The following is a 57671-nucleotide window of genomic DNA, read 5'->3' as shown; positions in this document are numbered from 1 at the left end:
TCAGTTCTGCCGGGGTGCAGTGGGCAATATCGATGTGCTTGCCTTCATGCTCGACGAACAGCTTGCCGCGGCTCACGGTGTTGAGGCCGTTGATGCAGCGCAGCAGGCTCGACTTGCCCGAGCCGGACAGGCCCATCAGCACGCAGATCTCGCCTTTCTTGATATCCAGATTGGCCTTTTCCACACCGACCACCAGGCCGGTCTGCTTGAGGATCTGCTCGCGGGTCTGGCCCTTGTCCAGCAACGCCAGCGCTTCGCGCGGCTTGTTGGAGAAAATGACGTCGACGTCTTCGAATCGAATGATGCTCATGCCTCACCCCTTACCGGCAGTTCCGGTTGCTTGCAGATACGGTCGAGCATGATCGCCAGCAGCACGATCGCCAGGCCCGCTTCGAAGCCCAGGGAGATATCGGCGGTGTTCAGTGCGTTGACCACAGGTTTGCCCAGGCCATCGGCGCCCACCAGGGCGGCGATCACCACCATCGACAGCGACAGCATGATGCATTGGGTGACGCCGGCGGCGATGCTCGGCATCGCGTGCGGCAGTTCGATACGGGTGAGCAGCTGGCGGCGCGAGCAGCCAAAGGCCTTGCCGGCGTCCATCAGCTCCTGCGGCACGTCGCAGATGCCCAGATAGGTGAGGCGGATCGGTGCGGCGATGGCGAACACCACCGTCGAGATCAGCCCAGGTACCACGCCCAGGCCGAACAGGGTCAGGGTCGGGATCAGGTAGACGAAGGTCGGCACCGTCTGCATCAGGTCGAGCACCGGGCGCATGGCGGTGTAGAACATCGGCTTGTGTGCGGCGACGATGCCCAGCGGCACGCCGATGGCCACGCAGACCACGGTGGCGAAGGTCACCTGGGCCAGGGTTTCCATGGTTTCCTGCCAGTACCCCAGGTTGAGGATCAGCAGGAAGGAGAGGGCGACGAATGCGGTCAGTGCCCACTTGCGCTGGATGAAATGCGCCAGGGCGGCGAACAGGGCGATGAGCACGAACGGGTTGAAAAAGGTCAGGGTACTGGTGACGCCATGGATCATGAACTCCAGGCCTCGGGCAATGGCGTCGAAGTAGTTCGCGCCATTCTGGGTCAGCCATTCGACGAACGACGCGATGTACTGGCCCAGGGGTATTTTCTGATCGATAAGCATGATAGCGAGCTTCCACCTGCAAAGATTGAAATCAGTCCGGGGCGGGCACGGTCCCGCCCCGAGGTAGCGCTACGACGTATTGCGTTATTGAGCGAGCTTGGCCTTGGCCGCCTCAAGGCCGGGTTTGCCATCCACGGTGGTGACGCCCGCCAGCCAGGTGTCCAGCTTGCCGGGGTTGTCCTTGAGCCACTTCTTGGCGGCCGCCTCGGGCTTCATCTTGTCGTCCAGGACATAGCCCATCATGGTGCTTTCATCCTTGAGCTCGAACGACAGGTTCTTCAGGAGCTGGCCGACGTTGCTGCATTCCTGCACATAGTCCTTGCGGGTGTTGGTCAGCACGGTGGCCTTGCCGAAGTCGGGGCCGAAGAATTCGTCCCCGCCGGTCAGGTACTGCATCTTGAAGCGGGTATTCATCGGGTGCGGTTCCCAGCCCAGGAAAACCACCGCTTCGTTACGCTTCTGCGCGCGGTCGACCTGCGACAGCATGCCGGCCTCGCTCGACTGCACGATCTTGAAACCGGCGTCCTTCAGGCCGAAGGCGTTCTTGTCGATCATGCTCTGGATGGTGCGGTTGCCATCGTTGCCGGGCTCGATGCCGTAGATCTTGCCGTCCAGTTCCTTCTTGAACTTGGGAATGTCGCTGAAATCCTTGAGCCCCTTGTCATACAGCGCCTGGGGCACGGCCAGGGTGTACTTGGCGTTTTCCAGGTTGGCGCGCACGGTGTCCACAGTGCCGGCGTCGCGGTACTGCTTGATGTCGTTCTCCATGGTCGGCATCCAGTTGCCGAGAAACACGTCCAGGTCCTTGCCGGTGGCCAGCGACTTGTAGGTCACCGGTACCGAGATCATGGTGGTGTGGGTCTTGTAACCCAGTGCTTCGAGCACAACGCTGGTGGTCGCCGTGGTGACCGTGATGTCGGTCCAGCCGACATCGGAGAAGCGTACCGTCTGGCACTGCTCGGGCTCGGCGGCCTGGGCCAGCAACGGTGCGGACAGCATCGCGACCAGCAACAGCGAGGGTGAACCTTTCATGGATGGACTCCTGTGATTTTGTCTTCGGGTTCGCATGGGTCGCCGGGCTTTCTCAGGGTCCGGTCGACCAGGCCTGCAGAGGGCAGGTTGCGTGGCCGTGCTTTACGAGTCGCTTTCGATAATCCTCCAGCGCCGGGCAATCGCCTACTGGTGGGGTCGTAACCAGTACGGAACGGGTCGCATCCAGTACGGGCGATGTCGTTTATGAGTTTTTCCACCCCTGTAGCCGCATTTTTGCGTCACCAGGCCGCTCGAAAGCGGCGCGCAGGTGGCCGAAAAGGCTGCGGCGCTGCTGGACAAAAGTACGTCGGTTGCAGACGGCGAGGGGGTAGGCAAAAGCCCGATGATGCGTGCATTCGTGGCGGCTCGCAGCTTCAGCCTAGCAGTTGCCCCGCCCTGCGCATGGCGCGCAGAGACAAGCCCAGCAAGAGGTGATTCGACAATGGCCATCAGCGTGTTCGACCTGTTCAAGATCGGTGTCGGGCCCTCCAGCTCCCACACCGTCGGCCCCATGCGTGCTGGCGCCCTGTTCGTCCAGGGCCTGCGCGAGCGCGGCGAGCTGGAACAGGTGCAAAGGATCGAAGTGCGGCTGTACGGTTCGCTGTCGGCCACCGGCATCGGCCATGGCACCGACAACGCCACCATCATGGGCCTGATGGGCGAATGGCCGGACGCCATCGATCCGACCCAGATCGTCCCGCGGATCGCCGACCTGCGCGAAACCAATATCCTTAAGCTGGATAACCGCCTGCCCATCGAGTTCGTCTGGGCCCGCGACATGCTGCTGCTGGACGAGAACCTGCCGTACCACCCCAATGCCATGACCCTGATCGCCGAAGGCGCCCAGGGCGAGCTGCACCGCGACACCTACTACTCGGTCGGTGGCGGCTTCGTGGTCGACGCCGCCCAGGCCGCCAGCGGCGTGCTGGATGCCGACCAGACGGTGCTGCCGTACGATTTCAACAGCGCCGCCGAACTGCTGCGCCTGTGCAAGCAAAACGACCTCAGCGTGTCGCAATTGATGATGGCCAACGAGAAGGTCTGGCGCAGCGAGGCAGAGATCCGCGCTGGCCTGCACAAGCTCTGGGAAGCCATGCAGGAGTGCGTCAACAACGGCTTGAAATACGAAGGCACGCTGCCCGGCGGGCTCAACGTGCGCCGCCGCGCCGCCAAGCTGCACCGCAGCCTGCAGGAAATCGGCAAGCCCAACGTGATCGGCTCGACCATGAGCGCCATGGAGTGGGTCAACCTGTTCGCCCTGGCGGTCAACGAAGAAAACGCCGCCGGCGGGCGCATGGTCACCGCGCCCACCAACGGCGCGGCCGGTATCATCCCGGCGGTGCTGCACTACTACATGCGCTTCAGCGATGCGGTGGACGAGTCCAGCGTGGTCGACTTCTTCCTCGGCGCCGCCGCCGTGGGCATCCTGTGCAAGAAGAACGCGTCGATTTCCGGCGCCGAAGTCGGCTGCCAGGGTGAGGTCGGCTCGGCCTGCGCCATGGCCGCTGCGGGCCTTGCCGAAGTGCTTGGAGCGACCCCGGCGCAGGTGGAGAACGCTGCCGAGATCGCCTTGGAGCACAACCTCGGCCTGACCTGTGACCCGGTCGGCGGCCTGGTGCAGGTGCCGTGCATCGAGCGCAACGCGATTGCTGCAGTGAAGGCGATCAATGCCGTGCAGATGTCCCTGCGCGGCGACGGTGAACACTTCATCTCCCTCGACCAGGTGATCCGCACCATGCGCGACACCGGGGCCGACATGCACGACAAGTACAAGGAAACCTCGCGCGGCGGCCTGGCGGTCAGCGCCATCGAATGCTGATTGCTTGATTCGACTTCAAGGGCCTCTTCGCGGGCAAACCCGCTCCCACAGGTTTGGCGAGCCCCCTGTGGGAGCGGGCTTGCCCGCGAAGAGGCCCTTGAAGTTTGATCGAAGTGCATCGGCGCTTGCCGTGCCCCACTTCAGTGCACTGCTGATGCTACCGATCGTCGGGTGTCGCTATCAGTGTGGGCATTGTCGGTGACACTCAAGAGTGTCGTTTCTGGGCAACTTACACTGCACCTGTCACCAAATTGCTCAGCCGTTACACGCAAGGCGCTAGCACGGCGGTTTGCGAAGACTTGCCAACTCGATCGAAGTGCCTGATTTGCCGAATGAAGGCGTCGTTTTCAGGTTTTTTCGGATGGCTGTTCAATTTCAGGCACGGCCTTTGCGTTGAGATTGGCAACAAGCCCCTGCACACGAACCTGGGGCCATAACAAGAAATCAGTGCCCGCCTGAGGCACACCCTGCATTTGTGTGAGGAGAAATCGCGATGACGTCGTACACCTCCGGGAACCCAACCCAGAACCGCACAGCACCTCAGTCCATCGGGTTTCTTCTATTGGACAATTTCACCCTGATTTCCCTGGCATCGGCGGTCGAGCCGCTGCGCATGGCCAACCAGCTGTCCGGCCGCGAGCTGTACCGCTGGCACACGCTGACCGCCGACGGCGGCCAGGTGTGGGCCAGCGATGGCCTGCAGATCACCCCGGATGCGGCGATGCACAGCGCGCCACCGATCGACACCGTGATCGTCTGCGGCGGCGTGGGCATTCAGCGTAGCGTCACCCGTGAACATGTCACCTGGCTGCAGGCCCAGGCGCGCCAGTCGCGTCGCCTTGGCGCCGTGTGCACCGGCAGTTGGGCGCTGGCCTGCGCCGGCCTGCTCGATGGCTTCGATTGCAGCGTGCACTGGGAATGCCTGGCGGCGATGCAGGAAGCCTTCCCGCGGGTGAACATGAGCACCCGCCTGTTCACCCTCGACCGTAACCGCTTCACCAGCTCTGGCGGCACCGCGCCGCTTGACATGATGCTGCACCTGATCAGCCGCGACCACGGCCGCGAGCTGTCGGCGGCGATCTCCGAAATGTTCGTCTACGAGCGCATCCGCAACGAACAGGACCACCAGCGCGTACCGCTCAAGCACATGCTCGGCACCAACCAGCCGAAGCTGCAGGAAATCGTCGCGCTGATGGAGGCCAACCTCGAAGAGCCGATCGACCTCGACGAACTGGCGGTGTATGTGTCGGTGTCGCGTCGTCAGCTCGAGCGGTTGTTCCAGAAGTACCTGCACTGCTCGCCATCGCGCTATTACCTGAAGCTGCGGCTGATCCGCGCGCGGCAGTTGCTGAAGCAGACGCCGATGTCGATCATCGAAGTGGCCTCGGTGTGCGGTTTCGTCTCCACGCCGCACTTCTCCAAGTGCTACCGCGAGTACTTCGGCATTCCGCCGCGTGACGAGCGTGTTGGCTCCAACACCGCGCAGCAGGTGGCGATGATGCCGATCCCGCAGGCCATGACCCTGTCGCCGCACAGCGGGCCGATGGCGGCCCTGAGCCAGGCGCGCAACGAGTCGACCTTTGCAAGTGTAAGGCTCTGAAACAGAGCTGGCCCCTTCGCGGGCAAGCCCGCTCCCACAGGTTACGGCACCGCTTTTGAATGCGGTGCACTACCTGTGGGAGCGGGCTTGCCCGCGAAGGGGCCAGTAGAGGAAAAATCGGTCAGGCGCGTTTATTAAACTGTGCCAAAGCCGGCAACAGTTGTTTGTCGATGGCTTGGCGCACCGCCGGCAAGATCGTCGCACTGCCGGTATACATCTGCTCCACCATCCCCTTCAGCGCCCGTGCATTAGGCTCGGTCAAACCGCGTACCACCGCTTCGCAGGCCTGCTCGGCACTGGCCCCGGCGGGAATGTCGAACCCGCGCGCGCGCAGGTGGCCTGCCAGGTCGTCCTGGTCTATCAAATCCGCATGCATCATGGCTGTTGTCCCTTTTATCGCGAAGAGAGTGCTGCTGTGATTTACGACCGATTCTGTGACGACGGCGACATGCCCGCAACAACAGAATGCCGGCATGGCTGCTTTGGCTAAGAACAGGTCGTTCCCGGCTAAATCGACCTGGCAGGAACTGCGCACACTCAAGCCATCTACCGCAATGGAGGGTTTGGTCACCCTCGTCATGCACAGTGGATGTTGCTCGCTCTTGGCCCCGGATGCTCACGGCTTTCCGGGGTTATTTTTTTGTCCGATCAACCAGGCAGTTGCAGGACGCGGCCGATGAACTGCGCAGCCGGCAGGTCGCGCTGGCTATCCTGCAGGCTTTGCAGCAACGCCACGCTGCGCTCCCCGAACGGCGCCGACTTCGGCCCGGCCAGGTCCACATGCAACAGCATCTGCTCGCTGGCGGCCAGCACCTCGTCGAACCCGGCCCGGTGCAGGCTGTGATAGACATGCAGGCGCTTGCGATCGAAGCCGATGATCTGCGTCTGCACCCACACCTCGGTACCCAGCTTTACCTCATGCAGATAGTTGATATGGGCCTCCAGGGTGAACAGCGAGTTGCCACTCTGCCCGCGGCTGTCGGCGTCCAGGCCGATGCGCTCCATCAGCGCGTCGGTGGCATAGCTGAAGATCAGCAGGTAGAAGGCATCGCGCAGGTGCCCGTTGTAGTCGACCCAGTCCTCCTGGACTGGGGTGCGGTAGGTGATCAGTGCGGGCATCGTGTGCTCCTCAGTCGCCGAAAGCCATGCCATGGTTGGCCTTGCTGGTTTTCACGGCGTCCAGCACTGCCAGTAGCGTGTCATCACGATAGCGCTCCAGCGCGGCGATGCTGCGCTCGCCCAACTGCTCCGACGTGCCGTCCACCACATCGTCGATCAGCTTGTCGGTCAACTCCGGCGCCGGCAGGTAGGTCCAGGGCAGTTTCAGCGCCGGGCCGAATTGCGACATGAAGTGGCGCATGCCGGCATCGCCACCGGCCAGAGTGTAAGTGAGGAAGGTACCCATGAACGACCAGCGCAGCCCGGCGCCAAAGCGGATGGCATCGTCGATTTCGCCGGTCGTCGCCACGCCGTCGTTGACCAGGTGCAGGGCTTCGCGCCACAGCGCTTCGAGCAGGCGGTCGGCGATGAAACCGGGGACTTCCTTGCGCACATGCAGCGGGCGCATGCCGAGTGCGGTGTAGATGGTTTTGGCGGCTTCGATGGCTTGCGGTGCGGTGCGGTTGCCGCCGACGATCTCGACCAGCGGCAGCAGGTACACCGGGTTGAACGGGTGACCCACCACGCAGCGCTCGGGGTGAGTGGACGACTCGTAGAACTCGCTGGGCAGCAGGCCTGAAGTGCTGGAGCCAATGATCGCTTCAGGTTTGGCGGCAGCGCTGATCTTGGCGTGCAGGTCGAGCTTGAGGTCCAGACGCTCTGGTGCGCTTTCCTGGATGAAATCGGCGTCGCGCACGCATTCCTCGATGGTAGCAACGAATTTCAGCCGGTCCTGCGACGCACCTGGAGCCAGGCCTTGTTTCTCCAGTGCCGGCCAGGCGTTGGCGATGCGCTTGCGCAGGGCCTGCTCGGCGCCGGGTGCAGGGTCCCAGGCAACCACGTCCAGGCCGTGGGCCAGGGCGCGGGCGACCCAGCCGCTGCCGATCACGCCGCTACCCAGGGCGGCGAAGGTCTTGATCTCGGTGATGAAGGGCATATCGATTCCTCAGGGTAAAACACAGTCGTTAGGGTTGGCATCGATCCTGTGGGAGCGGGCGAGCCCGCGAACACCGGCAAAGCCGGTGCCATCCACCGTGTCGCCTGCTTCGCGGGCAAGCCCGCTCCCACAGGATTTGTGGCGCTGCGGCAATCGTTGAAAGGAATCAGCGGCGCTTGAGGTTCATCTTTTCCCGGCCTTCTGCCGGGCTGAGCACACGGCCACCCATGCGGGTGATGATTTCGGCGGCGCGTTCCACCAGCTGGCCGTTGCTGGCCAGCACGCCACGGTCCAGGTACAGGTTGTCTTCCAGGCCGACCCGCACGTTGCCGCCGAGCAGCACGGCCTGGGCCGCCATCGGCATCTGCATGCGGCCGATGCCGAAGCCGGCCCAGGTGACGTTGGCCGGCAAGTTGTCGACCATGGCCTTCATGGTGGTGGTGTCGGCCGGGGCGCCCCACGGGATGCCAAGGCACAGCTGGAACAGCGGATCTTCGAGCAGGCCTTCCTTCATCATCTGCTTGGCGAACCACAAGTGGCCGGTGTCGAAGATCTCCAGCTCCGCCTTCACGCCCAGCTCGGTGATGCGCTTGGCGCCGGCGCGCAGTTGCGCGGGTGTGGAGACGTAGATGGCGTTGCCATCGCCGAAGTTGAGGGTGCCGCAGTCGAGGGTGCAGATTTCCGGCAGCAAGGCTTCGACATGGGCCAGGCGCTCAAGCGGGCCGATCAGGTCGGTACCGGGGCCGAATTCCATGGGCGATTCGCCAGGGCCGATTTCCAGGTCGCCGCCCATGCCGGCGGTGAGGTTGACGATGACGTCCACGTCGGCTTCGCGGATGCGTTCCATGACCTCACGGTAGAGGTTCACGTCGCGGCTGAAGCGGCCGGTCTGCGGGTCGCGGACGTGGCAGTGGACCACAGTGGCGCCGGCCTTGGCAGCTTCCACGGCGGCTTCGGCGATCTGTTTCGGGGTGACCGGGACCAGGTGGCTCTTGGCGACTGTGTCGCCAGCGCCGGTGAGGGCGCAGGTGATGATGACGTCGTGGTTCATGGCGGTTCCTTGTGTGGTCTGTGAGGGCCCTTTCGCGGGCAAGCCCGCTCCCACAAGGCTCGCGATGAGCCCTGGTTGTATGAAAACCTGTGGGAGCGGGCGAGCCCGCGAAGAGGCCGGATCAGTTGGCGGTGAGCTTGAGGTTGTCCGCCGCAGGCTTGCCATCGAAGGTGGTCACACCCTCAAGCCAGCGGGCCTTGTCCTCGGGGTGGTCCTTGAGCCACTGGCGGGCCGACTCCAGGGCATCCTTGTGGTCGAGCAGCGGCTGCATCATGCGGCTCTCGTCCTCGGCGCTGAAGTTCAGGTTGGCCAGCAGGCGGTGGGCGTTGGGGCAGCGTTCGGCATAGTCCGGGGCGGTCACCGTCCACACCGTGGCGCGGCCTTCGTCCGGGCCCAGGGCGTCCTGGCTGTCGCCCAGGTAGGCCATGTCGATGTTGACGTTCATCGGGTGCGGCGCCCAGCCGAAGAACACCACCGCTTCCTTGCGCCGTACGGCGCGGTCGACGGCGGCGAGCATGCCGGCTTCGCTGGACTCGACCAGCTGGAACTTGCCTAGGTCGAACTGGTTCTTGGTGATCATCGCCTTGATCTGGGTATTGGCACCGGAGCCGGGCTCGATGCCGTAGATCTTGCCGCCCAGTTCCTTTTCGAATTTGTGGATGTCGGCGAAGGTCTTCAGGCCCTTGTCATACAGGTACTTCGGCACGGCGAGGGTGGCGCGGGCGTCTTCCAGGCTGGGTTTTTCGAGGACCTTGACCTGCTTGGCATCGACGAACGGGGTGATGGTCTGGGTCATGATCGGGTTCCAGTAACCCAGGAACATGTCCAGGCGCTTGTCGCGAATACCGGCGAAAATGATCTGCTGCGAGGCGCTGGTCTGCTTGGTCTGGTAGCCCAGGCCGTCGAGCAGCACCTGGGCCATGGCGCTGGTGGCAATGACGTCGGTCCAGTTGACCACGCCCAGGCGCACGTTCTTGCAGGCCGCAGGCTCGGCGGCGAAAAGCGGGGTTGCAACGATGCTGCTCAGGGCAAGGGACAACAGGCTGCGGCGGATCAAGCTGTGCATGGTGGCTCTCCATCGGCAGGGCATATTGTTATTGAGGGCGGCCTCTGCGGACCGTGTGAATACGCTACGCTGGCGGCTGGGTGGGAATTCGCACCCTGGCGACCAAGATTTGCACGGAGGCGACCACCTTCTGTCGTGGAGCATGTAATGCCGCAACTGATTCATTTCCTGTTGTTGCCGGGGTTCTCGGCCATGGGCTTCATCAGTGCACTGGAACCCCTGCGCGTGGCCAACCGATTCAAGGGGCCGTCGTATCGCTGGCGAGTGCTCAGCCTTGACGGCGGTGCGGTGCAGGCCAGCAACGGCATGTCGGTGAATGCCGATGGCGCGCTGGGCGAGGGCGAAGCGGGCGGCGTGCTGTTGATCGTCGCTGGCTTCGAGCCGCTGGCCTGTTATGGCCCACGGCTACAGCAGGCGCTGCGCCGGCTCGACCACGAAGGGGTGATTCTCGGCGGCATCGACACCGGCCCGGTGGTGCTTGCGGAGGCTGGCTTGCTCGACGGTTATCGTGCCACCTTGCACTGGGAGGCGCTGGACGCGTTCAAGGAGCGCTATCCACGTTTGCAGGTGACCCAGGAGCTGTTCGAGATCGACCGGCGTCGCATTACCTGCGCAGGCGGCACCGCGTCTATCGACCTGATGCTCGATCTGATCGCCCAGGCCCATGGCAGCGAGCTGGCGGTGCAGGTGTCCGAACAGTTCGTGCTCGGGCGCATCCGCCCGCGCCAGGATCACCAGCGCATGCAGATCGCCAGCCGTTACAGCATCAGCAACAAGAAGCTGGTGAAGGTGATCGGCGAGATGGAGCGCAACATCGAACAGCCGCTCAATACCCAGGTGCTGGCCGATGCGGTGCAGGTGACCCGGCGGCAGTTGGAGCGCCTGTTCCGCTTGCACCTGGACGACACGCCCAGCGGCTTCTATCTGCGGTTGCGGCTGGACAAGGCGCGGCAATTGTTGCGCCAGACCGACATGAGCGTGCTGGAGGTGGCGGTGGCGTGCGGGTTCGATTCGGCTTCGTACTTTACCCGCTGCTACCGGGGGCGGTTCGAGCGGTGTCCGCGGGAGGATCGGCTGGCCAGGGCAGTGTGATTTCCTCCTGTACTGGCCTTTTCGCGGGCACGCCCGCTCCCACAGGTACTGCGCAACGCTCACGAGCGGTGGGCGCCCTGAGGGAGCGGGCGAGCCCGCGAAGAGGCCGGTGCAGGATTATTGCTGGCCAATGGACTGCAGGTACTCCGAGCGGTCATCACTGCGCTGCGCCACGCAGGTATCCCAGGCCGCCTGGAACGCTTTGCTACCGGGCTTCTCGGCATAGGTCTCGACCTTGCAGTCGGCGTCACGCAACTGCGCCCACAGTTTCTCGGCGGCGTCCATGCGCCCGACCAAGGCCGTGGCCTGGTCGCCTTCGTCGGCATACTGGTCGCGAATGCGCTGGATCAGGTCGTCATACGCCGATTTCAACTCGCGTTCGGCGGTCTGCTTGTTGAACGCCGCGCAAGCGAAGGTCTGCTGGTCGCTCTCGACGTTGTCGCACGGGGTGCTTTCTTCCTCGCCAGCGTGGGCGCCCGAGACGACCGCCAGCAATACCAGCCATGCCATTGATTTCATCCGTTTTCTCCTCAACAAGGCTGACGAATCGGCTGGATTCTCGCTCAGCCGCAGACAAGACGATAGCTCTCTGACGAAATGTTCATGAAACGGCGGCAAATGTCGTTATCGAGACTGTCTCTCATCGCCAGACAGCGCGCCAGAGGGCGCGATGTCGCGCATTGACGCTTTCGGCAAACCCCCTGTCGTTTTTGCATCGGGGCGTCGCAGGGCACAGGCATATGCTGGCCCCAAAGCGCCGGCAGAAGATTCGGCGCGGCCCAAATCAACAAAGGGGACAGCCTGATGAGCCCAGCCGAACTTCACGCCGACAGCATCGTCATCGACGGCCTGATCATTGCCAAATGGAACCGCGAGCTGTTCGAGGACATGCGCAAAGGCGGGCTGACCGCGGCCAACTGCACGGTGTCGGTCTGGGAAGGCTTCAAGGCAACCGTCGACAACATCGCCGCCAGCCAGAAGCTGATCCGCGACAACAGCGACCTGGTGATGCCGGTGCGTACCACCGCCGACATCCGCAAGGCCAAGGAGCTGGGCAAGACCGGCATCCTCTTCGGCTTCCAGAATGCCCATGCGTTCGAAGACCAGATCGCCTACGTCGATGTGTTCAAGCAGCTGGGCGTGGGCATCGTGCAGATGTGCTACAACACCCAGAACCTGGTCGGCACCGGTTGCTACGAACGTGACGGCGGCCTGTCGGGCTTCGGCCGCGAGATCGTTGCCGAGATGAACCGCGTCGGCATCATGTGCGACCTGTCCCACGTCGGCTCCAAGACCTCCGAGGAAGTCATCCTCGAATCGAAGAAGCCGGTCTGCTACTCCCACTGCCTGCCTTCGGGCCTGAAGGAACACCCTCGCAACAAGTCGGACGAAGAGCTGAAGTTCATCGCCGACCACGGCGGCTTCGTCGGCGTGACCATGTTTGCGCCGTTCCTGGCCAAGGGCATCGACTCGACCATCGACGACTACGCCGAGGCCATCGAGTACACCATGAACATCGTCGGTGAAGACGCCATCGGTATCGGTACCGACTTCACCCAGGGCCACGGCCAGGACTTCTTCGAGTACCTGACCCACGACAAGGGCTACGCCCGTCGCCTGACCAACTTCGGCAAGATCATCAACCCGCTGGGCATTCGCACCGTCGGCGAATTCCCCAACCTCACCGAGACCCTGCTCAAGCGCGGCCATTCCGAGCGCGTGGTACGCAAGATCATGGGTGAGAACTGGGTCAACGTCCTCAAGGACGTCTGGGGCGAGTAAGCCGCTCTCCAAGCCTGATAGCCCCTGCCAGCAACGCCGGGGCACCCACATAAAAATTTTATGGAGTTGAGTTTCCATGGCCAAGATCGCCCCGCAATTGCCAATCGAAGTCGACAGCGAGACCGGTGTCTGGACCAGCGATGCCCTGCCGATGCTCTATGTGCCGCGCCATTTCTTCGTCAACAACCACATCGGTATCGAGGAAGTGCTGGGCGCCGACGCCTACGCCGAGATCCTCTACAAGGCCGGCTACAAGTCCGCCTGGCACTGGTGCGAGAAGGAAGCCGAATGCCATGGCCTGGAAGGCGTGGCGGTGTTCGAGCACTACATGAAGCGCCTGAGCCAGCGCGGCTGGGGCCTGTTCGAGATCCAGGACATCGACCTGGACAAAGGCACCTGCAGCGTCAAGCTCAAGCACTCCGCGTTCGTGTACGTCTATGGCAAGTGCGGCCGCAAGGTCGACTACATGTTCACCGGCTGGTTCGCCGGCGCCATGGACCAGATTCTCGCTGCCCGTGGCAGCAAGATCCGCACCGTGGCCGAACAGGTCTACGGCGGGTCGGAAGAAGGCCACGAAGATGGCCTGTTCGTCACAAAGCCGTTGTAAGCCGGAGATAGCGTCATGGCATTCGAAGCAATGTTCCAGCCGATCCAGATCGGCAAACTGACCATCCGCAACCGCGTGCTCAGCACCGCGCACGCCGAGGTCTACGCCACTGACGGCGGCATGACCACCGACCGCTACGTGAAGTACTACGAAGAGAAGGCCAAGGGCGGTATCGGCCTGGCGATCTGCGGCGGCTCCTCTGTCGTCGCCATCGACAGCCCGCAGGAATGGTGGTCGTCGGTCAACCTGTCGACCGACCGCATCATCCCGCACTTCCAGAACCTCGCTGACGCCATGCACAAGCATGGCGCCAAGATCATGATCCAGATTACCCACATGGGACGTCGCTCGCGCTGGGACGGCTTCAACTGGCCGACGCTGATGTCGCCGTCGGGTATCCGTGAACCCGTGCACCGCGCTACCTGCAAGACCATCGAGGTGGAAGAGATCTGGCGCGTGATCGGCAACTACGCACAGGCTGCGCGTCGTGCCAAAGAGGGCGGCCTGGACGGCGTGGAATTGTCGGCCGTGCACCAGCACATGATCGACCAGTTCTGGAGCCCGCGGGTCAACAAGCGTACCGACGAATGGGGCGGTACTTTCGAAGGCCGCATGAAGTTCGGCCTGGAAGTACTCAAGGCCGTGCGTGCCGAAGTCGGCGACGATTTCTGCGTGGGCATGCGCATCTGCGGTGACGAATTCCACCCCGATGGCCTCAGCCACGAGGACATGAAGCAGATCGCCGCCTACTACGACGCCACCGGCATGATCGACTTCATCGGCGTGGTCGGCTCGGGTTGCGACACCCACAACACCCTGGCCAACGTCATCCCCAACATGAGCTACCCGCCTGAGCCGTTCCTGCACCTGGCGGCCGGCATCAAGGAAGTGGTCAAGGTCCCGGTGCTGCACGCGCAGAACATCAAGGACCCGAACCAGGCCACGCGCATCCTGGAAGGTGGCTACGTCGACATGGTCGGCATGACCCGCGCGCACATCGCCGACCCGCACCTGATCGCCAAGATCAAGATGGGCCAGGTCGACCAGATCAAGCAGTGCGTCGGCGCCAACTACTGCATCGACCGCCAGTATCAGGGCCTGGATGTGCTGTGCATCCAGAACGCCGCGACCTCCCGCGAATACATGGGCGTGCCGCACATCATCGAGAAGACCACCGGGCCCAAGCGCAAGGTCGTCATCGTCGGCGCCGGCCCTGCCGGCATGGAAGCGGCCCGCGTGGCTGCCGAGCGCGGCCACGACGTGACCGTGTTCGAGAAGAAGGACCAGATCGGCGGGCAGATCACCATCGCCGCCAAGGCACCGCAGCGTGACCAGATCGCCGGTATCACCCGCTGGTACCAGCTGGAGTTCGCCCGCCTGAAGATCGACCTGCGCCTGGGCACCGCCGCTGACGTGGCGACCATCCAGGACCTGCGCCCGGACATCATCGTGCTGGCCGTGGGTGGGCATTCGTTCCTGGAACAGAACGAGCACTGGGGCGCCGCCGAAGGGCTGGTGGTCAGCAGCTGGGACGTGCTCGACGGCAAGGTTGCGCCGGGCAAGAACGTGCTGGTGTACGACACCATCTGCGAATTCACCGGCATGTCGGTGGCCGACTTCATCGCCGACAAGGGCAGCCAGGTCGAGATTGTCACCGACGACATCAAGCCGGGCGTGGCCATGGGTGGTACCACCTTCCCGACCTACTACCGCAGCATGTACCCGAAAGAAGTGATCATGACCGGCGACATGATGCTGGAAAAGGTCTACCGCGAGGGCGACAAGCTGGTGGCGGTGCTCGAGAACGAGTACACCGGCGCCAAGGAAGAACGCGTGGTCGACCAGGTGGTGGTGGAAAACGGCGTGCGTCCTGACGAGCAGCTGTACTACGCGCTGAAGGAAGGTTCGCGCAACAAGGGCCAGATCGACGTGGAGGTGCTGTTCGCCATCAAGCCACAGCCGATCCTCAGCCAGCCGGGCGAGGGCTACCTGCTGTACCGCATCGGTGACTGCGTTGCCCAGCGCAACGTGCATGCGGCGATCTACGACGCCTTGCGCCTGTGCAAGGACTTCTGATCGGTCTGTCGGCACACACCGGCCCCTGGGGGAGCGGGCGAGCCCGCGAAAGCGTAGGCATGAACAACAGAGTTGTTTGATCTGACGCATTCGCGGGCACGCCCGCTCCCACAGGGCCGGTGCAGGATTCCAGGGGCCTGAACCCCTAGCAACCGCTGTTGTGGGAGCCTCCCATGTTGAACACCCTTCTACCCATCCTGCTGTTCGCTGCCCTTGGCCTGGCGGTGCTCGGCGCCCTGCGCCGGGTGCGCATGTGGCGGCGTGGCCGGCCGTCCAAGGTCAACCTGATCGGCGGCCTGCTGGCCATGCCGCGGCGCTACCTGGTCGACCTGCACCACGTGGTCGAGCGCGACAAGTACATGTCCAAGACCCACGTCGCCACCGCTGGCGGCTTCGTGCTGTCGGCCGCGCTGGCGATCCTGGTGCACGGCTTCGGCCTGCAGAGCAAGATCCTCGGATACGCGCTGCTGGTGGCCACGGTGATCATGTTCAGCGGCGCCATCTTCGTCTTCAAGCGCCGCCTGAACCCGCCTGCGCGCCTGTCCAAGGGCCCGTGGATGCGCCTGCCGAAAAGCCTGCTGGTGTTCGCCGCCAGCTTCTTCATCGCCACCTTGCCGGTCGCCGGCATCCTGCCGGCCAACACCGGCGGCTGGGTAATGGTCGGCATTCTCGGCCTGGGTGTGTTGTGGGGCGTGTCGGAGCTGTTCTTCGGCATGACCTGGGGCGGCCCGATGAAGCACGCCTTCGCCGGCGCCCTGCACCTGGCCTGGCACCGCCGCGCCGAACGCTTCGGCGGCGGCCGCTCCACCGGCCTCAAGCCGCTGGACCTGGAAGACCGCAACGCGCCACTGGGCGTGGAAAAACCCGTGGACTTCACCTGGAACCAGCTGCTCGGCTTCGACGCCTGCGTGCAGTGCGGTAAATGTGAAGCCATGTGCCCGGCATTCGCCGCCGGCCAGCCGCTGAACCCGAAAAAACTCATCCAGGACATGGTCATCGGCTTGGCCGGTGGCAGCGACGCCAACTTTGCCGGCAGCCCTTACCCAGGCAAGCCGATCGGCGAACACGGCGGCAACCCGCACCAGCCGATCGTCAATGGCCTGGTCGATGCCGAGACGCTGTGGTCGTGCACCACCTGCCGTGCCTGCGTCGAGGAGTGCCCGATGATGATCGAGCACGTCGATGCCATCGTCGACATGCGCCGTCATCTCACCCTGGAAAAGGGCGCGACCCCGAACAAGGGCGCCGAAGTACTGGAGAACCTGATCGCCACCGACAACCCGGGCGGTTTCGCCCCGGGCGGGCGGATGAACTGGGCGGCCGACCTCAACCTGCAGCTGCTGCCGGAGGTGAAAACCACCGAAGTGCTGTTCTGGGTCGGCGACGGTGCCTTCGACATGCGCAATCAGCGCACCCTGCGTTCGTTCGTCAAAGTGCTCAAGGCCTCCGGCGTGGACTTCGCCGTGCTCGGCCTGGAAGAGCGTGACACTGGTGACGTGGCGCGCCGCCTGGGCGATGAAGCGACCTTCCAGCAACTGGCCAAGCGCAACATCCAGACGCTGGCCAAGTACAAGTTCCAACGCATCGTCACCTGCGACCCGCACAGCTTCCATGTGCTGAAGAACGAGTACGGCGCGCTGGGTGGCGATTACCAGGTGCAGCACCACAGCACCTACATCGCTGAACTGATCGCGGCCAAGAAGTTGAACCTCGGCCAGCACAAGGGCGGCAGCGTCACCTACCACGACCCGTGCTACCTGGGCCGTTACAACGGCGAGTACGAAGCCCCGCGTGAAGTGCTCAAGGCGCTGGGTATCGAAGTGCGTGAGATGCAGCGTTCGGGCTTCCGTTCCCGTTGCTGCGGCGGTGGTGGCGGTGCGCCGATCACCGACATCCCCGGCAAGCAGCGGATCCCGGACATGCGCATGGACGACATCCGCGAGACCGAGGCCGAGCTTGTGGCCGTGGGTTGCCCGCAGTGCACCGCGATGCTCGAAGGCGTGGTCGAACCGCGCCCACAGATCAAGGACCTCGCCGAGCTGGTGGCTGATGTGTTGATCGAAGAGGAAACTCCCGCGGCCCCAAAGTCGCCAACGGTTAAACGCGAACCTGCGGAGGTGCATTGATGAGCGACATCATCCGCCGCGACCCACGCGCCGAGTGGATCGCCCGTAACCGTCTGCACCCGCTGCACGCGGCGATGCAGACGCAACAGACCCGCTGGATGGGGCCCAACGGCCTGATCCGCAAGAACCCCCATGCGATTGCCGCCGGTTTCATCGGCCCGGCCGGCCTCAAGCGCATCGACCGCAGCGGCGCCCAGCAGGGCACCGGTGTCGGCGGGCGGCGCACGGCAGCTGCCGAAGTGCAGTTGCCACTGCATCAGGTACCGGCGCCGGCGTTCTACATCGCCGTGGTGCCGGACATGGTCGGCGGCCGCCTGAGCAGCCACGACCGCGACCTGCTAGGCCTGGCCCACGGCCTGGCTGGCAACGACGGCGCCGTGCTGGCGGTGGTGTTTGGCGAACACAAGGAAAGCAACTTTTCCACAGCGGGTGTCGACCGCCTCCTGGTGCTCGAGGGCGAGGCGTTCGAGGGTTATGCACCGGAGCAGCTGGTGCAGGGCTTGCGCGCTGTGGATAACCAGTTCACCCCGCGTCACTGGCTGCTGCCCGACAGCCGCACCGGTGGCGGCGAACTGGGCCGTCGGCTGGGCGCGGCCCTGGGCGAGCGCCCGGCAACGCGGGTGTGGCAGGTCAAGGACGGCCAGTGCATCGGCCGTGCCGGTGCCGGCCAGCAAGACCTGCAACGCGCCGTGCCACGCCTGATCCTGGGCGCGGCGGAGTGTGCCGAGCCGGTCAGCGACACCCGTCACGAAGCGCTGCCGGTGGAGTTGTCCACAAGCGTGGTGCGCAGCCTGTCGCGCATCGAGGACCTAGGCTCGGTTGCCGTTGACCCGGCCACCATCGCCATGGCCGAAGCCGAGTTCATCGTCTCTGGCGGCAACGGCGTCAAGGACTGGGACCTTTACCACAAGGCCACTGCGGCCCTCGGCGCCACCGAAGGCGCCTCGCGGGTGGCGGTCGACGACGGCTTCATGCCACGCAACCGCCAGGTCGGTGCCACCGGTACCTGGGTCACGGCACGCGTCTACGTGGCTGTGGGTATCTCTGGTGCGATCCAGCACCTGCAGGGTATCGGTGCCTGCGACAAGGTGGTGGCGATCAACATGGACCCGGGCTGCGACATGATCAAACGGGCCGACCTGTCGGTGATTGGCGACAGTTCGGCGATTCTCCAGGCACTGATCGAGGCTGTGGACAACTTCCGCAGCGTCGGCCAGCGCGACGCGGCATAAGGGCACGAGCATGAGTACGAAAGTGATCAGCCTGGTTTCCATCGGTGCCCACCCCAGCTCCGGCCGCGCCCGCCGCGCCGAGCAGGATGCCCGCGCCGTGGAGCTGGGCTTGCAGTTGGCTGGGGATAACTTGCAAGTGGTGCATGCCGGCGACCCGCGTGAAGAGGCACTGCGCGCCTACCTGGGCATGGGCCTGGACCATCTGGATGTGCTGGAACAACCGGCCGGCGCCGATGTGCTGGGCGTGCTGGGTGATTACCTGCGCGATGCTGGCGCCCAGCTGGTGCTGACTGGCAGCCAGGCCGAGACCGGTGAAGGGTCGGGCATGCTGCCGTTCCTGCTGGCCGAAAAACTCGGCTGGCCTTTGGTGGTGGGGCTGGCCGAAGTGGAGTCGATCGATAACGGTACGGCTCAGGTACTGCAAGCGCTGCCACGCGGCCAGCGGCGCCGGCTGAAGGTACGCCTGCCGTTGCTGGCGACTGTGGATAACGCCGCGCCCAAGCCGCGCCAGAGCGCGTTCGGCCCGGCACGCCGGGGCGTGCTGGCGGCGCGCAATGTGGCGATCGTCGAGGATGAACTGCTGGCGGATGCCGAGCTGCAGCCGGCACGGCCACGGCCCAAGCGGCTCAAGGTGATCAAGGCCAAAAGCGGCGCGGACCGCATGAAAGCGGCCACGGCCAAGGCCAGTGGCGGCGGCGGCAAAGTGTTGAAAGACGTTTCTCCACAGGAAGGCGCCGAGGCCATCCTCAAGCTGCTGGTGGAAGAAGGCGTGCTGCGCTGAACCTGGCTGCGCTTTTTTGTAGGAGCGGCCTCGTGTCGCGAAAGGGCTGCGAAGCGGCCCCAAGATCTTCACAGCAGCATAGATTTTGGGGTCGCTTCGCAGCCCTTTCGCGACACAAGGCCGCTCCTACAGACGTGACTGTTGCCGTGTCACATTGAACGCCCAGCATGCCAAGCCCTGGATCACGGGCTGGAATGACACCCTTTCCCCCGCCGACAATCCCTCATCCCCCACTGCACGCCGCAATACCAGGTAGTCCGACGGCTGCCCTGGCGCCCTGATGACACCTATTCCGTAACCTTCATGAAACCATTTCACAGAGCCTGTCTGGCGGCTGTGCATAAGTCGTTCCTTCGAGTAATGGCCAATTGATGGCCTTCACTCAAACATACGTGGGATCTTTGGGATACTGGCAAAAATGATAGGTCTCTGAGATTTTGCCCACGGAATCTGTTCGCCAAGGTGTGGATAAAGTGTTTGTGCTTCGCTGGAGGCCACGAGTGGCGCTGTATTCGGCATTTTGATCAAAAAACGATCAAGCCTCGAGTGGGGAAATTCAAACCAGCTCGGGTTGCGCTTTCTAATGTTTCCCACAATTGCTGTTGGCGACCCTGTGGATAATATGTTTGTCCTCGCTTGCAGGCCCCAGAACCAAAGGGATTACGCGTAACGATCAACTATTGATCAATCGCATTGAAATGCGCCAAAACGCTGATGAACAGGGCTTTTCAGGTATTTATGCACAAGCCTTGGCTGCTCAGTCATGGAGTTGTTAACGAATTCTGTTCATCTACCTGTGGACAAGGTGTTCGAGAGGGTCCGTAACCCTCTAAAATAAAGGGCTGCGGTGTTATGATCAAAATCTGATCAACAACTGGAGGTAACTCGATCACCTTGCGCAGATGAAGATTTCCACAGCTGCTGTATGTAAGCCTGTGGATAAATTGTTGGCACAACCTCGCAACGCAGGCCGAGCCTGCGCGGGCATGAGGTTGATCAATAATTGAACAGGTGAACCTGTCAGTTTTACCAGTATCCGAATCAGCTCGTCAGCGCTAATGTCGTCGTCACGATTATCGGTTCGAGCACTGATCGATGAAGCTAGCCTACTTGCTGATGACGGATATGCAACGTTCGGCAGGGATGGGGTTAAGCATTGAAAGCTCGACGAGAAGGACTTACTCCCCTTATGGATACGCGCCATCAGGCCCTGGCCCTCTGACCGCTTTTGCGGGCCAGCGTCATGACCCTCTGACAGCGTGTTATCACCTTGGCAACGGCCACAGGCTTTATAGCCCCGGCCTGATGCGTTTTCTGAGCTCCGATCATTTGAGCCCCTTTGGCCAGGGGGGGATCAATACCTACGGCTACTGCGCAGGAGATCCTGTCAACAACATCGACCCCTCGGGTAGATTCCTGGCTGCATTGACTTCAATCGAACTGACCAGGGCCACGACTGTGGCTGCTTATATCGGCCTCAATCTTGCTGCGTTGACTAGCAGAATCCAGAACCGCTCGGCACTCTGGGCCAATCGACAGCTCTTGGTCGAGTCAGCGCTGGTATTTACTGGGATAGGTATGTTGTTCAGTGGCTCGCAAAGGTTGCAGCCAGTAGCGTTGGGCATGATGAGCCTTGGCAATGTATCTTCGATCATCAAGTCCACCATTACCATTGCAAGGAATATGGCTAGAGGCTTCAGGCATGTTGCGAGCGTAGCCGGGCAGAATATTCGCTATGTATCCGGTTATGAGCGGCTGGGTGACCCAGTACCAACCCCGTCCGCTCTATCACCTTCTGCGCGAAGCCCGACTACTGTAGCTTCTGGATCTGTCGTGATAAATGTAAACCCTGGGGTGGTGAATATAGGAATGCCTCCATCTCCATCTCCATCTCCATCTCCATCTCCATCTTCATCTCCATCTCCATCTCCATCTCCATCAACGTCAGCCGCCGAAGTCAGGGGCGCGAAAAGGCCTTCCACGGGATCTTTCGAGTCCACTCATTTATGATCTCGCCCGGCAACGCGCATAGGTTTACTGCATACGGTGCTTCTCATGGCCTGCTCGGCTCTCGCCTGGCATTCTGCGGGGAACACTGCGACCCGGTGACTGGCCATTATCTTCTTGGCAATGGTCATCGCACCTATAACCCGATAATCATGAGAATCCAAAGTGCTGATGCTCTGAGCCCATTCGCTGTTGGTGGCATCAATGCCTATGCCTATTGCTCCAGCGACCCCGTCAATCGGGTCGATCGCAATGGCGCATTCTCCCTCCCTAACTCAATCTTCCTGGCAGCCTTGGTAGAAGGCGCACTTAACGTCATCGACGGGGTCTTTTCAGCGCTCAAGGTAGTCGTTCAGGGGCGTTTGCAGAATTGCGAGCCCTCACTTTCCCAACAACTCCAGGTATTCGCCAAGACTCACAAGGGGACTTTGAAAGTCGCTTCATCTGCTTTGGTTTGGGCCGAGCAAGGGGGGCCGGCCATCCCATCCGTAAAGGACAGTGTCGTGGTAGGGGCTGCGGCTACGGGGCTGGGTGTCGCGGAGCGTCTTCTGAACATCCAACAGCGTGCGGCAGTGGTGGTGCCCTATCTGAGGGAGTCACCAGCCCGGATCCCCGGCGTGGCTTTGGAAACGCTGGGCATCCTGACAGGGGGAACTCCGGTGCTGACCTTGGGCAACAATGTTGTACAGAGGATTCGTGGGAACCCTATGGCGCAAGCCCCTCGCGCGTGAAGGTAAGAACCAGGCAACCAATCGCTTGCTTGCCTGGTTCAACCTTGTTTACTGCGCCTGCACTTCCTTCAGATACGGCGCCGGCTCCGCCCCCAGGTTGTTCAGCAACCGCTGGCTGTACCAGTCGATGAAGTTGACCACGCCGAACTCGTAGGTTTTCGAGTACGGCCCAGGCTGGTACGCGGTGGAGTTGATCCCGCGCTGGTTTTCTTCCGCCAGGCGACGGTCCTGGTCGTTGGTGGCATCCCACACCTTGCGCATGTGCTCAGGGTTGTAGTCCACACCTTCGACGGCATCCTTGTGCACCAGCCACTTGGTGGTGACCATGGTTTCCTGGGCGCTGATCGGCCACACGGTAAAGACGATCATGTGGTCGCCCATGCAGTGGTTCCACGAGTGCGGCAGGTGCAGGATGCGCATCGAGCCGAGGTCCGGGTTCTTGATGCGGCCCATCAGCTTCTGGCAGGCCTGCTTGCCGTCCATGGTCATCGACACGGTGCCCTTGAGCAGCGGCATGCGCACGATGCGGTTACGCAGCCCGTGGCTCTTGTGCAGGTACGGGATCTTCTCGGCTTCCCAGGCGGCAGCAGAGCTGGCCACGTGGTCCTTGAATTCCTGGCTGGCACGCGGGTCGTTGGTATCGTCCCACTCCAGCAGGGTCTGCAGCAGCTCTGGGTGGGAACCGGAGCAGTGGTAGCACTCGCGGTTGTTTTCCAGTACCAGCTTCCAGTTGGCCTTTTCCATCAAGGTGGTCTGCACCGCCACCTTGGTGTTCTCCATGTCGTACGGTTCCATGTAGTGTTCCAGGGTGGCCAGGAACTCGTCGATGGCAGGCGGGTTTTCCGCCAGGCTGATGAAGATGTAGCCGCCGGCCACCTTCACGTTCACAGGCTTGAGGCCGTATTCCTTCATGTCGAAGTCGGCGCCCATTTCGGTGCCCGCGAACAACAGGCGGCCGTCCAGCTCGTAGGTCCACTGGTGGTAGTGGCAGACCAGCTTGGCCACCTTGCCCTTGTCGCTGACGCACAGGCGCGAACCGCGGTGGCGGCAGACGTTGTGGAAGGCGTGCACCTTGCCCTCGGCGCCACGCACCACCAGGATCGGGTTGTTGCCGATCTGCAGGGTGATGTAGTTGCCCTTGGCCGGGATCTCGCAGGTCATGCCGGCGATCAACCACTCTTTCTGGAAGATCTCCTGCATGTCGATCTGGAACAGACGCTCGTCGGTGTAGAACGGCTGGGGCAGCGAGTAGGTGCGCTCGCGGGTCTGCAACATCTCGGCGGTGGCCTTGCGTGCAGGTTCCAGTGGATCGCCCAGGCTCAGGGTTGCGGTGACGTCCATCGTGTATTCCTCGGGGCCGTGTGCGGCCGGCAAAAGGTGGCTAATCGTTGTTGTGGTGCCGCAAGGCTGTCTGTCGCAAAACAGCAGGTTCTTTTGCCGTGGAGTGTGCGTCCGAAGACGCCATGAACCGTATCCATGGGCGACATGGCCGATTTGAATTACGACGCGCCAGCCCTTGTAGTGCGGGGCTGGTCGCGATAAGCACGCCGATGTCGCTGGCAGGAATGTACGTCGTCTTCAGCTTGCGCATTATCCAAGCCATAAAAAGGGCCATAGTCGGCCGCTGGAGATGAACATGTCCGATACCTTCCTCAATCCGGTCACCACCCAGACCTGGGCCAACGGCCGCCACATCGTGCGCTGCGTCAAGGTCATCCAGGAGACCTGGGACGTGCGCACCTTCTGCTTCATGGCTGACCAGCCGATCATGTTCTTCTTCAAGCCGGGGCAGTTCGTTACCCTGGAGCTGGAGATCGAAGGCAAGCCGGTGATGCGCTCGTACACCATCTCCAGCTCGCCGTCGGTGCCTTACAGCTTCTCGATCACCGTCAAGCGCGTCCCGGGCGGGCTGGTGTCCAACTTCCTGCACGACACCATGCACGAAGGCGCCGAGCTGCCGGTGCACGGCCCGGTGGGGCTGTTCAACGCCATCGACTTCCCGGCGGGCAAGGTGCTGTACCTTTCCGGCGGCGTGGGCATCACCCCGGTGATGTCGATGGCGCGCTGGTTCTACGACACCAACGCCAACGTCGACATGGTGTTCGTGCACAGCGCCCGTTCGCCGAAGGACATCATCTACCACCGCGAGCTGGAACAGATGGCCTCGCGCATTCCCAACTTCAGCCTGCACATCATCTGCGAGAAGCATGGGCTGGGTGAGCCTTGGGCGGGTTATCGCGGTTACCTGAACCAGCGCCTGATGGAGCTGATTGCGCCGGACTACATGGAGCGCGTGGTGTTCTGCTGTGGCCCGACGCCGTACATGAGCGCGGTCAAGCGCATGCTCGAAGCGGTCGGCTTCGACATGAAGAACTACCACGAGGAATCGTTCGGCGCGACGCCGGCAGAGGCCAAGGCCGATGCGGTGGAGCATGCCGAGCAGGCGGCCGATGCGCCAGAAGTGGATGCTTCGGACCTGAACCTGGTGGAATTCATCGGCAGCGAGAAGAGCATCCGCGTCGCCCCGGGCGAGACCGTGCATGCGGCGGCGGCGAAGGTCGGCCTGATGATCCCGAAAGCCTGCGGCATGGGCATTTGCGGGACCTGCAAGGTGCTCAAGCTGGGCGGCGAAGTGGAGATGGAGCACAACGGCGGGATTACCGAGGAAGACGAGGCCGAGGGCTACATCCTGTCGTGCTGCAGTGTGCCGAAGGGGGATGTGCGGATCGATTACTGATCCAGCGGCCAGTCTGGGTTTTTCGCGGGCAAGCCCGCTCCCACAGGTTCACCGCAGTCTTGAAGAGAGCGGTGATCCTGTGGGAGCGGGCGTGCCCGCGAATGCTTTCAGGTGCGGAAGCGGGCTACCAGGCTGTTGAGGTCCACTGCCAACCGCGACAGTTCCGCACTCGCCGCACTGGTCTGATGCGCCCCGGTAGCACTCTGCACCGACAGGTCATTGATGTTCACCAGGTTGCGGTCCACTTCCCGCGCCACCTGGGCCTGTTCTTCGGCCGCGCTGGCAATCACCAGGTTACGCTCATTGATCTGCGCCACGGCGCCGGCAATGGTATCCAGCGCCATGCCGGCACCCTTGGCGATATTCAGCGTCGACTCGGCACGCTCGGTGCTGGTACGCATCGATTCCACCGCCTCTTCGGTACCACCCTGGATGCTGCCGATCATGCGCTCGATCTCGCTGGTCGACTGCTGGGTGCGATGGGCCAGCGCCCGCACTTCATCCGCCACCACGGCAAAGCCACGGCCGGCTTCACCCGCGCGAGCGGCTTCGATCGCCGCGTTCAACGCCAGCAGGTTGGTCTGGTCGGCCAGGCCGCGAATCACGTCGAGCACCTTGCCGATGTCGCGCGATTGTTCGGCCAGGTGCGTGATCAGCTTGGCGGTGGCCTGCACGTCAACGCTCATGCGTTCGATGGCACCCACGGTTTCCATGACCAGGTCACGACCATCGCCGGCCGAACGGCTGGCTTCACTTGACGCTTCCGACGTGCTGACCGCATTGCGCGCGACTTCTTCGACGGCGCTGGTCATCTCGGTGACGGCGGTCGCCGCCTGTTCGATTTCATTGTTCTGCTGTTGCAGGCCACGGGCACTTTCGTCGGTGACGCAGTTCAGTTCCTCGGCCGCCGAGGCCAACTGGGTGGCGGACCCGGCGATCAGCTGCAAGGTGTCGCGCAGCTTGTCCTGCATGCGGGCCATGGCGCGCTGCAGGCGGGCTGCTTCGTCGCTGCCTTCGGCGCGGATGACCTTGGTCAGGTCACCGTCGGCCACCTGTTCGGCGGCCTGCAGTGCTTCTTCGATCGGCTTGACGATGCTGCGGGTCAGCAGGAAGGCGCAGAGGAAGGTCAGCACAGTGGCGGCGATCAACAGGCCGATTACCAGGGCGAAGGCGGCGGCGTACTGGCTGGCGGCGGTTTCGTTGGTGGCGCGGGTCTGGTCCGTGTTGATCTGCACCAGGGTGTCCATGACCTTGTTGATCTGCTCGGAGTTGGCCAGCAGGTCGCGGTTGAGCAGGTCGCGCAGCTCGTCGGTGCGATTGGCCTGGCTGAGGCTGCGCATGCGCGACTCCAGCTGGCGGTACTGGTTGAGCAGTTGCGTGTACTGGTCGAAAGCAGCCTGCTCGTCAGGTGCGCCGATCATCGGGATGTAGGCCTGGCGGGCGCGGTCGATCTGGGCGTTGCGCTGGTCCAGCAGGTTGAGGGTGTCGCGCTGGGTTTCCGGTTCGCGGTTGAGCAGCAGGCGATAGGACAGGGTACGCAGGCGCAGGTTGAGTGCGGTCAGCTCGTCCAGGGTCTTGATGCTGGGCACGCTGATGTTTTCGATGGCCACGCCGGCCTGTCGGATGTTGCCCATCTGCATGAGCGAGAAGATACCAAGGCCGAGCATGAGCACGCCGATCAGGGCGAACCCGAGCAACGCGCGCGGGGCGATGTTCATGTTGCGTAGAGACATGGGGGAAGAGTCCAGGCAGGAAGTATGAAGCCGCGGTCCGTGCGACGAAATATGACTTACCTGTCTATCGGTCGTGACTGGGCAGTCTTGAGGCTGACCAGGGGAAAATGTGAGCCAGCTAACTATTTACCTGACCGGCGGTTGACCCAGGTCGGAACAAGGGGCCCGATACCCTGTCAATCTGCGGGGTAGAAACCTTAAGAATCCGATATTTAATGGCGGGGGCTCACGCTTTTCTTTATCGTGTGCGCCCTTTGCAACAACCCGAGATAGACCCATGCTGGAAGCCTCCCTGAATCAACTCGAGCAACTGGTCAGCGACCTGATGCAGAAAAACGCTCAACTCACCGAGCAGAACACCACCCTCGGCCAGGAACTGGCCCAGGCCAAGGAAGAAAACGAAACCCTGCAGCTGTCGCTGATGGAGCAGGAAGAGAAGCACGGCGCCACCGCCGCGCGCATCCAGGCGCTGGTTGACCGCGCCAGTGCAGGCGTCGTCGGCGCATGAGACTGCAAGCGCAGCCGATCAATGTCGTGTCGATCCTCGGCAGCGACTATTCGATCAAGGCGCCCGAAGGCCAGGAGGAAACCCTGGCGCAGGCGGTGCGGATGCTCAACACCGCCCTGGCCGAGACCAAGCGTTCGTACCCGACCCTGATCGGTGACAAGCTGCTGGTGCTGGCCGCGCTGAATCTGTGTTCCAAGCAGGTCGAACTGCAGAAGGAACACCAGCTGACCCTCGAGCGTACCCAGGCGCAGATCGATGCTACGGTGGACGCCATCGTCCGGACCATCGCCGAACAGTGACGACCTGATGCACGGATCCCTGTGGGAGCGGGCGTGCCCGCGAATACGATGGTGAATCCACCGCCGCATTCGCGGGCAAGCCCGCTCCCACATGATCGGTGTTGTTGTTCCAGATCACTGGATTAACTGAATACGCAAGTGTATACACTTCCCGCAAAACAATAATTAGCGGGGAGCAGGGGCATGCGTATCTGGCGTAAGAGCATCCAGTGGCAATTGATCGCGAGCATGGGCGCTGCCCTGTTGGCGAGCATCCTGGTGGTGGTGATCATCTTTACGGTGGCGCTCAACCGCCTGACCGAGCGGTACCTGGTCGATACGGCCTTGCCGGCCAGCATCGAAGCCATCCGCAACGACATCGAGCGCATGCTCGGCCAGCCGTTGGTGGCAGCCGCCGACATCGCGGGCAATACACTGCTGCGCGACTGGCTTGCTGCCGGCGAAGATCCCGCAGAGGCTCCCCGCTTCATTGAATACCTGGAAGCTGCCCGGCAGCGTAACCAGGCCTTCACCACCATGTTCGCCGCCACCGGCACCGGTCACTACTACAACGAAAAGGGTCTCGACCGTACCCTTAGCCGCGCCAACCCCAAGGATGCCTGGTTCTACGGCTACATCGACAGCGGCGCCGAGCGCCTGGTCAACATCGATATCGACGGCTCCACAGGCGAGTTGGCGCTGTTCATCGACTACCGCGTGGAAAAAGCGGGCCAGCTGGTGGGGGTGGCCGGCATGGGCCTGCGCATGAGTGAGCTGTCGAAGCTGATCCACGACTTCAGCTTCGGTGAGCACGGCAAGGTGTTCCTGGTGCGCAACGACGGCCTGATTCAGGTGCACCCGGATAACGCCTTCAGCGGCAAGCGTCAGCTGGCCGAGCAGGTTGGCGCCGAGGCGGCGATGGCGGTAATGACTTCAGCAGGCAAATTGCAGAGCAGCCGCTTCAGCCGCGATGGCGAAACCTATGTTGCCCTTGGCCTGCCGCTGCGTGACCTCAACTGGACCTTGGTGGCCGAGGTGCCGGAGTCGGAGATCTACGCACCGATGCGCCATGCGGTATGGCTGACCAGCTTGATCGGCGGTGCCGTGGCGCTGATCTGCCTGTTGCTGGTGGTGTTGCTGGCGCGTGGGCTGGTGCGCCCGATCCGTCGCGTTACCGCCGCGCTGGTACAGATCGGCAGTGGCGGTGGCGACCTCAGCCAGCGGCTGGATGATGCCCGCCAGGATGAACTGGGCGACCTGGCCCGCGGCTTCAACCGCTTCCTCGACAGCCAGCGTGGCTTGATCGGCGAGGTGCTGCGCACCAGCGAGCGCCTCCATCAGGCGGTAGGACAGGTGACCCTGGTGGTGGACAACACCGCCGAGCGCTCCGGGCGGCAGCAGGAAATGACCGAGATGGTCGCCACCGCCGTGCACGAGATGGGGCTGACTGTGCAGGAAATCGCCCGCAATGCCGGTGATGCGGCCCAGGCGTCGCAAACGGCCAGGGATGAAGCCTTGCAGGCCCGTGAGGTGGTGCGGCGCTCGATCCAGGGTATCGAGGGCATGTCGGGAGACATCGGAAAAGCCGCTGGAGCAGTCAGCCAGTTGGCCGATGAAGTGGCCTCGATCGATGAAGTATTGGCTGTGATCCGCAGCATTTCCGAGCAGACCAACCTGCTGGCACTGAATGCCGCCATCGAAGCGGCAAGGGCCGGGGAAATGGGCCGGGGGTTTGCCGTGGTGGCCGACGAAGTGCGGACATTGGCCCGACGCACGCAGCTATCCACCGACGAAGTGCAGCAGATGATCCAGCGGCTCAAGCAAGGTGCGGGTTCGGCGGTGAGCTCGATGCAGGCGGGGCAGCAGGCGACGGGCAGCGGTGTGGAGGCAAGCCAGCGTACCGGGGCCTCGCTCAGTGCGATTACCGATCAGGTCGAGCACATCAGCGACATGAACCACCAAGTGGCCACGGCGACAGAGGAGCAGTCGGCAGTGACCGAGGAAATCAATCGGACGGTGCAAGGCATTTCCGACCTGGCGCGGGAAACAGCAACGGAAGTGCAGGAGAGCCGAAAGGAATGCCAGACCCTGCGTGGGTTGGCCGATGATCTGGCCCGGCAGATGGGTGGTTTCAAACTCTAGATAGGTGCTGAATGTTTCGCGGGCAAGCCCGCTCCCACAGCTACCGCGCCGACCTTGAAGTTGGCGCCTCACCTGTGGGAGCGGGCTCGCCCGCGAATGCGGCCGATCAGGCGCTGATGATGTTGCGGATATCCGCCGCCAGTTCGCGCACCCGTTCCTCTTCGGTATCCCACGAGCACATGAACCGCGCGCCACCGCTGCCGATGAAGGTATAGAAGCGCCAACCCCTGCCGCGCAGCGCTTCGATCGCATGCTCCGGCATCTGCAGGAACACGCCGTTGGCCTCCACCGGGAACATCAGTTCAACGCCCGGCAGATCACTCACCAGCGACGCCAGCAATTGCGCGCAATGGTTGGCATGGGCGCCATGGCGCAACCAGGCGCCATCCTCCAGCAACCCCACCCACGGCGCCGACAGGAAGCGCATTTTCGACGCCAGTTGCCCGGCCTGTTTGCAGCGGTAGTCGAAGTCCTCGGCCAGCTGGCGGTTGAAGAACAGGATCGCCTCGCCCACCGCCATGCCGTTCTTGGTGCCGCCAAAGCACAGCACATCGACGCCGGCCTTCCAGGTCAGCTCGGCCGGGCTGCAGCCGAGAAACGCGCAGGCATTGGTAAAGCGCGCGCCGTCCATGTGCAGGTTCAGGCCCAGCTCCTTGCAGGTGGCGCTGATCGCCTTGAGCTCGTCGGGGCGGTAGACGGTACCGACCTCGGTTGCCTGGGTAAGGGTGACCACCCGTGGCTTGGGGTAGTGGATGTCCTGGCGCTTGAGCGCCACCTCACGGATCGACTGCGGCGTCAGCTTGCCGTTGACGCTTGGCGCGGTCAGCAGCTTGGAGCCGTTGGAGAAGAACTCCGGCGCGCCGCATTCGTCGGTCTCGACGTGGGCGGTCTCGGAGCAGATCACGCTGTGGTAGCTCTGGCACAGCGAAGCCAGGGCCAGGGAGTTGGCGGCGGTGCCGTTGAAGGCGAAGAACACCTCGCAGTCGGTTTCGAACAGGTTGCGGAAGTACTCCGACGCACGCTCGGTCCATTGGTCGTCGCCATAGGCGCGGTCGTGACCGTGGTTGGCTTTCTCCATCGCGGCCCAGGCCTCGGGGCAGATGCCGGAATAGTTGTCGCTGGCGAATTGTTGGCTCTTATCTGTCATGACACTGTCCTGTGAACGACGCAGAACAGCACTCTAAACCATCGTTTCAGCAGTTGACTATACAAGCTGTGCTTGGGCTTGCTCCCGTGTTCTCAGGCCCGGGCTCTTCGCGGGCAAGCCCGCTCCCACAAGGTTTGTGGCAGGGCCTTGCACAGGTGTTGGCCAAGACCTGCGCGGTCCCTGTGGGAGCGGGCTTGCCCGCGAAGGGGCCAGCACCGCAACGAATGTCGTAAACGCGCCATTGCAAGGCGTGCGCAGGCATCTGAGCCGCCCCGGCCAGTCATAACATCGCCACAAAGGGCCACAGTGCCCCACGACAAAAAACGATCGCTGCCGGGAGATACACGATGTTCAGCAAGCAAGACCAGATCCAGGGTTATGACGATGCACTGCTGGCGGCGATGAATGCCGAAGAACAGCGTCAGGAAGATCACATCGAACTGATCGCTTCGGAGAACTACACCAGCAAGCGCGTGATGCAGGCCCAGGGCAGCGGCCTGACCAACAAGTACGCCGAAGGCTACCCAGGCAAGCGCTACTACGGTGGCTGCGAGCACGTCGACAAGGTCGAGGCACTGGCCATCGAGCGTGCCAAGCAGCTGTTCGGTGCCGACTACGCCAACGTCCAGCCGCACTCCGGCTCTTCGGCCAACGGCGCCGTTTACCTGGCCCTGCTGCAGGCCGGTGACACCATCCTCGGCATGAGCCTGGCCCACGGCGGCCACCTGACCCACGGCGCCAAGGTGTCGTCCTCGGGCAAGCTGTACAACGCGGTGCAGTATGGCATCGACACCAACACCGGCCTGATCGACTACGACGAAGTCGAGCGCCTGGCCGTCGAGCACAAGCCGAAGATGATCGTTGCCGGTTTCTCGGCCTACTCCAAGACCCTCGACTTCCCACGCTTCCGCGCCATCGCTGACAAGGTCGGCGCGCTGCTGTTCGTCGACATGGCCCACGTGGCCGGCCTGGTTGCCGCTGGCCTGTACCCGAACCCGATCCCGTTCGCCGACGTGGTCACCACCACCACCCACAAGACCCTGCGCGGCCCGCGTGGCGGCCTGATCCTGGCCAAGTCGAACGAAGAGATCGAGAAAAAACTGAACGCCGCCGTGTTCCCGGGCGCCCAGGGTGGCCCGCTGATGCACGTGATCGCCGCCAAGGCTGTGTGCTTCAAGGAAGCGCTGGAGCCAGGCTTCAAGGCCTACCAGCAACAAGTGATCGAAAACGCCCAGGCCATGGCCCAGGTGTTCATCGACCGCGGCTACGACGTGGTGTCCGGTGGTACCGACAACCACCTGTTCCTGGTCAGCCTGATCCGCCAGGGCCTCACCGGCAAAGATGCCGACGCCGCCCTGGGCCGCGCGCACATCACCGTCAACAAGAACGCCGTGCCGAACGACCCGCAGTCGCCGTTCGTCACCTCCGGCCTGCGCATCGGCACCCCGGCCGTCACCACCCGCGGCTTCAAGGTCGCGCAATGTGTGGCCCTGGCCGGCTGGATCTGCGACATCCTCGACAACCTCGGTGACGCAGACGTCGAAGCCGATGTGGCGAAGAACGTCGCCGCCCTGTGCGCTGACTTCCCTGTTTACCGCTGAGTGGAGTAAACGACCATGCAACGCTACTCGGGCTTCGGCCTTTTCAAGCACTCCCTCAGCCACCACGAAAACTGGCAGCGCATGTGGCGCACACCGACCCCTAAAAAGGTCTATGACGTGGTCATCGTCGGCGGTGGCGGCCATGGCCTGGCCACGGCCTACTACCTGGCCAAAGAACACGGCATCACCAACGTTGCCGTGATCGAGAAGGGCTACCTGGGCGGCGGCAACACCGCCCGTAACACCACCATCGTGCGTTCCAACTACCTGTGGGACGAGTCGGCGCACCTGTACGAGCACGCCATGAAGCTGTGGGAAGGCCTGTCCCAGGACCTCAACTACAACGTCATGTTCTCCCAGCGCGGCGTTTACAACCTGTGCCACACCCTGCAGGACATGCGTGACTCCGAGCGCCGTGTCAGCGCCAACCGCCTCAACGGCGTCGATGGCGAACTGCTGAACACTGCCCAGGTCGCGGCCGAAATCCCGTACCTGGACTGCTCCAAGAACACCCGCTACCCGATCCTCGGCGCCACCGTTCAGCGCCGTGGTGGCGTGGCCCGTCACGACGCCGTGGCCTGGGGCTTCGCCCGTGCCGCCGACGCCCTGGGCGTGGACCTGATCCAGCAGACCGAAGTGATCGGCTTCCGCAAGGAAAACGGCGCGGTCATCGGCGTTGAAACCAACAAAGGCTTCATCGGCGCCAAGCGCGTCGGCGTGGTCACCGCCGGTAACTCCGGGCATATGGCCAAGCTGGCCGGCTTCCGCCTGCCGCTGGAATCGCACCCGCTGCAAGCACTGGTATCCGAGCCGATCAAGCCGATCATCGACTCGGTGATCATGTCCAACGCCGTGCACGGCTACATCAGCCAGTCCGACAAGGGTGACCTGGTGATCGGTGCCGGTATCGACGGCTGGGTCGGCTACGGCCAGCGCGGTTCGTACCCGGTGATCGAGCACACCCTGCAGGCCATCGTCGAGATGTTCCCCAACCTCTCGCGTGTTCGCATGAACCGCCAGTGGGGCGGCATCGTCGACACCTCGCCGGACGCTTGCCCGATCATCACCAAGACCCCGGTCAAGAACATGTTCTTCAACTGCGGTTGGGGTACTGGCGGCTTCAAGGCGACCCCGGGTTCGGGCAACGTCTTCGCCGCGAGCCTGGCCAAGGGCGAAATGCACCCACTGGCCGCGCCGTTCTCCATGGACCGTTTCTACAACGGCGCACTGATCGACGAACACGGCGCCGCCGCCGTCGCCCACTAACCGGAGACACCGTCATGTTGCATATTTTCTGTCCCCACTGCGGCGAGCTGCGCTCCGAAGAAGAGTTCCACGCCTCTGGCCAGGCGCATATCGCCCGCCCGCTGGACCCCAACGCCTGCTCCGACGAGGAGTGGGGTACCTACATGTTCTACCGTGACAACCCGCGCGGGATTCACCATGAACTGTGGGACCACGTTGCCGGCTGCCGCCAGTACTTCAATGTCACCCGCGACACCGTGACCTACGAAATTCTGGAAACCTACAAGATTGGCGAAAAGCCGCAAGTGACCGCCAACGGTAAAGCCGCGAACGCACCGTCGACCGTCAAAGGCCAAGGGGAAAAAGTATGAGCCAGACCTATCGCCTCGCCAGCGGCGGCCGTATCGACCGCAGCAAGGTCCTGAACTTCAGCTTCAACGGCAAGACCTACCAGGGTTATGCCGGTGACAGCCTGGCCGCCGCGTTGCTGGCCAACGGCGTCGACATCGTCGGCCGCAGCTTCAAGTACTCGCGCCCACGCGGCATCATCGCCGCCGGTACCGAAGAGCCGAACGCCATCCTGCAGATCGGCTCCAGCGAAGCCACCCAGATCCCCAACGTGCGTGCCACCCAGCAGGCGCTGTACGCAGGCCTGGTCGCCACTAGCACCAACGGCTGGCCGAACGTCAACAACGACGTCATGGGCATCCTCGGCAAGGTTGGCGGCAGCATGATGCCGCCGGGCTTCTACTACAAAACCTTCATGTACCCGAAATCGTTCTGGATGACGTACGAGAAGTACATCCGCAAAGCCGCCGGCCTGGGTCGTGCGCCGCTGCAGAACGACCCGGACAGCTACGACTACATGAACCAGCACTGCGACGTGCTGATCGTCGGTGCCGGCCCTGCTGGCCTGGCGGCCGCGCTGGCCGCTGCGCGCAGCGGTGCCCGCGTGATCCTGGCTGACGAGCAGGAAGAGTTTGGCGGCAGCCTGCTCGACACCCGCGAAACCCTCGACGGCAAGCCTGCCGCCGACTGGGTCAACGCCGTGGTCAAAGAGCTGGAAAGCCTGCCGGAAGTGACCCTGCTGCCACGCGCCACGGTCAACGGCTACCACGACCATAACTTCCTGACCATTCACGAGCGCCTCACCGACCACCTCGGCGACCGCGCCCCGATCGGCCAGGTTCGCCACCGCGTGCACCGCGTGCGCGCCAAGCGCGTGGTCCTGGCTGCCGGCGCCCACGAGCGCCCGCTGGTGTACGGCAACAACGACCTGCCGGGCAACATGCTGGCCGGCGCCGTGTCCACCTACGTACGCCGTTACGGCGTGGCCCCGGGCCGCAAGCTGGTGCTGTCGACCAACAACGACCACGCCTATCGCGCTGCGCTCGACTGGCACGACGCTGGCCTGCAGGTGGTCGCGATTGCCGACGCCCGCCACAACCCACGCGGTTCGCTGGTTGAAGAAGCACGTGCCAAGGGCATCCGCATCCTCACCTCCAGCGCCGTGATCGAGGCCAAAGGCACCAAGCACGTCAGCGGCGCCCGTGTGGCCGCCATCGATGTGCAGGCGCACAAGGTCACCAGCCCTGGCGAAACCCTCGAATGCGACCTGATCGCCACCTCCGGCGGCTACAGCCCGATCGTGCACCTGGCGTCGCACCTGGGCGGTCGCCCGGTCTGGCGTGAAGACATCCTCGGCTTCGTGCCGGGCGATGCCCCGCAGAAGCGCGAATGCGTGGGCGGCATCAACGGCGTCTACGCCCTGGGCGACGTGATTGCCGATGGCTTCGAAGGCGGCGCTCGCGCAGCCACTGAAGCGGGCTTCAAAGCCACCGTCGGCAGCCTGCCGAAAACCGTGGCACGCAAGGAAGAGGCCACCGTGGCGCTGTTCCAGGTGCCGCACGACAAAGGCACTGCCCGCGCACCCAAGCAGTTCGTCGACCAGCAGAACGACGTCACCGCTGCGGCCATCGAACTGGCCACCCGCGAAGGCTTCGAGTCGGTCGAACACGTAAAACGCTACACCGCACTGGGCTTCGGTACCGACCAGGGCAAGCTGGGCAACATCAACGGCCTGGCCATCGCCGCCCGTTCGATCGGCATCACCATCCCGGAAATGGGCACCACCATGTTCCGCCCGAACTACACGCCGGTGACCTTCGGCGCGGTAGCCGGCCGTCACTGTGGCCACCTGTTCGAGCCGGTGCGCTTCACCGCCCTGCATGCCTGGCACGTGAAGAACGGCGCCGAGTTCGAAGATGTCGGCCAGTGGAAGCGCCCGTGGTACTTCCCGAAAGCCGGTGAAGACATCCATGCGGCCGTGGCCCGTGAATGCAAGGCCGTGCGCGACAGCGTGGGCCTGCTGGACGCTTCGACCCTGGGCAAGATCGACATCCAGGGCCCGGACGCGCGCGAGTTCCTCAACCGCATCTACACCAACGCCTGGACCAAGCTCGACGTGGGCAAGGCCCGCTACGGCCTGATGTGCAAGGAAGACGGCATGGTCTTCGACGACGGCGTGACCGCCTGCGTCGGCGACAACCACTTCATCATGACCACCACCACCGGCGGCGCCGCCCGCGTGCTGCAGTGGATGGAGCTGTACCACCAGACCGAATGGCCGGAGCTGAAGGTGTACTTCACCTCGGTCACCGACCACTGGGCGACCATGACCCTGTCCGGCCCGAACAGCCGCAAGCTGCTGAGCGAGCTGACCGACATCGACATGGACAAGGAAGCCTTCCCGTTCATGACCTGGAAGGAAGGCAGCGTCGGCGGCGTACCGGCCCGCGTGTTCCGTATCTCGTTCACCGGTGAGCTGTCGTACGAAGTCAACGTGCAGGCCAACTACGCCATGGGCGTGCTGGAACAGATCATCGAGGCGGGCAAGAAGTACAACCTGACCCCGTATGGCACCGAGACCATGCACGTACTGCGTGCCGAGAAGGGTTTCATCATCGTTGGCCAGGACACCGATGGCTCGATGAACCCGGACGACCTCAACATGAGCTGGTGCGTGGGCCGCAACAAGCCGTTCTCGTGGATCGGCCTGCGTGGCATGAACCGCGAAGACTGCCTGCGCGACAACCGCAAGCAGCTGGTGGGCCTGAAGCCGATCGACCCGACCAAGTGGCTGCCGGAAGGCGCCCAGCTGGTGTTCGATCCGAAGCAGCCGATCCCGATGGACATGGTTGGCCACGTGACCTCCAGCTACGCCTCCAACTCCCTGGGCTATTCGTTCGCCATGGGTGTGGTCAAGGGCGGCCTCAAGCGCATGGGCGAGCGCGTGTACTCGCCGCAAGCGGATGGCAGCGTGATCGAGGCGGAGATCGTGTCTTCGGTGTTCTTCGATCCGAAGGGTGAGCGGCAGAACGTCTAAGGCCCCCCCGGTAGGTATCGGTGCCTGATTGCAATGATGTCTCTGTGGGAGCGGGCTTGCCCGCGAAGAGGGCGGTGAATCCACCATCGCTTTCGCGGGCAAGCCCGCTCCCACAGGATTGGCGTCTGCGGCAGGCATCATGGTCGAACCCAGAATTCAAGGCAGGTAAGAAATGAGCGCTATCAACGTCTTCCAGCAAAACCCCGGCGCCGAGGCCAAGGCCCAGTCGCCACTGCACCACGCCGACCTGGCCAGCCTGGTTGGCAAAGGCCGCAAGAACGCAGGCGTGACCCTGCGTGAGAAGAAATTCCTCGGCCACCTCACTATCCGTGGCGATGGCCACAACCCGGAATTTGCCGCCGGCGTGCACAAGGCCCTGGGCCTGGAGCTGCCGGTTGCCCTGACCGTGGTCGCCAACAGCGAGATGTCGCTGCAGTGGATGGGCCCCGACGAGTGGCTTCTGATCGTCCCGGGTGGCCAGGAAGTGGCGGTCGAGCAAAAGCTGCGTGCCGCCCTCGAAGGCCAGCACATCCAGGTGGTCAACGTCAGCGGTGGGCAGAGCCTGCTGGAGCTGCGCGGCCCGAATGTGCGCGAAGTGCTGATGAAATCCACCAGCTATGATGTACACCCGAACAACTTCCCGGTCGGCAAGGCGGTCGGCACCGTGTTCGCCAAGTCGCAACTGGTGATCCGCCGCACTGCCGAAGACACCTGGGAACTGGTGATCCGCCGCAGCTTCGCCGATTACTGGTGGCTGTGGCTGCAGGACGCTTCGGCCGAGTACGGCCTGAGCATCGAGGCGTAAGGAGAGCAGAACATGAGTCGGGCACCGGATACCTGGATTCTCACCGCCGACTGCCCGAGCATGCTCGGCACCGTCGACGTGGTGACGCGTTACCTCTACGAGCAGCGCTGCTACGTGACGGAGCACCACTCCTTCGATGACCGGCTGTCGGGGCGTTTCTTCATTCGCGTGGAGTTCCGCCAGCCGGACGATTTCGACGAGGCGGGCTTCCGCGCCGGCCTCGCCGAGCGCAGCGAGGCGTTCGGCATGGCCTTCGAGCTGACCGCACCCAATCACCGCCCCAAGGTGGTGATCATGGTGTCCAAGGCCGACCACTGCCTGAACGACCTGCTGTATCGCCAGCGCATCGGCCAGCTGGCCATGGACGTGGTCGCGGTGGTCTCCAACCACCCGGACCTCGAGCCGTTGGCGCACTGGCACAAGATTCCCTACTACCACTTCGCCCTCGACCCCAAGGACAAGCCGGCGCAAGAGCGCAAGGTGATCCAGGTGATCGAAGAAACGGGTGCGGAGCTGGTGGTGCTCGCCCGCTACATGCAGGTGCTGTCGCCGGAGCTGTGCCGGCGCCTGGACGGCTGGGCGATCAACATTCACCACTCGTTGCTGCCGGGGTTCAAGGGCGCCAAGCCTTATCACCAGGCGTACAACAAGGGTGTGAAGATGGTCGGTGCCACGGCGCACTACATCAACAACGACCTCGACGAAGGGCCGATCATTGCCCAGGGTGTCGAGGTGGTGGACCACAGCCACTACCCGGAAGACCTGATCGCCAAAGGGCGTGATATCGAGTGCCTGACCCTGGCGCGGGCGGTGGGCTACCACATCGAGCGGCGGGTGTTCCTCAACGCCAACCGGACGGTCGTTCTGTAATAGCCTCTACCGGCCATTCGCGGGCAAGCCCGCTCCCACAGGTTATATGCAGCCTTCATGGCTGGCATTTTTCCTGTGGGAGCGGGCTTGCCCGCGAATGGGCCAACACAATTTCCCCTGCCGTTAAAAGGCATCTCCCTGTCGTTTCCAGTCAGTGCAAAGCGCCGTATCAGGCCCACAATTCCCTGCATTCCAGTAACACAAGCCGCCCATGGATGGCGGCGCGTTCACCACCGCTGCATAAATAAAAATCAAGCGAGGTAAGAGCATGTCTGGCAATCGTGGAGTGGTGTATCTCGGCGCGGGCAAGGTCGAGGTGCAGAAGATCGACTACCCGAAAATGCAAGACCCACGCGGCAAGAAGATCGAGCACGGCGTGATCCTCAAGGTGGTTTCCACCAACATCTGCGGCTCCGACCAGCACATGGTCCGCGGCCGCACCACTGCCCAGGTCGGCCTGGTCCTGGGCCACGAAATCACCGGTGAAATCGTCGAGATGGGGCGTGACGTCGAGCGCCTGAAGATCGGCGACCTGGTGTCGGTACCCTTCAACGTCGCCTGCGGCCGCTGCCGCTCGTGCAAAGAAATGCACACCGGTGTCTGCCTCACCGTCAACCCGGCGCGTGCCGGCGGTGCCTACGGCTATGTCGACATGGGCGACTGGACCGGTGGCCAGGCCGAGTATGTGCTGGTGCCGTACGCCGACTTCAACCTGCTGAAACTGCCGGATCGCGACAAGGCCATGGAGAAGATCCGTGACCTGACCTGCCTGTCCGACATCCTGCCAACCGGCTACCACGGCGCCGTCACCGCCGGTGTAGGCCCAGGCAGCACCGTCTACGTCGCCGGTGCCGGCCCGGTCGGCCTGGCCGCCGCTGCCTCGGCGCGCCTGCTGGGCGCCGCCTGCGTGATCGTCGGCGACCTCAACCCGGCCCGCCTGGCCCACGCCAAATCCCAGGGCTTCGAAGTGGTCGACCTGTCCAAGGACACCCCGCTGCACGAGCAGATCGTCGACATCCTCGGCGAGCCGGAAGTGGACTGCGCAGTCGACGCCGTTGGCTTCGAAGCCCGTGGCCACGGCCACGAAGGTGCCAAGCACGAAGCGCCGGCCACCGTGCTGAACTCGCTGATGCAAGTGACCCGTGTTGCCGGCAACATCGGTATCCCGGGCCTTTACGTGACCGAAGACCCGGGCGCGGTGGATGCCGCCGCCAAGATCGGCGCGCTGAGCATCCGCTTTGGCCTGGGCTGGGCCAAGTCGCACAGCTTCCACACCGGCCAGACCCCGACCATGAAGTACAACCGCCAGCTGATGCAGGCAATCATGTGGGACCGCATCAACATTGCCGAAGTGGTGGGCGTGCAGGTGATCAACCTGGATCAGGCGCCGGAAGGGTATGGCGAGTTCGATGCAGGCGTGCCGAAGAAATTCGTGATCGACCCGCACAAGATGTGGGGCGCGGCGTGATGCCGTGATGTAACGAAGAGCCCCTCGTAACGAGGGGCTTTTTCATGGCTGCTCGTCTGGGCTTAGAATCGTAAAGACCGAGCCTTTGTCATCGGTGGCCAGCGGGCCTCCGGGATGGGTTTTGTCTGTACTAACCTCTGCCAGCGGCTGATGGGCATGTCGGATGATGACGCGATACTCGTCGCCTTGTTTCACGGTGGCGAGCTGGCTGAGTTGACCGCCCGAGCCGGCCAGGTAGAAGAAAAGCGAACGGTTGGATGCTTTGCTCATGATTCAAGTCCCTGCCGTGCTGGATGAATGAGGCTGCTTGAGGCCAATTCTGCACAGCTGCAGGGATTTTGATACTGGTAGAAATAACAGTTTAAAGCTGGCGGATCTTTGTTGACGCTTGAGCGGTGGCGGTAACGGGGCGATAATTGAGGTCTCTTTTGTTTCTGTTGTATGAAGGCAGCTTTTTGAAGATGACGGTGTCGTAAAATACGTCTTTATCCGAAATGGGGTAACTTTTTTCTGAAGTCTTTACCATTCCTGAATATCCGTAGACGCGGCGCCCCGTCAGCGTTGAGACAGCTTCTATAAACGAAGGCTGGCCGTTGCCAGCGTCTGCGCTGTGGCAGGCGATGACATGTATGTCGTACTCCGCAACGTTGAATCCAACCTTTTTTTGATCGACTCGATGAACTCACCTGGGGAAATAGGATTTCTTTCGCCGGTTAAATAACCTTCGGTGCCATGGTACACAGCCGTTATCGCTAGCTGGTTTTTGTCTTCCGGATGCTTAGCCAAGTATATCTTTCCGCCGTTGACGGCGCGTCCGTTACCTTGGAACACTCTGGTCTTCGAGAATAAGCGCACGTGCCCGGTAGGATCCTCGTAGTTAACGGGGTCATTTTCTACATACGCATAGGCATTGAGGCCACCGGACGAGAAGGGGCTCAAGCTGTCGGGTGAGTGAAAACGCATCAGCGCCGGGCTGTAGGTTCGATATCCCAAGCCCAGCAAATACGCCCGGGTGAACGGATCCCTATACTGCCCATTGAAAGCGATGGCTACGTTTGGCAGAGCGAGCGCTGTCGACTGACCGTAGGGTGAGTAATTGTAGATACTGATTTCATCCATACGTTATTTGTTTTCGTCTATGGAGGAGGGTGGGAAACCGGCTGGGCGTCCCCGGCTCCAGTATCTGGAAATCTATAGGGTACGACTACTGACAGAAATGTCAGTATGCCGACCTCGCGCCGATGAGGCCGGCACAAGGCTCAGCGCATCATCCCCAACTCGGCATCATCCATCAGCGCCTTGGCCAACGCGCTCAGATAATGTGAAGCCCAAAGCAACTGCGGCTTGTTGTCCATCAGGCCGTCGATGGTCAAATCGCGTACATACCCCATGAGTTCCGAAGCCTGTTCACGAGCATTCTGGCAGGGAATGCCCGGGGCAATGCAGAACAGCGGGTGGGTGTGGCCTTCACCTTGGTAGAAAAAGGTCTTGCCTACGGTGGTCCTGGTGTCGTCGCTGGACATCATTCAATCTCCCTGAAGTTTCTCGACTGCCAGGCCCGGCCCTATCGCGGCTGAAGCCGCTCCTACAAGCCTTGTGCGATCCCTGTAGGAGCGGCTTCAGCCGCGAAGAGCCAGCCCAGCCAACACAAATCTCAAGCCTTCAATGCAGCGTTCGCGGCTCCACCGGCATCTGCACCTGGATCAACGCTGTCTCAAGCAGTAACCGCAGCGTTTCGAGCTCATGCATCGTGGCCATGATCAGAATCGAGGCCGGTGACTTGGGCTGCAGCAGAATCGCCTGATGCGCGACGGTTTGTGCGCATAGCGCGTAGTCCGTGGCCTGGATGAGGGTGTCTTCGAGGGAATGGGAGGTGTGGGGTGGATCGGGGACAATCTTAAGCATGATGGAACACCTTGAATGAGGGCCATCACCATCTGCTGTCAAACAATTGGTGGCAGCTGTACATGGGTTGACAGACCGGTAGGTGAACCAAAACCCGGCGCACACGAAGTGCCCCATGCACAGCTGCCATAAAGGCGAAGCCATGTGATTCATACCAAGGCGGCCTGTCAAAGCCGGTCGCTGATTTCGCAGCGACCGCCCGAGACTAGAGCCCAGCCCAGATCATCGCAATGGCTTAAGCGGCTTGGGACTGTAATTCAGAAATGTCCTACAGGTAAGCGGAAAAAACGGAAAATTGGGCAGCTGGTGTGCTTAGAGTCCAGCGGAATGTAGTCGAACAGAGCCCCTTGAAGGGGCTCTGTTGTCTTGATTAGCCTATGTTTACACTTTGAAGTGGGGGCGCCATTTGTTCAGCATATGTTCTTCCCATAAATCCGCCTTTCCGAGTAGCCTTCATCCTTACTGGCAGTGGTTCTTGCTTTATGTATCCGAGAGCTAAGCTATAGGATTTGTAATTGTCGGTTATCTTCTGTTCGGATTGAAAGGTCGGTGGGGAAAATTCTATGCCTGCTTGCTCTGCGCGGCGCTCTAACTTGGTTGTTAGGTGCGCACGTCTGTCCTCAAGTTTCTTGATTTTTGGATTGTTTTTGATGTATCTCAGTCCTATTCCATCTTCTTTCTTATTTCCAGTAAAAAAATATCCGTCGCTAACGGATTCTTCTTTCCCTGTGTATGCATGGTTTTTTTGGGTTAGGAGTTCAGAAATGGTGTTTTTTAGTTTTTCTAGTGTTGAGTCGTGCTTTTGAATTGATGTACGTCTTGGTTTCCAGAATTTTAAGCCGAAGCGTTGAAATATGGATGCGTGACCACTGGGGTCGATATTATTAATTGGGTCGCACACACAATAACTGTAGGGATTTAACCACCCCAGCCCGAATGGGCTTAGGCTATCGGGAGAGTGAAAACGCATAAGCGTCGTGCTGAATAGTCGGTATCCGTTACCGAGTACATAGCATAGTGTTGAGGCATCTGCCCGTTCACCGTTGAAGCCAAGCATAAGCTTGGTAGAAATTAAGTCAGGATTATGGCCATAGGCAGTGAACGCATAGCGTGCATTCTCATGCACGGTTTGTACGGAAAAAACCGAATTTTTATCGTCTGTTGACAATAGGCTTAAATTGCTGGTGACGGATTCATTCTGCTCGGCCAGTAGCACACCCTCGGCTCTGAGAACGGTACGATGTCGCTGACCTTCTTTAGCGATATTGAATTTTCCGTTTTGATGGAAAAAGTATGTTGTTTGAGACTGATCTTTCATAAAATCACCTCTACGCATGCTGTTTGTCGGTCGCTACGGCAATAGCATCAGTGAGAGGTGGAGTGATTAGCTACTGGCAAAAATGATAGGTACACGGGTCGGGCCATCATTCCACTTGATGTTTAGAACTTGTCTCGATACGCGGTTTGGAACAAACCTCCATACTTTTAGTCAAAGATGTCGTTTCCCAGGCCATCCCGGCCAACGAGGTCCCTCCCGATGAAAGCATTCACCCTGGCAACCCTGATGACCCTGGCCTCAAGCCCGGTGTTCGCCTTCAACCTCAGCGATGCCGCCAACGCCGTCTCCGCCATGCAGAACCAGCAGCAACAAGGTCAGGTACAGGCACCCGAAGGGCAGGCCAACCTGCTCAACACCCTGGGCAGCCAGTTGAACATCACCCCCGAGCAGGCTGTGGGCGGGGCAGGGGCCATGCTGGGGCTGGCGCGCAACAACCTGAGCAGCGACGACTATGGCCAGCTGACCAAGGCCGTGCCGGGCCTGGACCTGTTGTCGGGCGCCAATGCCCTGGGCGGGCTGAGCGGGTTGGGTGAGTTGCTGGGCAACGACAAGGGCAGCCAGTCGGCCCTGGACAAGGCGCTGGGCAACGATGTGGAGAACCGTGGCGATCTGGACAACGCGTTCAAGGCGCTCGGGATGGATACCGGGATGATCGGGCAGTTTGCGCCGTTGATTCTGCAGTACCTGGGGCAGCAGGGGATTGCCGGGTCGTTGTTGCAGAATCTGGGGAGTTTGTGGACTACTCCGGCGCCGCTGGCACAACCCTCGGTCTGAAGGCCGGAGGAGGACATTGTGGGAGCGGGCTTGCCCGCGAACACGGGCGAAGCCCGTGCCATGCACCGCGGTGCCTGCTTCGCGGGCAAGCCCGCTCCCACAGGTTCAGGCCGATTCAGAAAACTCTACTAACTGTACCGGTCGACGGAAGCCGGCGGTCAGTACCGCCAGGTAGGCCAAGCCGAAGGCAAACCAGCACAGGCCAATTACCAAGGTCAGTGCCGATAGGCTGGTCCACAGCCACAGGGTCAGTGCCAACCCCACCAGCGGCACCAGGCCGTAGCACAGCAACCCCTTGAGGTTACGCTGGGCGCCATCGTCCATCAGGTGAGTTTTCACCACCGCCAGGTTTACCGCCGAAAACGCCACCAGCGCACCGAAGCTGATCAGCGAAGCGAGGGTGGCCAGGTCGATCACCAACGCTAGCAGCGAGAACGCTGATACCAGCAGGATGGCGAACACTGGCGTACCGAAGCGCGGTGACAGGTAACCGAAGCTGCGCCGTGGCAGCACGTTGTCGCGCCCCATGGTGAACAGGATGCGCGACACCGCTGCCTGCGAGGCCAGCGCCGAACCCAGGCTGCCGGCGACATACGCGGCGGTGAAGAAGTTGGCCAGGAACTGCCCGCCCGCCTTGAGCATCACCTCGTTGGCCGCCGCATCGGCATTGGCGAAGGTGGTGCCCGGCATCACCAGCTGGCTGACATAGGCCAGCACGGTGAACAGCACGCCGGCGAACAGGGTGGTGAGGATGATCGCCCGTGGCACGTCGCGGCGGGCATCGCGGCATTCTTCGGCCAGGGTCGAGACCGCGTCGAAGCCGAGGAACGACAGGCACAGCACGGCCGCACCGGCCATGATCGCGCCGAATCCAGGCTTGGAGCCGTCGCCCAGCAATGGCGACAAGAGGTCCAGCGGCTGGCCGGCCAACGACTGGCACGACAGCGCGACGAACACCCCGATGAAGACGATCTGCGCACCGACGATCAGGTTGCTGGTCTTGGCCACCGAGTGGATGCCGACCACGTTCAGCACCGTCACCAGCACGATCGAGGCCAGGGCGATGGACCAGGCCGGGATGGCCGGGAAGGCGATGTTGAGGAACAGGCCGATCAGCAGGTAGTTGATCATCGGCAGGAACAGGTAATCCAGCAGCAACGACCAGCCGGCCAGGAAGCCGACGTTGGGGCCGAAGGCCATGTTGGTGTAGGAGTACGCCGAGCCCGCGACCGGGAAGCGCTTGACCATGAAGCTGTAGGATGCGGCGGTGAACAGCATGGCCACCAGGGTGACCATGTAGGCGCCGGCGGTGCGGCCACCGGTGAGTTCGGTGACGATGCCGTAGGTGGTGAAGATGGTCAGCGGGACCATGTATACCAGGCCGAAGAACACCAGGGCGGGGAGGCCGAGAACACGGCGCAGTTGGGCGGAGTTGGAGCTGGGTGGGTTGGCCATTGATCGATCCAGGCATTTTTGTAGTTGTGCTTTGGTCGATTTTTATCCACTTGGGTGGGTGATGACAAAAAAGTATTACTTATTCTAATTATTAGCCTGGGTTTTAATCGGGGTTATGCGCAGTCCTGTGCTGGCTTCTTCGCGGGCACGCCCGCTCCTACAGGTACTGCGCAAAGCTCAAGACCTGTGCAATCCCTGTGGGAGCGGGCGTGCCCGCGAAGAGGCCGGTGCAGGCGGCAAAGGTCTCAGCCTATTTCCGCACGCAGCTGGGCAATCCGCTGGTCCTTCTCCAGCCACAGCTGGTTGACCCAGGCCTGCACGGTCTGGCGGAAGGCCGGATCATTCTCGTAATCGCCATCCCACAATGCCGGGTCCAGCTCACGCACCTGAATGTCGATAATCACCCGGTTGATGCTGCCATTGAGCAAGTCCCAGAACCCTGGCGCCTGCTTGCCGGGATAGACGATGGTCACGTCCAGCAGCGCGTCCAGCTGCTCGCCCAGCGCCGCCAGCACGAATGCCACGCCGCCGGCCTTGGGCTTGAGCAGGTAGCGATAGGGCGATTGCTGTTCGCGGTGCTTGGCCTCGGTGAAGCGGGTGCCTTCGAGGTAGTTGACCACCGTCACCGGCTGGCGCTTGAACAGCTCGCAGGCGGCCTTGGTGATCTCCAGGTCCTTGCCCTTGAGCTCCGGGTGCTTCTCGAGGAAAGCCTTGCTGTAGCGCTTCATGAACGGGTAATCCAGGCCCCACCAGGCCAGGCCCAGCAGCGGTACCCAGATCAGCTCCTTCTTGAGGAAGAACTTGAAGAACGGTGTGCGGCGGTTGAGGCTTTCGATCAGCGCCGGGATGTCGACCCAGGTCTGGTGGTTGCTGACGGCCAGGTAGGAGGTGTCCTTGCGCAGGTTCTCGACGCCACGGATGTCCCATTGGGTGGGGATGCACAGGGCAAAGATGGCCTTGTCGATTTCCGACCAGGTCTCGGCGACCCACATCACCGCCCACGAGGCATAGTCACGCCCACGGCCAGGCAGCACCAGCTTGAGCAGGGCGAAGACCAGCAGCGGGCAGATCAACACCACGGTGTTGAGCAGCAGCAGGGTGGTCGTAAGAATGCCGGTAAACAGGCGACGCATAAGGAAACTCTTGTTGTGGGAAATTAGCAGGGCGCAATGATAAGCAGCGCCGTGGTCTACGCCAAATGTCCAATGCCCGACGGTGGGGACAAATGTTTCACAACATGTTGTTTAGGCTTGTGACAGCGAACCTATCCTGCCAGTGCAGTCTAAGCACTGACCCTTCTCAAGGAAGCCTGCCTGTGAAATCTCTGCTTGCCCTGTTGTCGCTGTTGGCGTTGCCGGTGATGGCCGCCGAACCCACGCTCTATGGCCGTTACGAGAACATCAAGTTGCCGGAACTGGGCGGTGAAACCCTGAAGGCCAAGATGGACACCGGTGCCTTCACCGCGTCGCTGTCGGCCAAGGACATCGAGCTGTTCAACCGCGATGGTGAGGAATGGGTGCGCTTCCGCCTGGCGACCAAGGACGCCGACGGCAAGGTATACGAGCACAAGGTCTCGCGCATCAGCAAGATCAAGGGCCGTGCCGATGAAGAGGACGAGGGTGATGCGCCGGAGATCTCCAAGCGGCCGGTGGTCGACCTGGAGCTGTGCCTGGGTGATGTGAAGCGGACCGTGGAGGTCAACCTGGTGGACCGCAGCAACTTCAACTACCCGTTGCTGATTGGCTCCAAGGCGCTGCGCGAGTTCAAGGCGGCGGTCAACCCGGCCAAGAAATTTACCGCTGGCAAGCCTGACTGCTGATTTCGGCTGGCTTTACTGGCCCTTTCGCGGGCAAGTCCGCTCCCACAGGTATGGCGCAAGTCTAGGGCTGTGCGCCGTACCAGTGGGAGCGGGCTTGCCCGCGAAGAGGGCCTTCAGGCCACCGGAGCAGTGGCGGCCATCGACGGTCGCTGGCTCACCTCGGCATACCAAGCTGCCAAGCCAGGCTGGCGTTCCCGCCAGCCGAACTCAGGCTGACGCAAGTCCAGATACCCTAGCGCACAGGCCACGCCGATGGCCGCCAGATCGAACCCTGACGCCAGTTCGGCCAGGTGCTCCTGCTCAAGGTTGGCCAGGCTGCGGCGAATTTTCTCGGATTGCGCTTCGAGCCAGCCATCCCAGCGCTTCTCCTCGGGCCGCAGGAAGCTCTCGTAACGGCTCGACACCGCCGCATCCATGATCGCATCGGCCTGGGAGGCCAAGGTCATGCGCCGCCAGCGCGCCGAACCCTCGCGTGGCAGCAGCGGCAGGCCGACATGCTGCAGGTCGAGGTATTCACAGATGACCCGGCTGTCGTGCAGCACGGTACCGTCTTCCAGGCGCAGGGCCGGGATCTTGCCGATCGGGTTGCCCTGGTTGAGCTGCTCGTCGCCGCTCACCGGGCTGATGTTCACCGGCTGCAGGCTCACGCGTTGCAGCTGGCCGGTCTCGTGCAGCACCACCATGACCTTGCGCACGAAGGGCGACAAAGGCGAGTGGAACAGGGTCATCGTGCTCATGGTTCAGTTGCCCTGCAGGCTGGGTGGCAGGCACACGCCGGTACCGCCGATGCCGCAGTAGCCGTTCGGGTTCTTGGCCAGGTACTGCTGGTGGTAGGCCTCGGCGAAATACACGGTCGGTGCCTGGTCGATTTCGGTGGTGATCTCGCCGAAGCCGGCCTTGCTCAGCTCGGCCTGGAAGGCATCACGGCTGGCCTTTGCCTGTTCGAGCTGTTCAGGGCTGGTGCAGTAGATGGCCGAGCGGTACTGGGTGCCGACATCGTTGCCCTGGCGCATGCCCTGGGTCGGGTTGTGCAGTTCCCAGAACATCGCCAGCAGCTCGCGGTAGCTGACCTTGTCCTTGTCGAACACCACCAGCACCACTTCGGTGTGGCCGGTCAGGCCCGAGCAGACTTCTTCGTAAGTCGGGTGCGGGGTGAAGCCGCCGGCGTAGCCGACCACGGTGCTGACCACGCCTTCACGCTGCCAGAAGCGGCGCTCGGCGCCCCAGAAGCAGCCCAGGCCGAAGATCGCGAAGTCGATGGCGCCTTCGAAGAACGGGCCGAGCAGTGGGGTGCCTTCGAATACGTAGTGGAACTCGGGCAGCTGCATGGGCGTCTCGCGGCCAGGCAGGGCCTGCTCCGCGGTAGGCATGACGTTTTTGTTCACCAGGATTTCCGAGCGCAGGACCATGGCTGTTCCTCTGTGTCTATTCAGTTGGATAGGTGTTGGGGCCTTCGCGGGCACGCCCGCTCCCACAGGGATCGCCACAGGGCTGATGGGGAGTACCTGTGGGAGCGGGCTTGCCCGCGAAAGGGCCCGAATGGGTTCTATAGTGCCCGAGCTTGGCGCTGCTGTCAGGCCATTGGACCGCGTGGATAGCGCTTGAGTTTTTCTTCCAGCTCGCGGCCCGGGATCGGCCGGTCGAACAGGTAGCCCTGGCCGACGTCGCAGCGGTGCCGGCGCAGGAACGCCAGTTGCTCCGGCGTTTCGATGCCTTCGGCCACCACCTTGAGCTTGAGGTTGTGGGCCATGGCCACCACCGCCGAGGTGATTTCCATGTCGTCCTGGTTGTCGGGGATCTCGTTGATGAAGCTGCGGTCGATCTTGATGATGTCGATCGGGAACTTCTTCAGGTAGCTCAACGACGAGTAGCCGGTGCCGAAGTCGTCCATGGCCAGGGTCAGGCCCAGGGCCTTGAGCTCATCGAGCTGGCGGTGAGTGTCTTCGGTGGCTTCCAGCAGCAGGCCTTCGGTCAGCTCCAGTTCCAGCAGGTGCGGGGGCAGGCCTTCTTCCTTGAGGATCGAACCGATCGAGGCCACCAGGTCGGGGTCGGAAAACTGCTTGGGCGACAGGTTGATGGCCACGTGCAGGCAGCCCATGCCGGCCAGCTGCAGCTGTTGGCTCATGCGGCACGACTGGCGCACCACCCACTTGCCGATGGGGATGATCAGGCCGGTTTCTTCGGCCACGCTGATGAACTGGTCCGGGCGGATCATGCCGCGCTCGGGGTGGTTCCAGCGCAGCAACGCCTCAAGGCCCAGCAGGCGGCCGCTGCGCAGGCACAGCTTGGGCTGGTAGAACACCTCCAGCTCGTTCTGGGTCAAGGCGCGGCGCAGGTTGTTCTCGACGAACAGCTTGTAGCTGGCTTCGGCGTTGAGCACTTCGGTAAACACCTGCACCTGGTGCTTGCCGTTGGCCTTGGCCTTGTGCAGGGCGAGGCCGGCGTTCTTCATCAGGGTGGTCGGGTCGCTGCCGTGCAGCGGCGCGCAGGCCAGGCCCACCGAGGCGGTGACGTTGATCAGCTGGTTGTCGACGAACATCGGCTTGTCGAGGGTGCGCAGCAATTGCAGGGCGACGCCCTGGCCGTCTTCCAGGCTGGTGTCGTCGAGCAGCACGGCGAACTCGTTGCTGGCGAAACGGGCCAGCACGCCGTTGGCGCTCAGGCTGTTGCGCAGGCGCCGGGCCAGGCTGATCAGCAGCTTGTCGCCGGTCTGGTGGCCGAGGCTGTCGTTGATCCGCTTGAAGTTGTCGATGTCCACCAGCAGCAGGCAGATCGGGTTCTCGCTGTCCCGGGCGAAGCGCTCGTCGAGCTTGCGGATGAACGCCGGGCGGTTGCCGAGGTTGGTCAGGTTGTCGGTGTAGGCCAGGCGCTCGATGCGCTGCTGGGCCAGCTTGGTCTGGGTGACGTCTTCGTAGATGCCGATATAGTGGGTCAGCTCACGGTTGTCGCCGTACACCTTGGAAATCGACAGCTGGCCCCAGTAGGGCTCGAGGTTCTTGCGCCGGCTCTTGAATTCACCCTGCCAGCTGTTGCCCATGGCCAGGCTCGACGGTGAGTCGAACAGCAGCTCGCTGAGGTTTTCCAGGGCTGGCAGCTCGGCCAGGTGGTGGCCTTGGACTTCCTCGGTGCTGTACTGGGTGATGGCCGTGAAGCTTGGGTTGACGTACTCCACCACGCCGTCGCGGTTGACCAGCAGGAAGGCGCTCGCGCTCTGTTCCACGGCCCGCTGGAACAGGTGCAGGGCGCTGGCGGCGGTGCGCCGGTTGTGGTTGGTGATGACCTGGGCGAACTGGTCGGCCAGCTCACCGGCAAAGGCGATTTCATCGGACTGCCAGGCGCGCGGCTGGCCGGTCTGCTCCAGGCATAGCACGCCCACCACCTGGCCATCGACGCGGATGCTGGCGTCGAGCATGGCATTGTTGTCGGCGGACAGGGTTTCGGCCAGTTCACGGGTGCGTGGGTCGTGGCTGGCGTTGTGCGCGTCGATTGCGCGGCTGGCGTGCAGGGCTTCCAGGTAGTCGGGGAAACGGCTGGCATCGATCGGCTCGGGCAGGCGGTGCACCTGGTCGTCGCGCAGCCAGGCACTGATCGGCTCCAGGCGCTGGTCTTCCAGGTGCCAGATGCTGGCGCTGTCGACCTTGTAGATTTCGCAGGCGCTGCGGGTGATCAGCTGGGCGGCTTCGAGCAGCGAGTTTTCGGCACTGTAGCGCTGGCGGGCGAGGCGCAGGATCAGGTCCTGCTGGGCGCGCACGCGTTCCAGATGCTCAAGCTGTTCCTGCTGGGCGCGCTGATTGATCTGCAGGGCCAGTTGCAGGCGATTGTTGCGCGATTCCAGGTCGTCGGTGTCGTCGCTGTCGTCTTCGTCATCGAGCACCGTCAGGAAGCCACGCAGCAGCTGGCGGTTGTGCTGCTTGAACGCCTCGCCGGCTTCCAGCAGGCGCAACGCGCGTGACTGGGTATGCAGGGTATAGCGCACCCGGTAATAGCCGCGGTTGCTCAGTTGCAGCTGAATCTCGTCGTGCAGGCGGTAGCGTGCCTCGGGTTCCATCAGGCTGGCATAGGGCGAGTCGATCAGGGCGCACAGCTCGGACGCGGGCAGGCCGAACTGGCGATCGCAGGCTGGGTCCAGGTAGAGCATCGCCCAGTTGGCTTCGTTCAGCCTTTCGAAACGCAGCATGCCGAGCCGCGAGGGCACGGGGAGCTGCGTGACGACCTCGGCCGCCACACGGCTGGCGGCATCGGGTTGGCTTTTCATCGAAGACTCGCTTGAAGGGTGACGCGGCCTGGGCGGCGGCGCATCTGGCAAGGTTGCATCATGTCCCTGAGGCTGGCAAGCGGCCATGAGGGCTGTCATGTACAGGTTTTCGGCCGCTGGGCTGAAATCCTTAGTTTGGCTTGAGCATTTCGGGGCCGCCTTGCGGCCCTCCCAGCTTTCTCGCAGGCAAAAAAAAGCCCCGCCAGCTGGCGGGGTTGAGGTACGAGCGTGGCAGCTCGAAAAGGGTGCTGCCCCTCGCAGGGAGGGGCAGTGTGCCGCCTTACAGCAGCATGGTGCGGATATCGCCCAGCACGTCGCCCAGGCGCTTGGTGAAGCGCGCGGCGGCAGCGCCGTTGATCACACGGTGATCGTAGGACAGCGACAGAGGCAGCATCAGCTTCGGCTGGAAGGCCTTGCCATCCCAGACCGGCTGCATGGTCGCCTTGGAGACGCCCAGGATCGCCACTTCCGGCGCGTTGACGATCGGCGTGAAGCCGGTGCCGCCAATGTGGCCGAGGCTGGAGATGGTGAAGCAGGCACCTTGCATCTCGTCGGCCGAGAGCTTCTTGGTGCGCGCCTTCTCGGCCAGTGCAGCGGCTTCGGCAGCCAGTTGCAGCAGGCTCTTCTGGTCGACGTTCTTGATCACAGGGACCAGCAGGCCGTCCGGGGTGTCCACGGCGAAGCCGATGTGCACGTACTTCTTGCGGATGATGGCCTTGCCGCTTGGCGCCAGCGAGCTGTTGAAGTCCGGCAGTTCCTTGAGCAGGAAGGCGCAGGCCTTGAGCAGCAGTGGCAGCACGGTCAGCTTGACGCCAGCCTTCTCGGCCACGGCCTTCTGCGCAACGCGGAAGGCTTCCAGCTCGGTGATGTCGGCGGAGTCGAACTGGGTCACGTGCGGCACGTTCAGCCAGCTGCGGTGCAGGTTGGCGGCACCGACCTGCATCAGGCGGGTCAGGGCCACTTCTTCCACTTCACCGAACTTGCTGAAGTCAACGGCAGGGATCGGCGGGATGCCAGCGCCACCGGTTGCACCAGCGGCGGCTGGAGCTTCCTTGGCTTTTTGCATCATCGCCTTGACGTACACCTGCACGTCTTCTTTCAGGATGCGGCCGTGCGGACCGGTGGCGGCAACTGCGCCCAGGTCGACGCCGAATTCACGGGCCAGCTGGCGAACTGCCGGGCCGGCGTGAACCTTGGCGTTGCTGCCGGCAGCCGGGGCGGTAGCGACCGGAGCCGGAGCAGCAGCCGGGGCGGCAGCGGCAGGTGCAGCGGCCGGAGCCGCCTCAGCCTTAACCGGGGCAGCAGCAGCGGCAGGTGCCGGAGCGGCAGCCGGCGCGGCGCCAGCAACTTTGAGCTTGAAGATCAGGTCGCCAGTGCCGACTTCGTCTTCCAGCTTGCACAGCACTTCTTCGACCACGCCGGCAGCCGGCGACGGGATTTCCATGGAGGCCTTGTCGGACTCCAGGGTAATCAGCGACTGGTCGGCTTCGACGGTGTCGCCGACCTTGACCAGCACTTCGATGATCTTTGCCTTGCCCGACGAGCCGATGTCCGGCACGTGGATGTCCTGCACGCTGGCGGCAGCCGGTGCTGCTGCCGGAGCAGGGGCGGCTTCGGCAGCCGGCGCTGGCGCAGCAGCTGGCGCCGGAGCGGCAGCCGGAGCCTCAGGGGCCGCAGCAGCGGCGCCCTCGGCTTCCAGGACCAGCAGCTCGTCGCCTTCTTTCAGGCGGTCGCCCAGCTTGACCTTGAGTTCCTTGATCACGCCGGCCTTGGGGGCCGGGATCTCCATGGAGGCCTTGTCGGACTCCAGGGTCAGCAGGCTCTGGTCAGCCTCGATACGATCACCGACCTTGACGAACAGCTCGATGATTTCACCTTCACCGCTGCCGATGTCAGGTACGCGAATGAGTTCGCTCACTTAAAAATACTCCTCAGCAGTCCAGTGGGTTGCGCTTGTCCGGGTCGATGCCGAACTTGACGATGGCGTCAGCCACAACCTTGGGTTCGATCTCGCCGCGGTCAGCCAGGGCTTCCAGGGCAGCCAGCACCACGAAGTGGCGGTCGACTTCGAAGAAGTGACGCAGCTTCTTGCGGCTGTCGCTGCGACCGTAACCGTCGGTACCCAGGACCTTGAACTCTTTGCTCGGTACCCACTGGCGAATCTGCTCGGCGAACAGCTTCATGTAGTCGGTAGAGGCGATGACCGGGCCTTTGCGACCGTTCAGGCACTGCTCGACGTAGGTCTGCTGTGGCTTCTGGCCAGGCTTCAGGCGGTTGGCGCGTTCCACGGCCAGGCCGTCGCGACGCAGTTCGTTGAAGCTGGTGACGCTCCACACGTCGGCGCCGACGTTGAACTCTTCACGCAGGATCTTCGCCGCTTCGCGGACTTCGCGCAGGATGGTGCCGGAGCCCATCAGCTGTACGTGGTGCGCGGCTTCGCGGGTGTCTTCTTCGAGCAGGTACATGCCCTTGATGATGCCTTCCTCGACACCGGCCGGCATGGCTGGCTGCTGGTAGGATTCGTTCATCACGGTGATGTAGTAGAAGATGTCCTGTTGCTCTTCGGTCATCTTCTTCATGCCGTCCTGGATGATCACCGCCAGCTCGTAGCCGTAGGTCGGATCGTAGGTGCGGCAGTTCGGGATGGTGCCCGCCATCATGTGGCTGTGACCGTCTTCGTGCTGCAGGCCTTCACCGTTGAGGGTGGTACGGCCGGCGGTACCGCCGATCAGGAAGCCACGGGTACGGCTGTCGCCAGCGGCCCAGGCCAGGTCGCCAATGCGCTGGAAGCCGAACATCGAGTAGAAGATGTAGAACGGCAGCATCGGCTGGTTGTGGCAGCTGTACGAGGTACCGGCAGCGATGAACGACGACATGGCGCCGGCTTCGTTGATGCCTTCCTCGAGGATCTGGCCCTTCTTGTCTTCGCGGTAGAACATCACCTGGTCTTTATCGACTGGCTCGTAGAGCTGGCCGACCGACGAGTAGATGCCCAGCTGACGGAACATGCCTTCCATACCGAAGGTACGGGCTTCGTCCGGAATGATCGGGACGATGCGCTGGCCGATGTCCTTGTCCTTGACCAGCTGCGCCAGGATGCGCACGAAGGCCATGGTGGTGGAGATTTCGCGGTCGCCCGAACCGTCCAGGATCGCTTTCAGCGTTTCCAGTGGCGGGGTCGGCACGCTGAAGCTCTGGGCGCGGCGCTGCGGCACGAAACCGCCCAGGGCAGCGCGGCGCTCGGCCAGGTACTTGGCTTCGGCAGAACCTTCTTCCGGCTTGAAGAACGGCAGGTTCTCAAGGTCGGCATCCTTGACCGGGATGTCGAAGCGGTCACGGAAGTGACGCAGGCTGTCGACGTCGACCTTCTTGGTGTTGTGCGCGGTGTTCTTGGCTTCGCCGGCACCGGTACCGTAACCCTTGATGGTCTTGGCCAGGATGACGGTCGGCTGGTCCTTGTGGTTAACAGCCTGGTGGTACGCCGCGTAGACCTTGTACGGGTCGTGGCCGCCACGGTTGAGCTTCCAGATCTCGTCGTCGGACAGGTCTTCGACCATGGCCTTGAGCTCTGGGGTGTTGAAGAAGTTCTCACGAACGTACGCGCCGTCTTTGGCTTTGTAGTTCTGGTACTCGCCGTCGATGACTTCGTCCATGCGGCGCTGCAGGGCACCGTTGGTGTCCTTCGCGAACAGTGGGTCCCAGAAGCGGCCCCAGACGACCTTGTTGACGTTCCAGCCACCGCCACGGAACACGCCTTCGAGTTCCTGGATGATCTTGCCGTTGCCGCGAACCGGGCCGTCGAGGCGCTGCAGGTTGCAGTTGATGACGAAGATCAGGTTGTCCAGCTTCTCGCGGCCGGCCAGGGCGATTGCGCCCAGGGATTCCGGCTCGTCGCACTCGCCGTCGCCCATGAAGCACCAGACCTTCTGCTTGCCGGCCGGGATGAAGCCACGGGCTTCCAGGTACTTCATGAAGCGTGCCTGGTAGATGGCCTGGATCGGGCCCAGACCCATCGAAACGGTCGGGAACTGCCAGAAGTCAGGCATCAGCCATGGGTGCGGGTACGAAGACAGGCCGTTGCCGTCCACTTCCTGACGGAAGTTGTTCATCTGGTCTTCGTTGATGCGCCCTTCCATGAAGGCACGGGCGTAGACGCCTGGCGATGCGTGGCCCTGGAAGAAGATCAGGTCGCCGCCATGTTCTTCGGTCGGCGCCTGGAAGAAGTAGTTGAAGCCGATGTCGTACAGGGTGGCACTGGAAGCGAAGCTGGAGATGTGGCCGCCCAGGTCCGAGTCCTTCAGGTTGGTGCGCATCACCATGGCCAGCGCGTTCCAACGCACCATCGAGCGAATGCGGCGTTCCATGAACAGGTCGCCAGGCATGCGTGCTTCGTGGGTGACAGGGATGGTGTTGCGGTATGGCGTGGTGATCGCGTACGGCAGCTGGGAGCCACTGCGGGTGGCCAGCTCGCCCATGCGGGTCATCAGGTAATGAGCGCGGTCTTCGCCTTCTTTGTCGAGGACCGACTCCAGGGCATCCAGCCATTCCTGGGTTTCGATTGGATCGAGGTCTTGCATGGCTTGCTCCAGGGCGGAAAGGCCACCAGAATCGGGGGCCTGAGTTTGCGACTGGCCTTATGGGCAGACGTCGTGAATTCTTGGATTACCGGGGTGTCTCCCGGCGCCGTGTAGTTTTACTACATTTGCTCCGGCATTTCATGCTTTTGCACGCCATGGGTAGTAGTAAAACTACACAAATGCGACGTTTGGTCGCACCTTGGCTTGTGAGGAAAAACGTTCATGTTGGTTGGCGGTATGCAGCGGACAGGTGAATCTTGATGTTTCTTGCCAATGATTCGTTTTTTTCAGCTATTTCCAACTTTTGTATGACAGTCCAACCGTGGTCCGGCTTCCTCTTGACCGCTTTTTCCCCTCCATTTCACGCCGATCAAGGATAGACCATGCGCCTACCTTTGCCGCTCGAACTGCCTGCTTCCCTGCAACCGCTGGTCGTTCGCAACCAGCAGTTTCTGAGCGATGCCGTGGCAGGCCACGCCGACCTCGACCTGCAAACCTGGACCCCACTGCACCGGCAACAGTTCGATCAGGTGGCCGCCGCCAGTGACTTCGTGCTCGGCCTGGCCCAGCGTGAACCGGCCATGCTGTTCGCCCTGATCGCCAGCGGCGAGCTGGGCCGCCGTTACGCCCCGGGCGAGCTGCGCGGGCAAATCGCCGCCGCCGCCCAGGCCGCACAGAGCGAAGACGAGCTGGCGCGCAACCTGCGCCGCGAGCGCAACCGCCAGCAGCTGCGCATCATCTGGCGCGACATTACCCGCCAGGCCGAGCTGGGCGAAACCTGCCGCGACCTGTCCGACCTCGCCGACGCTGCCATCGACGAAGCCTACCAGTGGCTGTACCCGCGCCACTGCCAGCAGTTCGGCACGCCGATCGGCAACCGCAGCGGCCAGCCGCAGCACATGGTGGTGCTGGGCATGGGCAAGCTGGGCGCGGTGGAACTGAACCTGTCGTCGGACATCGACCTGATCTTCGCCTTCCCCGAAGGCGGCGAGACGGAAGGGGTCAAGCGCTCGCTGGAAAACCAGGAATTCTTCACCCGCCTGGGCCAGCGCCTGATAAAGGCACTCGACCCGGTCACCGTCGACGGCTTCGTGTTCCGTGTCGACATGCGCCTGCGCCCCTACGGCTCGGCCGGCGCCCTGGTGCTCAGCTTCAATGCGCTGGAGCAGTACTACCAGGATCAGGGCCGCGACTGGGAGCGCTACGCGATGATCAAGGCGCGGGTGGTGGCCGGTGACCAGGCGGCGGGCGCGCAACTGCAGGAAATGCTGCGGCCGTTCGTGTACCGGCGTTACCTGGACTTCTCGGCGATCGAAGCGCTGCGCACCATGAAGCAGCTGATCCAGCAGGAAGTGCGGCGCAAGGGCATGGCCGACAAC

At 62.6% G+C, this 57671-nt stretch carries 49 protein-coding genes and 1 pseudogene (2 of these 50 only partly in view); 25 read left to right on the top strand and 25 right to left on the bottom strand.

Translation table 11 applies throughout. The features are described 5' to 3' along the window. The 3 genes from choV to CAF78_RS14375 form a co-directional block, all read right to left on the bottom strand. Positions 1–310: the beginning of a choline ABC transporter ATP-binding protein gene (gene choV / locus CAF78_RS14385; RefSeq protein ID WP_085676325.1), read on the bottom strand. The gene continues 869 nt to the left of window position 1, outside the view; 310 of the gene's 1179 nt are visible here — the first part of the coding sequence; the start codon lies at positions 308–310; the stop codon falls past the left edge of the window. Beyond that, positions 307–1155 carry a choline ABC transporter permease subunit gene (choW, locus tag CAF78_RS14380; RefSeq protein ID WP_177408542.1) on the bottom strand — a complete coding sequence of 283 codons (849 nt, stop codon included), beginning with the start codon at positions 1153–1155 and terminating at the stop codon, positions 307–309. The genes choV and choW overlap by 4 nt, the downstream gene beginning before the upstream one ends. A gap of 81 nt (positions 1156–1236) precedes the next feature. Then, entirely contained in the window at positions 1237–2184 is a 948-nt protein-coding gene (locus CAF78_RS14375; protein ID WP_085676324.1) for a choline ABC transporter substrate-binding protein, read from the bottom strand. 442 nt (positions 2185–2626) lie between these two features. Between CAF78_RS14375 and CAF78_RS14370 the strand changes: the two genes are divergently transcribed. Both CAF78_RS14370 and CAF78_RS14365 read left to right on the top strand, forming a co-directional pair. Beyond that, positions 2627–4003 (top strand): L-serine ammonia-lyase, encoded by a 1377-nt coding sequence (locus CAF78_RS14370; protein WP_085676323.1) that lies wholly within the window; start codon positions 2627–2629, stop codon positions 4001–4003. Positions 4004–4496: 493 nt separating this feature from the next. Beyond that, entirely contained in the window at positions 4497–5603 is a 1107-nt protein-coding gene (locus tag CAF78_RS14365; protein ID WP_085676322.1) for a GlxA family transcriptional regulator, read from the top strand. A 121-nt stretch (positions 5604–5724) separates the two neighbouring features. Here the strand turns inward: CAF78_RS14365 and CAF78_RS14360 are convergent, their stop codons facing one another. The 5 genes from CAF78_RS14360 to choX all read right to left on the bottom strand — a co-directional run bounded on the left by CAF78_RS14360 (position 5725) and on the right by choX (position 9815). Further along, positions 5725–5982 (bottom strand): hypothetical protein, encoded by a 258-nt coding sequence (locus tag CAF78_RS14360; protein ID WP_003255717.1) that lies wholly within the window; start codon positions 5980–5982, stop codon positions 5725–5727. A 269-nt stretch (positions 5983–6251) separates the two neighbouring features. Continuing rightward, positions 6252–6722 (bottom strand): thioesterase family protein, encoded by a 471-nt coding sequence (locus CAF78_RS14355; protein WP_085676321.1) that lies wholly within the window; start codon positions 6720–6722, stop codon positions 6252–6254. Between the two features lie 10 nt (positions 6723–6732). Further along, positions 6733–7698 (bottom strand): L-carnitine dehydrogenase, encoded by a 966-nt coding sequence (locus tag CAF78_RS14350; protein WP_085676320.1) that lies wholly within the window; start codon positions 7696–7698, stop codon positions 6733–6735. 166 nt (positions 7699–7864) lie between these two features. Beyond that, positions 7865–8749, bottom strand: a complete 885-nt coding sequence (locus tag CAF78_RS14345) for a 3-keto-5-aminohexanoate cleavage protein (protein WP_085676319.1) — start codon at positions 8747–8749, stop codon at positions 7865–7867. A 121-nt stretch (positions 8750–8870) separates the two neighbouring features. Then, positions 8871–9815 (bottom strand): choline ABC transporter substrate-binding protein, encoded by a 945-nt coding sequence (choX, locus tag CAF78_RS14340; protein ID WP_085676318.1) that lies wholly within the window; start codon positions 9813–9815, stop codon positions 8871–8873. A gap of 147 nt (positions 9816–9962) precedes the next feature. Between choX and CAF78_RS14335 the strand changes: the two genes are divergently transcribed. After that, positions 9963–10907, top strand: a complete 945-nt coding sequence (locus CAF78_RS14335) for a GlxA family transcriptional regulator (RefSeq protein WP_085676317.1) — start codon at positions 9963–9965, stop codon at positions 10905–10907. A 117-nt stretch (positions 10908–11024) separates the two neighbouring features. On the opposite strand, the gene CAF78_RS14330 is transcribed toward CAF78_RS14335, so the two are convergent. After that, positions 11025–11426, bottom strand: coding sequence for a lysozyme inhibitor LprI family protein (locus CAF78_RS14330; protein ID WP_085676316.1), 402 nt, complete (start codon positions 11424–11426; stop codon positions 11025–11027). Between the two features lie 285 nt (positions 11427–11711). Between CAF78_RS14330 and CAF78_RS14325 the strand changes: the two genes are divergently transcribed. The 8 genes from CAF78_RS14325 to CAF78_RS29055 all read left to right on the top strand — a co-directional run bounded on the left by CAF78_RS14325 (position 11712) and on the right by CAF78_RS29055 (position 22249). Further along, entirely contained in the window at positions 11712–12689 is a 978-nt protein-coding gene (locus CAF78_RS14325) for a dipeptidase (protein WP_003257506.1), read from the top strand. Between the two features lie 76 nt (positions 12690–12765). Then, a complete protein-coding gene (locus CAF78_RS14320) occupies positions 12766–13296 on the top strand; it encodes a DUF5943 domain-containing protein (RefSeq protein WP_008091518.1) in 531 nt (176 codons plus the stop codon). Between the two features lie 15 nt (positions 13297–13311). Beyond that, entirely contained in the window at positions 13312–15372 is a 2061-nt protein-coding gene (gene dgcA / locus CAF78_RS14315; protein WP_085676315.1) for a dimethylglycine demethylation protein DgcA, read from the top strand. 173 nt (positions 15373–15545) lie between these two features. Further along, positions 15546–17498, top strand: coding sequence for a dimethylglycine demethylation protein DgcB (gene dgcB / locus CAF78_RS14310; protein WP_085676314.1), 1953 nt, complete (start codon positions 15546–15548; stop codon positions 17496–17498). Further along, positions 17498–18730, top strand: coding sequence for an electron transfer flavoprotein subunit alpha/FixB family protein (locus CAF78_RS14305; RefSeq protein ID WP_085676313.1), 1233 nt, complete (start codon positions 17498–17500; stop codon positions 18728–18730). The genes dgcB and CAF78_RS14305 overlap by 1 nt, the downstream gene beginning before the upstream one ends. Positions 18731–18740: 10 nt before the next feature. Next, positions 18741–19511 (top strand): electron transfer flavoprotein subunit beta, encoded by a 771-nt coding sequence (locus CAF78_RS14300; protein WP_085676312.1) that lies wholly within the window; start codon positions 18741–18743, stop codon positions 19509–19511. 1095 nt (positions 19512–20606) lie between these two features. Continuing rightward, positions 20607–21521 (top strand): RHS repeat-associated core domain-containing protein, encoded by a 915-nt coding sequence (locus tag CAF78_RS29060; protein WP_218189741.1) that lies wholly within the window; start codon positions 20607–20609, stop codon positions 21519–21521. Next, positions 21518–22249 (top strand): RHS repeat-associated core domain-containing protein, encoded by a 732-nt coding sequence (locus CAF78_RS29055; protein WP_085676309.1) that lies wholly within the window; start codon positions 21518–21520, stop codon positions 22247–22249. Before CAF78_RS29060 ends, CAF78_RS29055 begins: the two co-directional genes overlap by 4 nt. Before the next feature lie 48 nt (positions 22250–22297). On the opposite strand, the gene gbcA is transcribed toward CAF78_RS29055, so the two are convergent. Next, positions 22298–23590 (bottom strand): glycine-betaine demethylase subunit GbcA, encoded by a 1293-nt coding sequence (gene gbcA / locus CAF78_RS14275; protein ID WP_085676442.1) that lies wholly within the window; start codon positions 23588–23590, stop codon positions 22298–22300. A 295-nt stretch (positions 23591–23885) separates the two neighbouring features. Here gbcA and gbcB point away from each other — a divergent pair, with 295 nt between their 5' ends. After that, complete coding sequence (gene gbcB / locus CAF78_RS14265; RefSeq protein ID WP_085676308.1) at positions 23886–24986, top strand: glycine-betaine demethylase subunit GbcB; 1101 nt, start codon at positions 23886–23888, stop codon at positions 24984–24986. 107 nt (positions 24987–25093) lie between these two features. On the opposite strand, the gene CAF78_RS29050 is transcribed toward gbcB, so the two are convergent. Further along, positions 25094–25957, bottom strand: a complete 864-nt coding sequence (locus tag CAF78_RS29050) for a methyl-accepting chemotaxis protein (protein ID WP_371856903.1) — start codon at positions 25955–25957, stop codon at positions 25094–25096. Beyond that, positions 25949–26704 (bottom strand): annotated as a pseudogene (locus tag CAF78_RS29045) (MCP four helix bundle domain-containing protein); the annotation flags it as partial. The gene CAF78_RS29050 and the pseudogene CAF78_RS29045, both read right to left, overlap by 9 nt. A 292-nt stretch (positions 26705–26996) precedes the next feature. Here CAF78_RS29045 and CAF78_RS14255 point away from each other — a divergent pair. The 3 genes from CAF78_RS14255 to CAF78_RS14245 all read left to right on the top strand — a co-directional run bounded on the left by CAF78_RS14255 (position 26997) and on the right by CAF78_RS14245 (position 29647). Further along, positions 26997–27227: a hypothetical protein gene (locus CAF78_RS14255; RefSeq protein ID WP_079226248.1), complete on the top strand. Its 231-nt coding sequence runs from the start codon at positions 26997–26999 to the stop codon at positions 27225–27227. Further along, entirely contained in the window at positions 27224–27526 is a 303-nt protein-coding gene (locus tag CAF78_RS14250) for a cell division protein ZapA (RefSeq protein ID WP_085676306.1), read from the top strand. The genes CAF78_RS14255 and CAF78_RS14250 overlap by 4 nt, the downstream gene beginning before the upstream one ends. A gap of 183 nt (positions 27527–27709) precedes the next feature. Continuing rightward, positions 27710–29647 (top strand): methyl-accepting chemotaxis protein, encoded by a 1938-nt coding sequence (locus CAF78_RS14245; RefSeq protein WP_085676305.1) that lies wholly within the window; start codon positions 27710–27712, stop codon positions 29645–29647. Positions 29648–29753: 106 nt separating this feature from the next. Here the strand turns inward: CAF78_RS14245 and CAF78_RS14240 are convergent, their stop codons facing one another. Further along, the gene (locus CAF78_RS14240) at positions 29754–30794 is read right to left on the bottom strand and encodes a low specificity L-threonine aldolase (protein WP_085676304.1); all 1041 of its coding nucleotides are present in this window, start codon (positions 30792–30794) and stop codon (positions 29754–29756) included. 347 nt (positions 30795–31141) lie between these two features. On the opposite strand from CAF78_RS14240, the gene CAF78_RS14235 reads away from it, so the two are divergent. From CAF78_RS14235 to fdhA, 7 genes are all read left to right on the top strand, one after another. Next, the gene (locus tag CAF78_RS14235) at positions 31142–32395 is read left to right on the top strand and encodes a serine hydroxymethyltransferase (RefSeq protein WP_003255681.1); all 1254 of its coding nucleotides are present in this window, start codon (positions 31142–31144) and stop codon (positions 32393–32395) included. Positions 32396–32410: 15 nt separating this feature from the next. Then, the gene (locus tag CAF78_RS14230; RefSeq protein WP_003255680.1) at positions 32411–33661 is read left to right on the top strand and encodes a sarcosine oxidase subunit beta family protein; all 1251 of its coding nucleotides are present in this window, start codon (positions 32411–32413) and stop codon (positions 33659–33661) included. Positions 33662–33675: 14 nt separating this feature from the next. Then, positions 33676–34011, top strand: coding sequence for a sarcosine oxidase subunit delta (locus CAF78_RS14225; protein ID WP_012270119.1), 336 nt, complete (start codon positions 33676–33678; stop codon positions 34009–34011). After that, positions 34008–37025: a sarcosine oxidase subunit alpha gene (locus CAF78_RS14220; RefSeq protein WP_085676303.1), complete on the top strand. Its 3018-nt coding sequence runs from the start codon at positions 34008–34010 to the stop codon at positions 37023–37025. The genes CAF78_RS14225 and CAF78_RS14220 overlap by 4 nt, the downstream gene beginning before the upstream one ends. A gap of 172 nt (positions 37026–37197) precedes the next feature. After that, the gene (locus CAF78_RS14215; RefSeq protein WP_085676302.1) at positions 37198–37830 is read left to right on the top strand and encodes a sarcosine oxidase subunit gamma; all 633 of its coding nucleotides are present in this window, start codon (positions 37198–37200) and stop codon (positions 37828–37830) included. A 12-nt stretch (positions 37831–37842) separates the two neighbouring features. Then, on the top strand, positions 37843–38700 hold the full coding sequence (purU, locus tag CAF78_RS14210) for a formyltetrahydrofolate deformylase (protein WP_060512211.1): 858 nt from the start codon (positions 37843–37845) through the stop codon (positions 38698–38700). Between the two features lie 268 nt (positions 38701–38968). After that, positions 38969–40168 (top strand): formaldehyde dehydrogenase, glutathione-independent, encoded by a 1200-nt coding sequence (gene fdhA / locus CAF78_RS14205; RefSeq protein WP_060480490.1) that lies wholly within the window; start codon positions 38969–38971, stop codon positions 40166–40168. Positions 40169–40210: 42 nt separating this feature from the next. Here the strand turns inward: fdhA and CAF78_RS14200 are convergent, their stop codons facing one another. From CAF78_RS14200 to CAF78_RS14180, 5 genes are all read right to left on the bottom strand, one after another. Continuing rightward, positions 40211–40438 (bottom strand): hypothetical protein, encoded by a 228-nt coding sequence (locus CAF78_RS14200; RefSeq protein ID WP_085676301.1) that lies wholly within the window; start codon positions 40436–40438, stop codon positions 40211–40213. Positions 40439–40741: 303 nt separating this feature from the next. Beyond that, positions 40742–41287, bottom strand: coding sequence for an RHS repeat-associated core domain-containing protein (locus CAF78_RS29040; protein WP_085676300.1), 546 nt, complete (start codon positions 41285–41287; stop codon positions 40742–40744). Positions 41288–41427: 140 nt separating this feature from the next. Continuing rightward, entirely contained in the window at positions 41428–41691 is a 264-nt protein-coding gene (locus CAF78_RS14190; protein WP_085676441.1) for a DUF3077 domain-containing protein, read from the bottom strand. A 139-nt stretch (positions 41692–41830) separates the two neighbouring features. Continuing rightward, a complete protein-coding gene (locus tag CAF78_RS14185) occupies positions 41831–42073 on the bottom strand; it encodes a hypothetical protein (protein ID WP_085676299.1) in 243 nt (80 codons plus the stop codon). 370 nt (positions 42074–42443) lie between these two features. Beyond that, positions 42444–43391 (bottom strand): RHS repeat-associated core domain-containing protein, encoded by a 948-nt coding sequence (locus tag CAF78_RS14180; RefSeq protein ID WP_158090046.1) that lies wholly within the window; start codon positions 43389–43391, stop codon positions 42444–42446. 219 nt (positions 43392–43610) lie between these two features. Here CAF78_RS14180 and CAF78_RS14175 point away from each other — a divergent pair, with 219 nt between their 5' ends. Then, positions 43611–44186 (top strand): DUF2780 domain-containing protein, encoded by a 576-nt coding sequence (locus CAF78_RS14175; protein WP_085676297.1) that lies wholly within the window; start codon positions 43611–43613, stop codon positions 44184–44186. A gap of 105 nt (positions 44187–44291) precedes the next feature. On the opposite strand, the gene CAF78_RS14165 is transcribed toward CAF78_RS14175, so the two are convergent. Both CAF78_RS14165 and CAF78_RS14160 read right to left on the bottom strand, forming a co-directional pair. After that, on the bottom strand, positions 44292–45641 hold the full coding sequence (locus tag CAF78_RS14165; protein ID WP_085676296.1) for an APC family permease: 1350 nt from the start codon (positions 45639–45641) through the stop codon (positions 44292–44294). A gap of 245 nt (positions 45642–45886) precedes the next feature. Further along, positions 45887–46774 (bottom strand): acyltransferase, encoded by an 888-nt coding sequence (locus CAF78_RS14160; protein ID WP_085676295.1) that lies wholly within the window; start codon positions 46772–46774, stop codon positions 45887–45889. Between the two features lie 182 nt (positions 46775–46956). Here CAF78_RS14160 and CAF78_RS14155 point away from each other — a divergent pair, with 182 nt between their 5' ends. After that, entirely contained in the window at positions 46957–47460 is a 504-nt protein-coding gene (locus tag CAF78_RS14155) for an ATP-dependent zinc protease (RefSeq protein WP_085676294.1), read from the top strand. Between the two features lie 113 nt (positions 47461–47573). Here CAF78_RS14155 and CAF78_RS14150 read toward each other — a convergent pair whose 3' ends face one another. From CAF78_RS14150 to aceE, 5 genes are all read right to left on the bottom strand, one after another. Beyond that, positions 47574–48197, bottom strand: coding sequence for a glutathione S-transferase (locus tag CAF78_RS14150; protein WP_085676293.1), 624 nt, complete (start codon positions 48195–48197; stop codon positions 47574–47576). A 3-nt stretch (positions 48198–48200) separates the two neighbouring features. Beyond that, positions 48201–48869, bottom strand: coding sequence for a peptide-methionine (S)-S-oxide reductase MsrA (gene msrA, locus CAF78_RS14145; protein ID WP_085676292.1), 669 nt, complete (start codon positions 48867–48869; stop codon positions 48201–48203). A gap of 164 nt (positions 48870–49033) precedes the next feature. Then, entirely contained in the window at positions 49034–51715 is a 2682-nt protein-coding gene (locus CAF78_RS14140) for a bifunctional diguanylate cyclase/phosphodiesterase (RefSeq protein ID WP_085676291.1), read from the bottom strand. Between the two features lie 280 nt (positions 51716–51995). Next, positions 51996–53633 (bottom strand): dihydrolipoyllysine-residue acetyltransferase, encoded by a 1638-nt coding sequence (gene aceF, locus CAF78_RS14135; protein WP_085676290.1) that lies wholly within the window; start codon positions 53631–53633, stop codon positions 51996–51998. 13 nt (positions 53634–53646) lie between these two features. Next, on the bottom strand, positions 53647–56292 hold the full coding sequence (aceE, locus tag CAF78_RS14130; RefSeq protein ID WP_085676289.1) for a pyruvate dehydrogenase (acetyl-transferring), homodimeric type: 2646 nt from the start codon (positions 56290–56292) through the stop codon (positions 53647–53649). 383 nt (positions 56293–56675) lie between these two features. Here aceE and glnE point away from each other — a divergent pair, with 383 nt between their 5' ends. Then, a protein-coding gene (gene glnE, locus CAF78_RS14125; RefSeq protein ID WP_085676288.1) for a bifunctional [glutamate--ammonia ligase]-adenylyl-L-tyrosine phosphorylase/[glutamate--ammonia-ligase] adenylyltransferase crosses the window boundary here: on the top strand, positions 56676–57671 show its 5' portion. 1938 nt of this gene lie beyond the right edge of the window; only the first 996 of its 2934 coding nucleotides appear in the window; it begins with the start codon at positions 56676–56678; the stop codon falls past the right edge of the window.

The sequence above is a fragment of the Pseudomonas sp. R28(2017) genome, from assembly GCF_002112505.1.
In the GTDB taxonomy this organism is placed as follows: domain Bacteria; phylum Pseudomonadota; class Gammaproteobacteria; order Pseudomonadales; family Pseudomonadaceae; genus Aquipseudomonas.
Note: the sequence above shows the minus strand (reverse complement) of the source record. Positions and strands in the feature narration are given on the sequence as shown.

Excerpts from the sequence above, each read along its gene's own strand:
- CAF78_RS14190 (WP_085676441.1), bottom strand. The coding sequence starts at position 41,691 with ATGTCCAGCGACGACACCAGGACCACCGTAGGCAAGACCTTTTTCTAC.
- CAF78_RS14360 (WP_003255717.1), bottom strand. The coding sequence starts at position 5,982 with ATGATGCATGCGGATTTGATAGACCAGGACGACCTGGCAGGCCACCTG.
- CAF78_RS14365 (WP_085676322.1), top strand. The coding sequence starts at position 4,497 with ATGACGTCGTACACCTCCGGGAACCCAACCCAGAACCGCACAGCACCT.
- CAF78_RS29060 (WP_218189741.1), top strand. The coding sequence starts at position 20,607 with ATGAAGCTAGCCTACTTGCTGATGACGGATATGCAACGTTCGGCAGGG.
- CAF78_RS14250 (WP_085676306.1), top strand. The coding sequence starts at position 27,224 with ATGAGACTGCAAGCGCAGCCGATCAATGTCGTGTCGATCCTCGGCAGC.
- msrA (WP_085676292.1), bottom strand. The coding sequence starts at position 48,869 with ATGGTCCTGCGCTCGGAAATCCTGGTGAACAAAAACGTCATGCCTACC.
- CAF78_RS14255 (WP_079226248.1), top strand. The coding sequence starts at position 26,997 with ATGCTGGAAGCCTCCCTGAATCAACTCGAGCAACTGGTCAGCGACCTG.
- CAF78_RS14225 (WP_012270119.1), top strand. The coding sequence starts at position 33,676 with ATGTTGCATATTTTCTGTCCCCACTGCGGCGAGCTGCGCTCCGAAGAA.
- CAF78_RS14165 (WP_085676296.1), bottom strand. The coding sequence starts at position 45,641 with ATGGCCAACCCACCCAGCTCCAACTCCGCCCAACTGCGCCGTGTTCTC.
- CAF78_RS14160 (WP_085676295.1), bottom strand. The coding sequence starts at position 46,774 with ATGCGTCGCCTGTTTACCGGCATTCTTACGACCACCCTGCTGCTGCTC.
- CAF78_RS14350 (WP_085676320.1), bottom strand. The coding sequence starts at position 7,698 with ATGCCCTTCATCACCGAGATCAAGACCTTCGCCGCCCTGGGTAGCGGC.
- CAF78_RS14375 (WP_085676324.1), bottom strand. The coding sequence starts at position 2,184 with ATGAAAGGTTCACCCTCGCTGTTGCTGGTCGCGATGCTGTCCGCACCG.
- CAF78_RS14230 (WP_003255680.1), top strand. The coding sequence starts at position 32,411 with ATGCAACGCTACTCGGGCTTCGGCCTTTTCAAGCACTCCCTCAGCCAC.
- purU (WP_060512211.1), top strand. The coding sequence starts at position 37,843 with ATGAGTCGGGCACCGGATACCTGGATTCTCACCGCCGACTGCCCGAGC.
- fdhA (WP_060480490.1), top strand. The coding sequence starts at position 38,969 with ATGTCTGGCAATCGTGGAGTGGTGTATCTCGGCGCGGGCAAGGTCGAG.
- CAF78_RS14330 (WP_085676316.1), bottom strand. The coding sequence starts at position 11,426 with ATGAAATCAATGGCATGGCTGGTATTGCTGGCGGTCGTCTCGGGCGCC.
- CAF78_RS14220 (WP_085676303.1), top strand. The coding sequence starts at position 34,008 with ATGAGCCAGACCTATCGCCTCGCCAGCGGCGGCCGTATCGACCGCAGC.
- CAF78_RS14320 (WP_008091518.1), top strand. The coding sequence starts at position 12,766 with ATGGCCAAGATCGCCCCGCAATTGCCAATCGAAGTCGACAGCGAGACC.
- dgcB (WP_085676314.1), top strand. The coding sequence starts at position 15,546 with ATGTTGAACACCCTTCTACCCATCCTGCTGTTCGCTGCCCTTGGCCTG.
- CAF78_RS14305 (WP_085676313.1), top strand. The coding sequence starts at position 17,498 with ATGAGCGACATCATCCGCCGCGACCCACGCGCCGAGTGGATCGCCCGT.
- CAF78_RS29040 (WP_085676300.1), bottom strand. The coding sequence starts at position 41,287 with ATGGATGAAATCAGTATCTACAATTACTCACCCTACGGTCAGTCGACA.
- CAF78_RS14345 (WP_085676319.1), bottom strand. The coding sequence starts at position 8,749 with ATGAACCACGACGTCATCATCACCTGCGCCCTCACCGGCGCTGGCGAC.
- gbcA (WP_085676442.1), bottom strand. The coding sequence starts at position 23,590 with ATGGACGTCACCGCAACCCTGAGCCTGGGCGATCCACTGGAACCTGCA.
- CAF78_RS14200 (WP_085676301.1), bottom strand. The coding sequence starts at position 40,438 with ATGAGCAAAGCATCCAACCGTTCGCTTTTCTTCTACCTGGCCGGCTCG.
- aceE (WP_085676289.1), bottom strand. The coding sequence starts at position 56,292 with ATGCAAGACCTCGATCCAATCGAAACCCAGGAATGGCTGGATGCCCTG.
- choX (WP_085676318.1), bottom strand. The coding sequence starts at position 9,815 with ATGCACAGCTTGATCCGCCGCAGCCTGTTGTCCCTTGCCCTGAGCAGC.
- CAF78_RS14140 (WP_085676291.1), bottom strand. The coding sequence starts at position 51,715 with ATGAAAAGCCAACCCGATGCCGCCAGCCGTGTGGCGGCCGAGGTCGTC.
- CAF78_RS14240 (WP_085676304.1), bottom strand. The coding sequence starts at position 30,794 with ATGACAGATAAGAGCCAACAATTCGCCAGCGACAACTATTCCGGCATC.
- CAF78_RS14215 (WP_085676302.1), top strand. The coding sequence starts at position 37,198 with ATGAGCGCTATCAACGTCTTCCAGCAAAACCCCGGCGCCGAGGCCAAG.
- gbcB (WP_085676308.1), top strand. The coding sequence starts at position 23,886 with ATGTCCGATACCTTCCTCAATCCGGTCACCACCCAGACCTGGGCCAAC.
- CAF78_RS29050 (WP_371856903.1), bottom strand. The coding sequence starts at position 25,957 with ATGCAGGACAAGCTGCGCGACACCTTGCAGCTGATCGCCGGGTCCGCC.
- CAF78_RS14325 (WP_003257506.1), top strand. The coding sequence starts at position 11,712 with ATGAGCCCAGCCGAACTTCACGCCGACAGCATCGTCATCGACGGCCTG.
- CAF78_RS14355 (WP_085676321.1), bottom strand. The coding sequence starts at position 6,722 with ATGCCCGCACTGATCACCTACCGCACCCCAGTCCAGGAGGACTGGGTC.
- CAF78_RS14185 (WP_085676299.1), bottom strand. The coding sequence starts at position 42,073 with ATGCTTAAGATTGTCCCCGATCCACCCCACACCTCCCATTCCCTCGAA.
- CAF78_RS14180 (WP_158090046.1), bottom strand. The coding sequence starts at position 43,391 with ATGAAAGATCAGTCTCAAACAACATACTTTTTCCATCAAAACGGAAAA.
- CAF78_RS14235 (WP_003255681.1), top strand. The coding sequence starts at position 31,142 with ATGTTCAGCAAGCAAGACCAGATCCAGGGTTATGACGATGCACTGCTG.
- CAF78_RS29055 (WP_085676309.1), top strand. The coding sequence starts at position 21,518 with ATGATCTCGCCCGGCAACGCGCATAGGTTTACTGCATACGGTGCTTCT.
- CAF78_RS14245 (WP_085676305.1), top strand. The coding sequence starts at position 27,710 with ATGCGTATCTGGCGTAAGAGCATCCAGTGGCAATTGATCGCGAGCATG.
- dgcA (WP_085676315.1), top strand. The coding sequence starts at position 13,312 with ATGGCATTCGAAGCAATGTTCCAGCCGATCCAGATCGGCAAACTGACC.
- CAF78_RS14335 (WP_085676317.1), top strand. The coding sequence starts at position 9,963 with ATGCCGCAACTGATTCATTTCCTGTTGTTGCCGGGGTTCTCGGCCATG.
- CAF78_RS14300 (WP_085676312.1), top strand. The coding sequence starts at position 18,741 with ATGAGTACGAAAGTGATCAGCCTGGTTTCCATCGGTGCCCACCCCAGC.
- CAF78_RS14370 (WP_085676323.1), top strand. The coding sequence starts at position 2,627 with ATGGCCATCAGCGTGTTCGACCTGTTCAAGATCGGTGTCGGGCCCTCC.
- CAF78_RS14175 (WP_085676297.1), top strand. The coding sequence starts at position 43,611 with ATGAAAGCATTCACCCTGGCAACCCTGATGACCCTGGCCTCAAGCCCG.
- CAF78_RS14150 (WP_085676293.1), bottom strand. The coding sequence starts at position 48,197 with ATGAGCACGATGACCCTGTTCCACTCGCCTTTGTCGCCCTTCGTGCGC.